Annotated in this window: 51 protein-coding genes, 2 tRNA genes, 3 pseudogenes and 1 riboswitch (1 of these 57 only partly in view); of the genes and pseudogenes, 25 read left to right on the forward strand and 31 right to left on the reverse strand. The window is 69.6% G+C overall.

Features of this window, described 5'->3' with window-relative positions; genetic code table 11:
• Positions 1 to 140: 140 nt before the first annotated feature.
• A pseudogene (locus tag ACIOJD_RS02630) lies at positions 141 to 727 on the reverse strand (Uma2 family endonuclease).
• 92 nt (positions 728 to 819) lie between these two features.
• Positions 820 to 962: riboswitch (cobalamin riboswitch) on the forward strand.
• Between the two features lie 145 nt (positions 963 to 1107).
• On the opposite strand from ACIOJD_RS02630, the gene ACIOJD_RS02635 reads away from it, so the two are divergent.
• The 3 genes from ACIOJD_RS02635 to ACIOJD_RS02645 all read left to right on the forward strand — a co-directional run bounded on the left by ACIOJD_RS02635 (position 1108) and on the right by ACIOJD_RS02645 (position 4865).
• Entirely contained in the window at positions 1108 to 3579 is a 2472-nt protein-coding gene (locus tag ACIOJD_RS02635; RefSeq protein ID WP_401907841.1) for a ribonucleoside-diphosphate reductase subunit alpha, read from the forward strand.
• A complete protein-coding gene (locus tag ACIOJD_RS02640; RefSeq protein ID WP_401907842.1) occupies positions 3579 to 4616 on the forward strand; it encodes a ribonucleotide-diphosphate reductase subunit beta in 1038 nt (345 codons plus the stop codon). Before ACIOJD_RS02635 ends, ACIOJD_RS02640 begins: the two co-directional genes overlap by 1 nt.
• A 126-nt stretch (positions 4617 to 4742) precedes the next feature.
• Positions 4743 to 4865, forward strand: coding sequence for a hypothetical protein (locus ACIOJD_RS02645; protein WP_401907843.1), 123 nt, complete (start codon positions 4743 to 4745; stop codon positions 4863 to 4865).
• 32 nt (positions 4866 to 4897) lie between these two features.
• Here ACIOJD_RS02645 and ACIOJD_RS02650 read toward each other — a convergent pair whose 3' ends face one another.
• Complete coding sequence (locus tag ACIOJD_RS02650) at positions 4898 to 5458, reverse strand: ATP-binding protein (protein ID WP_401907844.1); 561 nt, start codon at positions 5456 to 5458, stop codon at positions 4898 to 4900.
• Between the two features lie 177 nt (positions 5459 to 5635).
• On the opposite strand from ACIOJD_RS02650, the gene ACIOJD_RS02655 reads away from it, so the two are divergent.
• The 4 genes and pseudogenes from ACIOJD_RS02655 to ACIOJD_RS02670 form a co-directional block, all read left to right on the forward strand.
• Positions 5636 to 6475: a Scr1 family TA system antitoxin-like transcriptional regulator gene (locus tag ACIOJD_RS02655; RefSeq protein ID WP_401907845.1), complete on the forward strand. Its 840-nt coding sequence runs from the start codon at positions 5636 to 5638 to the stop codon at positions 6473 to 6475.
• A complete protein-coding gene (locus ACIOJD_RS02660) occupies positions 6472 to 6747 on the forward strand; it encodes a DUF397 domain-containing protein (RefSeq protein WP_401907846.1) in 276 nt (91 codons plus the stop codon). Before ACIOJD_RS02655 ends, ACIOJD_RS02660 begins: the two co-directional genes overlap by 4 nt.
• Before the next feature lie 54 nt (positions 6748 to 6801).
• Positions 6802 to 7182, forward strand: a pseudogene (locus ACIOJD_RS02665) (DUF2809 domain-containing protein); the annotation flags it as partial.
• Between the two features lie 225 nt (positions 7183 to 7407).
• Positions 7408 to 7662 (forward strand): annotated as a pseudogene (locus tag ACIOJD_RS02670) (DJ-1/PfpI family protein); the annotation flags it as partial.
• An 18-nt stretch (positions 7663 to 7680) separates the two neighbouring features.
• Here the strand turns inward: ACIOJD_RS02670 and ACIOJD_RS02675 are convergent.
• Positions 7681 to 8541: an MBL fold metallo-hydrolase gene (locus ACIOJD_RS02675; protein ID WP_401908907.1), complete on the reverse strand. Its 861-nt coding sequence runs from the start codon at positions 8539 to 8541 to the stop codon at positions 7681 to 7683.
• Between the two features lie 405 nt (positions 8542 to 8946).
• On the opposite strand from ACIOJD_RS02675, the gene ACIOJD_RS02680 reads away from it, so the two are divergent.
• Genes ACIOJD_RS02680 through ACIOJD_RS02690 form a run of 3 tightly spaced genes read left to right on the forward strand, consistent with a single transcriptional unit; the run spans position 8947 to position 12093 of the window.
• Positions 8947 to 10605 (forward strand): ATP-binding protein, encoded by a 1659-nt coding sequence (locus ACIOJD_RS02680; protein WP_401907847.1) that lies wholly within the window; start codon positions 8947 to 8949, stop codon positions 10603 to 10605.
• Between the two features lie 43 nt (positions 10606 to 10648).
• A complete protein-coding gene (locus ACIOJD_RS02685; RefSeq protein WP_401907848.1) occupies positions 10649 to 11773 on the forward strand; it encodes a tyrosine-type recombinase/integrase in 1125 nt (374 codons plus the stop codon).
• On the forward strand, positions 11770 to 12093 hold the full coding sequence (locus ACIOJD_RS02690) for a helix-turn-helix transcriptional regulator (RefSeq protein ID WP_364913056.1): 324 nt from the start codon (positions 11770 to 11772) through the stop codon (positions 12091 to 12093). Before ACIOJD_RS02685 ends, ACIOJD_RS02690 begins: the two co-directional genes overlap by 4 nt.
• Here the strand turns inward: ACIOJD_RS02690 and ACIOJD_RS02695 are convergent.
• Positions 12084 to 12248 (reverse strand): hypothetical protein, encoded by a 165-nt coding sequence (locus ACIOJD_RS02695; RefSeq protein ID WP_401907849.1) that lies wholly within the window; start codon positions 12246 to 12248, stop codon positions 12084 to 12086. The two genes, ACIOJD_RS02690 and ACIOJD_RS02695, sit on opposite strands and share 10 nt — an antisense overlap.
• Before the next feature lie 936 nt (positions 12249 to 13184).
• Between ACIOJD_RS02695 and ACIOJD_RS02700 the strand changes: the two genes are divergently transcribed.
• Positions 13185 to 14348 (forward strand): hypothetical protein, encoded by a 1164-nt coding sequence (locus tag ACIOJD_RS02700; RefSeq protein ID WP_401907850.1) that lies wholly within the window; start codon positions 13185 to 13187, stop codon positions 14346 to 14348.
• Between the two features lie 7 nt (positions 14349 to 14355).
• On the opposite strand, the gene ACIOJD_RS02705 is transcribed toward ACIOJD_RS02700, so the two are convergent.
• Positions 14356 to 15414 carry a protein kinase family protein gene (locus tag ACIOJD_RS02705; protein ID WP_401907851.1) on the reverse strand — a complete coding sequence of 353 codons (1059 nt, stop codon included), beginning with the start codon at positions 15412 to 15414 and terminating at the stop codon, positions 14356 to 14358.
• Positions 15415 to 15657: 243 nt separating this feature from the next.
• Between ACIOJD_RS02705 and ACIOJD_RS02710 the strand changes: the two genes are divergently transcribed.
• Together ACIOJD_RS02710 and ACIOJD_RS02715 are read left to right on the forward strand one after the other, a co-directional pair.
• Positions 15658 to 16920, forward strand: a complete 1263-nt coding sequence (locus tag ACIOJD_RS02710; RefSeq protein WP_401907852.1) for a LuxR C-terminal-related transcriptional regulator — start codon at positions 15658 to 15660, stop codon at positions 16918 to 16920.
• 329 nt (positions 16921 to 17249) lie between these two features.
• Positions 17250 to 19178, forward strand: coding sequence for a transglycosylase domain-containing protein (locus tag ACIOJD_RS02715; RefSeq protein ID WP_401907853.1), 1929 nt, complete (start codon positions 17250 to 17252; stop codon positions 19176 to 19178).
• On the opposite strand, the gene def is transcribed toward ACIOJD_RS02715, so the two are convergent.
• The 8 genes from def to ACIOJD_RS02755 form a co-directional block, all read right to left on the reverse strand.
• Positions 19154 to 19810, reverse strand: a complete 657-nt coding sequence (gene def / locus ACIOJD_RS02720) for a peptide deformylase (protein WP_401907854.1) — start codon at positions 19808 to 19810, stop codon at positions 19154 to 19156. The two genes, ACIOJD_RS02715 and def, sit on opposite strands and share 25 nt — an antisense overlap.
• Positions 19811 to 19935: 125 nt before the next feature.
• Entirely contained in the window at positions 19936 to 20940 is a 1005-nt protein-coding gene (locus ACIOJD_RS02725; protein WP_401907855.1) for a tetratricopeptide repeat protein, read from the reverse strand.
• Positions 20941 to 21036: 96 nt separating this feature from the next.
• Positions 21037 to 22329: an HD-GYP domain-containing protein gene (locus tag ACIOJD_RS02730; protein WP_401907856.1), complete on the reverse strand. Its 1293-nt coding sequence runs from the start codon at positions 22327 to 22329 to the stop codon at positions 21037 to 21039.
• A complete protein-coding gene (locus ACIOJD_RS02735; RefSeq protein WP_401907857.1) occupies positions 22329 to 23819 on the reverse strand; it encodes an HD-GYP domain-containing protein in 1491 nt (496 codons plus the stop codon). Before ACIOJD_RS02735 ends, ACIOJD_RS02730 begins: the two co-directional genes overlap by 1 nt.
• A 288-nt stretch (positions 23820 to 24107) precedes the next feature.
• Positions 24108 to 24431, reverse strand: coding sequence for a mycothiol system anti-sigma-R factor (rsrA, locus tag ACIOJD_RS02740; RefSeq protein WP_401907858.1), 324 nt, complete (start codon positions 24429 to 24431; stop codon positions 24108 to 24110).
• Complete coding sequence (locus ACIOJD_RS02745) at positions 24428 to 25087, reverse strand: sigma-70 family RNA polymerase sigma factor (protein ID WP_401877513.1); 660 nt, start codon at positions 25085 to 25087, stop codon at positions 24428 to 24430. Before ACIOJD_RS02745 ends, rsrA begins: the two co-directional genes overlap by 4 nt.
• 267 nt (positions 25088 to 25354) lie before the next feature.
• Complete coding sequence (locus tag ACIOJD_RS02750; protein WP_401908909.1) at positions 25355 to 26002, reverse strand: alpha/beta family hydrolase; 648 nt, start codon at positions 26000 to 26002, stop codon at positions 25355 to 25357.
• A gap of 119 nt (positions 26003 to 26121) precedes the next feature.
• On the reverse strand, positions 26122 to 26937 hold the full coding sequence (locus tag ACIOJD_RS02755) for an SOS response-associated peptidase (RefSeq protein WP_401907859.1): 816 nt from the start codon (positions 26935 to 26937) through the stop codon (positions 26122 to 26124).
• Positions 26938 to 27203: 266 nt separating this feature from the next.
• Here ACIOJD_RS02755 and ACIOJD_RS02760 point away from each other — a divergent pair, with 266 nt between their 5' ends.
• The 4 genes from ACIOJD_RS02760 to ACIOJD_RS02775 all read left to right on the forward strand — a co-directional run bounded on the left by ACIOJD_RS02760 (position 27204) and on the right by ACIOJD_RS02775 (position 30909).
• Entirely contained in the window at positions 27204 to 27926 is a 723-nt protein-coding gene (locus ACIOJD_RS02760; RefSeq protein ID WP_401907860.1) for a M50 family metallopeptidase, read from the forward strand.
• Between the two features lie 139 nt (positions 27927 to 28065).
• A complete protein-coding gene (gene aroA / locus ACIOJD_RS02765) occupies positions 28066 to 29430 on the forward strand; it encodes a 3-phosphoshikimate 1-carboxyvinyltransferase (protein ID WP_401907861.1) in 1365 nt (454 codons plus the stop codon).
• A gap of 4 nt (positions 29431 to 29434) precedes the next feature.
• Complete coding sequence (rsgA, locus tag ACIOJD_RS02770) at positions 29435 to 30445, forward strand: ribosome small subunit-dependent GTPase A (protein ID WP_401907862.1); 1011 nt, start codon at positions 29435 to 29437, stop codon at positions 30443 to 30445.
• Between the two features lie 140 nt (positions 30446 to 30585).
• On the forward strand, positions 30586 to 30909 hold the full coding sequence (locus tag ACIOJD_RS02775; protein ID WP_401907863.1) for a DMT family transporter: 324 nt from the start codon (positions 30586 to 30588) through the stop codon (positions 30907 to 30909).
• On the opposite strand, the gene ACIOJD_RS02780 is transcribed toward ACIOJD_RS02775, so the two are convergent.
• Positions 30875 to 31705, reverse strand: a complete 831-nt coding sequence (locus ACIOJD_RS02780) for a TetR/AcrR family transcriptional regulator (RefSeq protein ID WP_401907864.1) — start codon at positions 31703 to 31705, stop codon at positions 30875 to 30877. The genes ACIOJD_RS02775 and ACIOJD_RS02780 overlap by 35 nt on opposite strands.
• A 133-nt stretch (positions 31706 to 31838) precedes the next feature.
• Between ACIOJD_RS02780 and hisN the strand changes: the two genes are divergently transcribed.
• Entirely contained in the window at positions 31839 to 32639 is an 801-nt protein-coding gene (gene hisN / locus ACIOJD_RS02785) for a histidinol-phosphatase (RefSeq protein WP_401907865.1), read from the forward strand.
• A 265-nt stretch (positions 32640 to 32904) separates the two neighbouring features.
• Entirely contained in the window at positions 32905 to 33306 is a 402-nt protein-coding gene (locus ACIOJD_RS02790; protein WP_401907866.1) for a cyclic nucleotide-binding/CBS domain-containing protein, read from the forward strand.
• A gap of 132 nt (positions 33307 to 33438) precedes the next feature.
• Here ACIOJD_RS02790 and ACIOJD_RS02795 read toward each other — a convergent pair whose 3' ends face one another.
• Positions 33439 to 34890, reverse strand: a complete 1452-nt coding sequence (locus ACIOJD_RS02795; protein WP_401907867.1) for a catalase — start codon at positions 34888 to 34890, stop codon at positions 33439 to 33441.
• A gap of 145 nt (positions 34891 to 35035) precedes the next feature.
• Between ACIOJD_RS02795 and ACIOJD_RS02800 the strand changes: the two genes are divergently transcribed.
• Positions 35036 to 35452: a Fur family transcriptional regulator gene (locus tag ACIOJD_RS02800; protein WP_401907868.1), complete on the forward strand. Its 417-nt coding sequence runs from the start codon at positions 35036 to 35038 to the stop codon at positions 35450 to 35452.
• Positions 35453 to 35588: 136 nt separating this feature from the next.
• On the opposite strand, the gene ACIOJD_RS02805 is transcribed toward ACIOJD_RS02800, so the two are convergent.
• The 4 genes from ACIOJD_RS02805 to ACIOJD_RS02820 form a co-directional block, all read right to left on the reverse strand.
• A tRNA-Met gene (locus ACIOJD_RS02805) sits at positions 35589 to 35662 on the reverse strand.
• Between the two features lie 149 nt (positions 35663 to 35811).
• Complete coding sequence (locus ACIOJD_RS02810; RefSeq protein ID WP_401907869.1) at positions 35812 to 37827, reverse strand: tetratricopeptide repeat protein; 2016 nt, start codon at positions 37825 to 37827, stop codon at positions 35812 to 35814.
• Positions 37828 to 38029: 202 nt separating this feature from the next.
• Positions 38030 to 38103, reverse strand: a tRNA-Met gene (locus tag ACIOJD_RS02815).
• A gap of 42 nt (positions 38104 to 38145) precedes the next feature.
• Entirely contained in the window at positions 38146 to 41079 is a 2934-nt protein-coding gene (locus ACIOJD_RS02820) for a UPF0182 family protein (protein WP_401908912.1), read from the reverse strand.
• 150 nt (positions 41080 to 41229) lie between these two features.
• Between ACIOJD_RS02820 and ACIOJD_RS02825 the strand changes: the two genes are divergently transcribed.
• Positions 41230 to 41787 carry a PPA1309 family protein gene (locus ACIOJD_RS02825; RefSeq protein ID WP_401907870.1) on the forward strand — a complete coding sequence of 186 codons (558 nt, stop codon included), beginning with the start codon at positions 41230 to 41232 and terminating at the stop codon, positions 41785 to 41787.
• A 56-nt stretch (positions 41788 to 41843) separates the two neighbouring features.
• Here the strand turns inward: ACIOJD_RS02825 and ACIOJD_RS02830 are convergent, their stop codons facing one another.
• The 4 genes from ACIOJD_RS02830 to ACIOJD_RS02845 form a co-directional block, all read right to left on the reverse strand.
• Positions 41844 to 42932 (reverse strand): PDZ domain-containing protein, encoded by a 1089-nt coding sequence (locus ACIOJD_RS02830; protein ID WP_401907871.1) that lies wholly within the window; start codon positions 42930 to 42932, stop codon positions 41844 to 41846.
• 200 nt (positions 42933 to 43132) lie between these two features.
• Positions 43133 to 43303, reverse strand: coding sequence for a hypothetical protein (locus ACIOJD_RS02835; protein WP_401907872.1), 171 nt, complete (start codon positions 43301 to 43303; stop codon positions 43133 to 43135).
• 178 nt (positions 43304 to 43481) lie between these two features.
• A complete protein-coding gene (locus tag ACIOJD_RS02840) occupies positions 43482 to 43940 on the reverse strand; it encodes a molybdenum cofactor biosynthesis protein MoaE (protein ID WP_401907873.1) in 459 nt (152 codons plus the stop codon).
• Positions 43941 to 44024: 84 nt separating this feature from the next.
• Positions 44025 to 45137: an SDR family oxidoreductase gene (locus tag ACIOJD_RS02845; RefSeq protein ID WP_401907874.1), complete on the reverse strand. Its 1113-nt coding sequence runs from the start codon at positions 45135 to 45137 to the stop codon at positions 44025 to 44027.
• 311 nt (positions 45138 to 45448) lie between these two features.
• Between ACIOJD_RS02845 and ACIOJD_RS02850 the strand changes: the two genes are divergently transcribed.
• Entirely contained in the window at positions 45449 to 46951 is a 1503-nt protein-coding gene (locus ACIOJD_RS02850; RefSeq protein ID WP_401907875.1) for a zinc-dependent metalloprotease, read from the forward strand.
• Entirely contained in the window at positions 46948 to 47475 is a 528-nt protein-coding gene (locus ACIOJD_RS02855; RefSeq protein ID WP_401907876.1) for an NUDIX hydrolase, read from the forward strand. Before ACIOJD_RS02850 ends, ACIOJD_RS02855 begins: the two co-directional genes overlap by 4 nt.
• Before the next feature lie 64 nt (positions 47476 to 47539).
• Here the strand turns inward: ACIOJD_RS02855 and ACIOJD_RS02860 are convergent, their stop codons facing one another.
• From ACIOJD_RS02860 to ACIOJD_RS02875, 4 genes are all read right to left on the reverse strand, one after another.
• Complete coding sequence (locus ACIOJD_RS02860) at positions 47540 to 48298, reverse strand: AIM24 family protein (RefSeq protein WP_401907877.1); 759 nt, start codon at positions 48296 to 48298, stop codon at positions 47540 to 47542.
• Between the two features lie 19 nt (positions 48299 to 48317).
• Positions 48318 to 48998, reverse strand: coding sequence for an AIM24 family protein (locus ACIOJD_RS02865; RefSeq protein ID WP_401907878.1), 681 nt, complete (start codon positions 48996 to 48998; stop codon positions 48318 to 48320).
• Between the two features lie 13 nt (positions 48999 to 49011).
• Positions 49012 to 50655, reverse strand: a complete 1644-nt coding sequence (locus ACIOJD_RS02870; RefSeq protein ID WP_401907879.1) for a TerD family protein — start codon at positions 50653 to 50655, stop codon at positions 49012 to 49014.
• A 108-nt stretch (positions 50656 to 50763) separates the two neighbouring features.
• Positions 50764 to 51387 (reverse strand): M48 family metallopeptidase, encoded by a 624-nt coding sequence (locus tag ACIOJD_RS02875; RefSeq protein ID WP_401907880.1) that lies wholly within the window; start codon positions 51385 to 51387, stop codon positions 50764 to 50766.
• A 214-nt stretch (positions 51388 to 51601) separates the two neighbouring features.
• Between ACIOJD_RS02875 and ACIOJD_RS02880 the strand changes: the two genes are divergently transcribed.
• Together ACIOJD_RS02880 and ACIOJD_RS02885 are read left to right on the forward strand one after the other, a co-directional pair.
• A complete protein-coding gene (locus ACIOJD_RS02880) occupies positions 51602 to 52747 on the forward strand; it encodes a ThiF family adenylyltransferase (protein ID WP_401907881.1) in 1146 nt (381 codons plus the stop codon).
• Positions 52748 to 52858: 111 nt separating this feature from the next.
• Entirely contained in the window at positions 52859 to 54250 is a 1392-nt protein-coding gene (locus ACIOJD_RS02885; RefSeq protein WP_401907882.1) for an ABC1 kinase family protein, read from the forward strand.
• 118 nt (positions 54251 to 54368) lie between these two features.
• Here ACIOJD_RS02885 and ACIOJD_RS02890 read toward each other — a convergent pair whose 3' ends face one another.
• The 4 genes from ACIOJD_RS02890 to ACIOJD_RS02905 all read right to left on the reverse strand — a co-directional run.
• Entirely contained in the window at positions 54369 to 54692 is a 324-nt protein-coding gene (locus ACIOJD_RS02890) for a hypothetical protein (RefSeq protein WP_401907883.1), read from the reverse strand.
• The gene (locus ACIOJD_RS02895; RefSeq protein ID WP_401907884.1) at positions 54689 to 55057 is read right to left on the reverse strand and encodes a WhiB family transcriptional regulator; all 369 of its coding nucleotides are present in this window, start codon (positions 55055 to 55057) and stop codon (positions 54689 to 54691) included. Before ACIOJD_RS02895 ends, ACIOJD_RS02890 begins: the two co-directional genes overlap by 4 nt.
• A 173-nt stretch (positions 55058 to 55230) precedes the next feature.
• Positions 55231 to 55584 carry a hypothetical protein gene (locus tag ACIOJD_RS02900; RefSeq protein WP_401907885.1) on the reverse strand — a complete coding sequence of 118 codons (354 nt, stop codon included), beginning with the start codon at positions 55582 to 55584 and terminating at the stop codon, positions 55231 to 55233.
• A gap of 183 nt (positions 55585 to 55767) precedes the next feature.
• Positions 55768 to 55981: the 3' portion of an ATP-dependent DNA helicase UvrD2 gene (locus ACIOJD_RS02905; RefSeq protein WP_401907886.1), read on the reverse strand. The gene runs 2054 nt beyond the window's last position; only the last 214 of its 2268 coding nucleotides appear in the window; its start codon lies beyond the right edge, outside the window; its stop codon occupies positions 55768 to 55770.

Consider the following 55981-nt stretch of genomic DNA (forward strand, 5'->3'; position numbering starts at 1 on the left):
CGGGGGGGGGGGGGGGGTCCGGGGGGGGGGGGGGCCCGGGGGGGGGGCCCCCCCCCCCCGCCCCCCCCCCCCCGGCGGGCCGGGGGGGGGGGGCGGGGGGCCCCCCCGGGGCGGGGCCCCCCCGGGCGCCCCGTCCGTTGTCAGCGCACCCAGTTCTTGAGCTGCTCGGTCTCCAGCGTGATGCCGACGGGATCGGGGGAGGGTGATCTCCTTGCCGAACGGCACCGTGTGGGCATTCTCGTAGCGCCCCCGTCCGGCTCGCTGTAGACGGTGACCTCGCAGCTGTCCCGGTCGATCAGCAGATGGACCGGGATATCGGTCTGGGCGCGTACGCGCGCGGCTTCTCCACCCGGTGCCCGTGGTCGGTGTCGGAGTCGTACGTCGTCACCTCGACGGCCATCAGGACCGGCGCGGGGTCCGCCCATTCGCCCTGGCCGACGAAGGCTTCACTCGGCGCGAGCGAGCCGTCCGGACGGGCGCGGCCCTTCAGGCGCGCCTGCACCTGAAGCCCACGGACCGGACAGAGCCACAGCTCGGGCCGGGACCGCAGACAACTACGCGTCAGCCACTCCATGATGCGTCCGTGGTCCCCGTCCGGCATCACGCTGCTCCGGACCTTCCCGTCGATGAGTTCCAGCCGGATGCTCTCTGTCGAGCGGGCCAGTATCCGGGTGGCCTCTTCGAACTCCTCGGTGAGGACCTGGCTCTCGTAATCGGTGGCCGTCATGGGGAAACCTCCTTGTCCCGAAGACGATAGCGGGGCGGTATGACAGTCAGTGACCACAAGCTCACGACACAACATCTGGGGGGTGACACAGCGCCCAGCCCCCAGATGTATGCTCGACCTCGCTGTCGCCGCAGGGGAATCCGGTGCGAATCCGGAACTGTCCCGCAACGGTGTGCTGTGGTGTGCTTTGTCATACCCGCGAGTCCGAACACCTGCTGACGGCGCATCCGGTTCGACCGATCCGGATGCCCAGACGTCCGGGCCTCGCGGTTGGGCCGGTGGACGCCGCGCGCCGCGCTGCCCGTTTCCGGGCCGTACGGTCGTGCCGCGATCCCCGTTTCCCTCCCGACGGCCCAGAGCCGAGCGAGGGAGAGCACCACGTGACCATCGCGCCAGCCGATCCGGCTTCAGGCATTTCCGATATCTCCGAGGTCGCCGCGCAGGTGACCGACGGCCCCGGGACCGCGTTGCTGCGGACCCTGACGGACCTGACCGCCGATCTGCCGGACACCGACCCGGGCAGGGTCGCGGCCGCCGCGCTGCGGGGCCGTAACGCCCGGTCGGACGAGGCCGAGTTGCGGGGGCTCGCCACCGAGGCGGCCGCGGGGCTGATCTCCGAGGACCCGGCCTACTCCCGGCTCGCCGCCCGGCTGCTGACCCGCACCATCGCGGAGGAGGCGGCGGGGCAGGGCGTGGTGTCGTTCTCCGGGTCCGTCGCGACGGGCCACCGCGAGGGCCTGATCGCGGACCGTACGGCCGCGTTCGTCACGCGCCACGCGGACCGGCTGGACCGGCTGATCGACCCGGCCGGGGACGACCGCTTCGGCTACTTCGGGCTGCGGACGCTCTACAGCCGCTATCTGCTCCGCCACCCGATCACCCGCCAGGTGATCGAGACCCCGCAGCACTTCATGCTGCGCGTCGCCGCCGGGCTGGCCGAGGAGCCGACGGACTCCGGCCCGGCCGAGGCGGCGGACAGCGCGAGCATCCGCGCGCTGGACGAAGTCGCCGCGCTGTACCGGCTGATGAGCCGCCTGGACTACCTGCCGTCCTCGCCGACGCTCTTCAACTCCGGTACGCGCCACCCGCAGATGTCGTCCTGCTACCTGCTGGACTCCCCGCTGGACGAGCTGGACTCCATCTACGACCGCTACCACCAGGTGGCGCGGCTCTCGAAGCACGCGGGCGGCATCGGCCTCCCCTACTCCCGTATCCGCTCGCGCGGTTCACTGATCCGGGGCACGAACGGCCACTCCAACGGCATCGTGCCGTTCCTGCGCACCCTCGACTCCTCGGTCGCGGCCGTCAACCAGGGCGGCCGGCGCAAGGGCGCGGCCTGTGTCTACCTGGAGACGTGGCACGCGGACCTGGAGGAGTTCCTGGAGCTGCGGGACAACACCGGTGAGGACGCCCGCCGTACGCACAATCTGAACCTCGCGCACTGGATCCCCGACGAGTTCATGCGCCGGGTCGAGGCGGACGGCGTCTGGTCGCTGTTCTCGCCCGCCGATGTGCCGGAGCTGGTCGACCTGTGGGGCGGCGAGTTCGACGCGAGGTACCGCGAGGCGGAGGCGGCCGGTCTGGCCCGGAAGACCATCCCCGCCCGGGAGTTGTACGGCCGGATGATGCGTACGCTCGCCCAGACCGGCAACGGCTGGATGACCTTCAAGGACGCCTCGAACCGTACGGCCAACCAGACCGCCGAGCCCGGCCACACCGTCCACTCATCCAATCTCTGCACGGAGATCCTGGAGGTCACGGACGACGGCGAGACGGCCGTCTGCAACCTCGGGTCCATCAACCTCGGCGCGTTCGTGGACGCGGCCACCGGCGAGATCGGCTGGGAGCGGCTGGACGAGACCGTCGTCACCGCCGTGACCTTCCTCGACCGGGTCGTCGACATCAACTTCTACCCGACCGAGCAGGCCGGGAACTCCAACGCGAAATGGCGTCCGGTGGGCCTGGGCGCGATGGGCCTCCAGGATGTCTTCTTCAAGAAGCGGCTGGCGTTCGACTCCCCCGAGGCCGCCGCGCTCTCCACCCGGATCGCCGAGCGGATCATGCTCGCCGCGTACGAGGCGTCCTGCGGCCTCGCCGAACGGTCGGGACCGCTGCCCGCCTGGTCGAAGACGCGCGCCGCGCGCGGGGTGCTGCACCCCGACCACTACGACGTGGAGCTGAACTGGCCGGAGCGCTGGGCCGCGCTGCGCGCCCGGATCGCGAGGACGGGCATGCGCAACTCGCTGCTCCTGGCGATCGCCCCGACGGCGACCATCGCCTCGATCGCGGGCGTGTACGAGTGCATCGAGCCGCAGGTCTCCAACCTCTTCAAGCGCGAGACGCTCTCCGGGGAGTTCCTCCAGGTCAACTCGTATCTGGTGCAGGACCTGAAGAGGCTCGGCATCTGGGACGGGCCGACGCGTGAGGCGCTGCGCGAGTCCAACGGCTCGGTGGCGGACCTGCCCCGGGTCCCGGCGGAGATCCGGGACCTGTACCGCACGGCGTGGGAGATCCCGCAGCGCGCCCTGATCGACATGGCGGCGGCCCGTACGCCGTTCCTCGACCAGAGCCAGTCGCTGAACCTGTTCCTGGAGACGCCGACCATCGGGAAGCTCAGCTCGATGTACGCGTACGCCTGGAAGAAGGGGCTGAAGACGACGTACTACCTGCGCTCGCGCCCGGCGACGCGGATCGCGAGGGCGGCCGGGTCGCAGGCGGCTGGGTCGAAGGCGTCGAAGGCGGCACCCTCACCCGCTTCCGCCCCTGTGCCCGTACCCGCGCAGGTGACGCCCGACGACGAGGCGATCGCCTGCTCCCTGGAAAACCCCGAGTCCTGCGAGGCCTGCCAGTAATGACCACCGACCCGACAGACGCGACCGTGACAACCGAGAAGAACCTGCTCGACCCGGGCTTCGAACTGACCCTGCGCCCCATGCGCTACCCGGACTTCTACGAGCGCTACCGCGACGCGATCAAGAACACCTGGACGGTGGAGGAGGTCGACCTGCACTCCGACGTCTCCGACCTCGCCAAGCTCTCCCCCGGTGAGCAGCACATGATCGGCCGGCTGGTCGCGTTCTTCGCGACGGGCGACTCGATCGTGTCGAACAACCTGGTGCTGACGCTCTACAAGCACATCAACTCCCCCGAGGCGCGGCTGTATCTCTCCCGCCAGCTCTTCGAGGAAGCGGTGCACGTCCAGTTCTATCTGACGCTGCTGGACACGTATCTGCCCGATCCCGAGGACCGCGCGGCGGCCTTCGACGCGGTGGAGGAGATCCCGTCGATCCGCGAGAAGGCGCAGTTCTGCTTCCGGTGGATGGACTCGGTCGAGACGATCGACCGGCTGGAGTCGAAGGCGGACCGGCGGCGTTTCCTGCTGAACCTGATCTGCTTCGCGGCCTGCATCGAGGGCCTGTTCTTCTACGGCGCCTTCGCGTACGTCTACTGGTTCCGCTCGCGCGGGCTGCTGCACGGTCTGGCCACCGGTACGAACTGGGTCTTCCGCGACGAGACCATGCACATGAACTTCGCCTTCGAGGTCGTGGACACGGTCCGCAAGGAGGAGCCGGAGCTGTTCGACGACGCCCTCCAGCAGCAGGTCACGGACATGCTGAAGGAGGCGGTGGAGGCGGAGCTCCAGTTCGGCCGCGACCTGTGCGGCGAGGGCCTGCCGGGTATGAACACGGAGTCGATGCGCCAGTACCTGGAGTGCGTCGCCGACCAGCGCCTCGATCGGCTGGGCTTCCCCACGGTGTACGGCTCGGAGAACCCGTTCTCCTTCATGGAGCTCCAGGGCGTCCAGGAGCTGACGAACTTCTTCGAGCGCCGCCCGTCGGCGTACCAGGTCGCGGTGGAGGGCACGGTCGGCTTCGACGACGAGTTCTGAGTCGCGCCGGATCCCGCCGGATCCCGCCACCCGGACTCGCCGGAATAGCAGGCAACCTCCTTGCCACACCAGGCTGTTCAAGTCCACGAGATCCACTCGGTCTTGTGAACTCGGGCAACTCGATCCATGGGAGCAAGCACGCGAGGATTCGGAACCACGCTGGCGGTGCTCGTGCTGCCGTTCCGGGTGACGCAGTCGGGCGGCCGGCTGACCGTCGATGTCGCGCACTCCTGGAACGCGACTTCCTGAACACGCAGGTCTCCTGTACTGGAATTCCCACGTCACGGGAATTCCGGTACGGGAGGCGGGGATCGCCCCTCGGCCTCGGCCTCAGCTCTCATGCGGGCCTGTTTCCGCGTCCACTTCGGCCCAGACGGTCTTGGTCCGCGCGTCACGAAGGGCCCAGCCCCAGCGGTCCGCGTAGGCGGCGACAAGAAACAGACGCGCCCGTGGGTCGAGTCCGGCGGAGGCGGCGCCGACACACCGGGTGCGCGCGGAAAGCGGTCGGGCCGGGTGTCGATGACCTCCACCCGTACGGCGGCGCAGGTGAGAGTCAGACGCAGCTCGAAGTCCCGCCCAGGGGTACGGCCATGAGTCACGGCGTTCGCGGCCAGCTCCGCGACGATGGCGACGACCACGGCGGAAACTGAGCCGGTACGCGGAATCCCCCACTCTTCGAGCTGCTGCCCGGCGAGCAACCGAGCCAGGCGGGCGCCCCGGTGGCTGGAGCTGAGCTTGACCCGGGAGGGCGGATACAGCGGCGAACGCGGCGGCGGGGCGACAAGTCCGGCGGGGGCAGCCGGGCCGGTGGAGACGGCGACGGGGGGAATTTCCGACTTCATACGGTTACGGTCCCGTTGCGCCTATAGCGTGACCAGGGCGAACGACCGTACCGGCAGCCCGTGTACGGGCCGGGTCCCTGTTTGTACGGGTCACGTCCCGTGACGGCGCCGAAGCGTCGGGCGTTGCCCTGAGAAGAGCATTTCGCGCATCGGCACACACGTTGAGGTGTGAGGCGTATGGGAACCAGCCGTCAGAAGAAGCAGCGGCCCAAGGACGACGACCGACCTGGCATCTGGGTCGGCTACGGCAAACTGGTCAAGCTCCACCGCGAGCGGGCCGGACTGACGCAACAGCAACTGGCCGAGGCCGTGGGCTACTCGTACGAGCAGGTCGCCTCGATCGAGCAGGGGCGGAGACCGGCGAAGTCCGCGTTCACGGACTCGGCGGACACCACGTTGAACGCGGGCGGGACGCTGGCGGTGTTGCAGGACGACGTGGACCTGGCCAAACTCCCCGCGTTCTTCCAGGACTTCGCGTTGATCGAGACGGAGGCGGTGAGCAGATACGACTTCGACCCCCTACTCATCCCCGGGCTGCTCCAGACAGAGGAGTACGCACGGGCACTGTTCTCGGCGCACTGCCCGCCCCTCAGCGAGGAGATCATTGAGCAGCATCTCGAAGCGAGGCTCAGTCGGCAGAAGTTGCTGACGCGCACACCCATGGTGGAGACATGCTTCATCATCGGCGAATCGGCCCTGACCAGCATGGTGGGCAGCGACGAAGTGATGAGGGGGCAGCGTCAACACCTTCTGACGCAGGGGGCGAAGCGCAACGTCGAGATCCAGGTCATGCCTTCGGATCGTGGCTTCCACCCCGGTCTCAACGGACCTATGGTGATTCTGGAGACCCTGGAGCATCGCCGGGTGGGCTGTATCGAGTCCCAGGACGTGGGATTGGTGATCACCGACGCCGCGAATGTCAGTGCCTTCGGGCTGCGCTATGGCAAGCTGCGGACACAGGCCCTGAACGCGGAGGAGTCCGCGCGTCTGATCGAGCGGGTGGCAGGAGAAGCATGAGCACTGAGCAGGTTGCAGCCGGGCCCGCCCAACTGCGCTGGTTCAAGAGCAGCTACAGCGGTTCAGGCGGCGGTAACTGCGTAGAGGTGGCCTGGTTCAAGAGCAGCTACAGCGGTTCGGGCGGCGGAGACTGCGTAGAAGTCGCAGTCTCCCCCAGCACAGTCCACCTCCGCGACTCGAAGAACGTACAAGGACCCGTACTCCAGGTCCCGGCCGACGGCTGGCGCGCATTCGTCTCGTACGCGAGCGGCTACGCAGACGTACCGGCCTGATACCCGACGGGCCGTAGGCCCGCAAGGCGCGTACCCCGCATAGAGTTCACCCCCATGGGGACTCTCACGCGTACGCGCCTGGTGGCGTGTGGTGCTGCCGCGCTGACCGTCGCCGCAGGTCTGGGAATCAGAGCGGTCGGGGTCGGCGACGTCGCCAAGTACGGCGGCGACGCGCTCTACACCGTGCTGGTCCATACGCTGATCGTGCTGGCCGCTCCGCGGGTACGGCCCTTGACGGCCGCGGCGGGCGCACTGGCGTTCAGCTGCGCCGTCGAGCTGCTCCAGCTGACCGCCGTCCCGGCCGAGCTGGCCGCGCGAAGCATGCTCGCGCGGCTGGTGCTCGGCTCGACCTTCAACGCGCCTGACCTGCTGTGGTACGCGGTCGGTGCGGCATGCGCGGGGCTCGCGCACGCGGCGATGGCGCGGCGGCGGGCCGGTGGAGGTCCCCGACGGCCGGCCGGGGACCTTCCGGTGGATCCGGGCGCTCGGCGCGGCGCAGTTGGCGGTCGATCGCCCGGTCCTCGAGGTGCCAGATCAGCGGCGGCAGACCCAGCAGGACGAACAGGGCGATAAGGGCGAGAACTGTTAGGAAGGTGCCCATGGCTCCACTGTCGCTGTTCCCCTCGACGGAAAGCAGTGGCAGGACTGTCACCAACCATCGGCGTGTGCTCCGGGGTCTTCGTGCTGGGCGCCGCCGGTCTGCTGGACGGGCGCCGGTGCGCCGGTCACTGGCCGCACGCGGCGGAGCTGGCCCGCGCCTTTCCGCGGACCGTCGTCGAGCCGGATGTGCTGTACGTGGACGAGGGCGCCGTCGTCACCTCGGCGGGCACCTCCGCCGGGATCGACGCCTGTCTGCACATCGTGCGCAAGGAACACGGTCCCGAGGTCGCCAACGCGATCGCCCGCCGCAGCGTCGCGTGGCAGGCGCCCGAATCAAGTCCGGGAGAAGGGCGCCCAGTTGGAGAGTTCGAAGCCGGAACCGCGCCGGCGCAGTTCGAAGGCGCCGTGGCCGGGCAGGTGGGCCGGCAGCATGAGGGCGTTGTTGTCGGCCGCGTGGGCGAATATCCGCGCTCGGCTGGCGCGGGCACCGCCCTCGTCCTCCTCGAAGCAGCTGTTGATGTGTGGCTCGTGGACCTGGATCGCGCCGTGCAGCAGGTCACCGGCGAAGACGGCGCGGTCGCCCGCGGACTCCAGGTGGATGATCGACGCGCCGGGTGTGTGCCCGGGGGTCAGCTCCAGGCGGAGGTGGGAATCGATGGTGTACGACTCGTCCCAGACCTCCACCAGGCCGGCCTCGACGACCGGGGTGACGCTGTCCTCGTAGACGTTCTGGTTGCCCCGCCCGAACACCGTGTTGTGGAGGTTCTCGGGCTTCCAGTACTCGAAGTCGCGCTGCGGCATGAGGTACGTGGCGTTGGGGAAGGTCGGCACCCAGTCCCTGCCCTCCAGCCGGGTGTTCCAGCCGACGTGGTCGTCGTGCAGATGGGTGTTGATGACCAGGTCGACATCCTCGGGCCGCACGCCGACGGCGGCGAGGTTCGCCAGGTAGTCGGTGTTCAGGTAGGACCAGATCGGCTGGAACGGGCGGTACTTGCCATTGCCCGCGCCCGTGTCGACAAGAATGATCCTGCCCTCGCTGCGCAGTACCCAGGACTGGGTGGCGGCGCGGGTGAGGTCGGTCTCCGGCTCCCAGTGGTGGGGCGCCAGCAGTTCGGTGTGGCGCTGCCACTCCTCGGGCCTGCTGTTGGGGAAGAAGACGTCCGTCGTCATCGGCGTCGTGTCGGAGAACTCCATGACGCGGTGGATCCGCACATCACCGAGCTCGATGGTGCTGACCGTCGGCCTCCCGGCGCTGTCGGGCCGCGCGCTCTGCCGGTTCACGGATTCATGGGAGGAAAGGGCGGACATGGTTCTCCTTCGAAGGTGTCGGACGAAGATGTCGGACGAAGATGTCGGACGCTTCCCAGCTTGGGATCGAGCACGGTCCCGGCGGTATCGGTCACCTGACTGCACTTGCCTGCGGGGGGGCCGTGAGACGGGGGCAACTCCGGCCGGCAGCGGCGGTCTGCCGGGAACCCCCTGGTAGCGTCGATGTGCGGGATGTGGGCACCCAAGTCACCGGATTCGCCCGAGTCACCGGAGTCACCGGAGTCCGTGAATTTCCGGGTTCAGGACGATCCCGCGACGTCTGGAGATCTGGTGGACGAGCACGCGGCGGGAGCCGTCGCCGAGTACGACCTCCGCGCGGTCAGGCGAGCGGAACTGGACGAGCTCCTCGGAGCCGTCGACCCGGCGCGGCCCACGGGCGGACTGCTGACGGTGACGGGTGCTCCCGGAGCGGGCAAGACCACGCTGGTGGGACGGGCCGCGTTCCACTTCGGCGCGTCGGGCGGCAGGGTCCTGAGAGCCGACAGCAGCCGGTCCGAGACCGACCTCGCGTTCTCGGGCCTGCACCAGCTTCTGCGGCCGGTCCGCCGGGACATCGACACACTGCCGCCCAGGCAGCGGAGGGCGCTGCACACCGCGTTCGGACTGGCCGAGCAGAGCGAAGCACCCGATCCGATGCTCATCGGGACAGGCGTCCTCACGCTGCTGTCGGACCTCGCCGTCGACCGGCCTCTCCTGCTGGTCGTCGACGACGCCCAGTGGACCGACCGCGCCTCGCTGGACGTGCTCTCCTTCGCGGCCCGCCGACTGGCCGACGAGCCGGTGACGATGCTGTTGGCCGCCCGCGACGGTGTACTATCGGATCTCGCGGCGCGGCAGCGGACCCTGGACCTGGGCCCACTCCGCCGGGACGCGGCGAACCGGCTGCTCGACCAGCAGCCGCGGGTGCCCGACGGGCTCACCCGCGAGCGGATCCTCGACCAGGCGGAGGGCAACCCCTTGGCCCTGGTGGAACTGGCGAGGGCCGCCGTGGAACACGCGCACACGATCCGCGGCACCGTCGGCCCGCTCCCGGTCACGGACCGGCTGGAGCGGGTCTACGCGGACCGTCTGACAGCGCTGCCGGCCGGGACCCGGCGCGCGGTGGTACGCCTGGCCACGGCGGACACCGAGGATCCCCCGCACGTGGTGCTGTCCTGGCTCCCGGACATCGGCGATCCCGTGTGGGCACCCGCCGAGGAAGCCGGGCTCGTCCGCCGGACCGGGGGACGGCTGCGCAGCAGCCACGCCTTGTCACGCATCGCGATCTACCAGGCGGCCCCGGCCGAAGAACGCCAGGCGGCGCACCTGGAGCTGGCCGAGCTGTTCCGCGGGCAGGATCCCGACCGGTACGCCTGGCACCTCGCCGCCGCCACGTCCGGCCTGAGCGCGCGCGTGTCCGCCGAGTTGGAGAGCAGCGCGGACCGGGCGCGACACCGCAGCGGGTACGCGGCCGCCGCGCACCTGCTGGAACGTGCCGCCGATCTGCACCCCGACCGAGGCGAGAGCACCCGGCTGCTCGCCGCCGCCGCCGGCACGGCGGTCCTGACCGGCCGGCTCCGCTCCGTCGAGCGACTGGCCGCCCGTACCCGCGCCGGCACGGACGACCCCACGGCCGCGGCGCTGGCGGCCCTCCAGGTGGGACGGCTCATGACGCTGACCACCTCGCACAGCGCCGCCTTCGGACAGCTGACGCGTGCGGCCCTGGCTCTGGCGGACACCGCCCCCACGGCCGCCGTGGAGGCCCTGGCCGCGGCCGCCGTGGTCCGCTTCTACTCGGGCGACCCGTCCCAACTGCGGGAGATCGAACGTCTTCTGCCCGAAACGGGCCATATTGCATCCGATGCAACATACGACATCGGCGATGAAGTGCCTGCTGCCAGCTCGAACTGCACTCTACGTGGCGGCCCTTGGGTAGAAGAGCGGACTTGACCAGGCTGGCAATCAGACACAACGATGTTGCATTATAAGCAACATGAGTGATGCGACGGAGCTACCGGGTAGTGCCCGCCTGGTTCTGGCTCAGGGGGTTGTCCACCTCGATCCCGAGCCCGCCGTGTTCGACGCGATGCTGGAAGGCTGGGCAAGGCAACAACGCTCGCGGTTCCTCAACTTCGACGCGACGATCAAGCCTCGCCTTTCGCTGCTGAAGCGATTCGCGGAGTTCTCTAATCAGTACCCCTGGCAATGGCAGTCGGTCGAGGTCGAGGCGTTTCTGGACCACCTTCGGGCCCGACGGCCGACGTTCGCGGTGTCGACGGCGCGCAACTACCAGAACGCCCTGCGGATGTTCTGCGAGTACGTCACCGACGAGCGCTATGACTGGCCGAAGGTCTGCTACGACCGCTTCGGTCAACGGCCTATTCAGATCCTGCACGAGTGGAACACGATCACTCACACCAGCGAGTACGAGGGAGGCCCGGGGCGACGGCCGTTGACGTACGACGAAGTGCAGCAACTCTTCGATGCTGCCGACGACAGGATCGACAAGATCCGTAAGCGCGGCCGCAAGGGTTCCCTCGCAGCCCTTCGCGACGCGATGGTTCTGAAGACCGTCTACGCGTACGGGCTGCGCCGGCAGGAGACCTGCGGCCTCGACCTTGCCGACATGCGCCGGAACGCCAAGGTGCCGTCCTACGGCCGTTTCGGCGGAGTGTTCGTGCGCTACGGCAAGGCGTCGAAGGGAGGCCCGCCCAAGCGGCGCTTGGTGCTGACCGTGCCCGAGATGGACTGGTGTGTCGATGTACTCGAGCAGTACTGGCAGGAGGTGAGGCCAGCGTTCTCACCGGGCCGCCACCCCGCCCTGTGGGTCACCGAACGGCGGGGACGCATGTCCCTCAGACGTCTCAACGACGCCTTCAACAGCGCCCGACAGGATGCCGACCTCCCAGAGGAACTCGACCTTCACTCCTTGCGGCACAGCTACGTGACCCACCTGATCGAGTTCGGCTATCCCGAGCGATTCGTTCAAGATCAGGTAGGTCACGCCTACGCCAGCACCACGGCCATCTACACCGGGGTGTCGGACGACTACCGCAACCGGATCCTGGAGCGCTCGCTCAAGGAACGCCACAGCGACCTGTGGGAGGAACCCGCATGATCCGCAAGATGGGCATCGCTTGGCACTTGCGTCTGCGCATGGCCGAGAAGGGCATGTTCCAGACCACCGCCCTGCAACCCCTGCTCGCCGAGCGAGGTATCGATTTGTCCCGTGAGCAGGTCTTCCGCCTGGTCACCCAGATCCCTCAGCGGCTGTCCACCGACACTCTTGCTGCTCTGTGCGACATCCTGGACTGCCAGCCCAACGACCTGATCGAGGTCAAGGTCGTCAACACGGAGGTCCGCAAAGCAGCAGGCGAGACCAGCCCGTCCCAGCCTCGTCCGCGCAGGACCACCATCCGACGCCCCGATCACACGTGAACAAGCCGACCAAAACGGCCGCAGCCCTCAGCCGTATCCGCCAGCACCTCCTTACACAGTTCCCGCAGCTGTCCGACGACGTGCTCCAGCAGATACTCGACGACGCAGTCGTACGCGGCAGCGCCGCGCTCGCCCTCGACGAGCACCTCCAGCAACACCCTGATGCTCTTGCGGCGCCCGCGGGCCGGGTGCCTTTCAGCCTCGTGAGGCTGGCCGACACACTGATCGGCCGCGGTATCCGGGGAGTCGAGGCGCCCAAGTGCAGCCGTTGCGGACGTGCCTCCCGCACCCTTGACCACAGGATCGAAGAACGCATCGTCTGCAGCAGTTGCTACGCCCGTGCGAAGACGCCTCGCGCGGAGTGCACCGCATGCGGCCGGCTGATGCGGATCACTCTCCGACGCGCGGGCGCCGAACTGTGCGGCACTTGCTACGGCAAGACGCAGCACACGGAGTGCGGCCGGTGTGGACGACGCAGACGGCCAGCCGTCCGGCTCGCCGACAGGACGGTCCTATGCAACGGGTGTGCGCCCCGGCCACTGCACCGGTGTCATTCGTGCGGCGAAGACCGGCCCGCCCAGGCACTCACACCCGACGGGCCGGTCTGCCGGCGCTGCTACCGGCCGCCCACCCGGATCTGCGGCGTCTGCGGCCAGCAGCGGAAGATCATCAGGAGGGGTAGGGGAAACACACCTGACCTCTGCGTTGGCTGCTACCGGCTTCCGACCGCCACCTGCTCGCAGTGCGGCCGCACACGGCCATGTCTGCGGGCTTCGACGGACGCTCCGATCTGCGGACCATGCCTGCCGCGTCCACCGCAGCCCTGCGCCTGGTGTCATCGAGTCCGTCCGGTCCAGGCCCAGTGGCCGCTTGGCCCCGTCTGCAGCACCTGCTACACCAGGGTCCGCCGAACGCCGAGCGCCTGTCCCGACTGCGGACAGATACGGCCGCTCATCGGGCAGCGCCCCGACGGGGCGATGATCTGCGGACCATGCGCCGGCTGCGAGCGCTCCTATACCTGCCGCGGCTGCGGCACCAGCGGCCTGTTCTCCCAGCGGGGTTACTGCACCCGCTGCGTACTGGACCAGCGCTTGAGCAAGCTCCTCGGCACGACCCAGAACACGATCGCCCCGACGACCCAAAACGTTCACACGGCACTCCGCGGTGCCGACCGCCCCATCAGAATCTTGCACTGGCTCAACCACGAGGGCGTCCCCGAACTCCTGACCCGGCTCGCGCAAACCGGAGCCACACTCCGGCATCACGACCTCGACGAGCTGCCCGACACTTCGACCACCTCCTACGCCAGGGATCTGCTGTCCACAGCGGGGGTGCTGCCGCAAAGGAACGAAACGCTCGAGCGTCTGCCCCGCTGGGCAGACATCGTCCTCAAGGAAGCACCCGCACACCACCGCCAGATAGTGAGCCCTTTCGCTCACTGGCACCTCATCCACCGCCACCGACGCCTGGCCCGCCGACGCGCCGGCCAGGCCCTCAGAGACGCTCACCGGCGCTCGCAGATCAGACGCGCGCTGGAATTGCTGACCTGGCTCGACGAGCAAGGCATCGAGCTGCCGCACCTCAGTCAGGGACACCTCGAGCGCTGGCTGGACAGCGGGCCGCCCAATCGAAGGGACGTCAGGGCCTTCGTCCTCTGGACCCATCAACGAGGTCTCACCTCGAGCCTCACCGTCCCAGTCAGGCTCCCTGAAGACCCGACCACCTTCCTTGAGGACGACGACCGCGTTCAGCAGCTCCGGCGCTGCATCAACGACACCACGCTCCCCCTGGACGTCCGCGTCATCGGCAGCCTCGTCCTTCTCATGGGGTTGCAGATCACGCGCATCCTCGAATTGACCACCAACGACATCGTCGTTCAAGAAGCAACGGTCCGGCTGAAGCTCGATGGAACCCTTCTGCAACTGCCTCCGCGGCTGGCTCAACTGGTCCTGGAGTACCTTCAGCACGCCGAGGCCGCCTGGGAGTCCAACCGTGCTGCCAGCACTACCCCATGGCTGTTCGCCGGTCTGAACCCGGCCCGCCCAATTCAGTCCCAGTACATCTACCTGAAGCTCAGGCGCCTTGGACTGGGTGGCCTTGCAGGCCGCAACACCGCCCGTCTCGCGCTGGCAGCCGACGTTCCTGCCTCAATCCTCGCCGCCCTTACCGGGACCAGCATCGACAACGCGACGGACTGGGCGAACTTCGTCAAGCGCAACTGGACCGACTACATCGCCAGCCGCAAAGGCTCCTGATGCGTGCTCAGCTACGACGTGACCTGTCCGCTTCGAGGACCCGGTGAAGCGCCTCCAAGGGGTACGGGCTCTCCCTGCTCTCCTCCTGAATCTTGAGGTAGAAGTCCGTCAGCACTGCGGCGAGCGGTGCATGGCGGGAGAGGATCGCCCTGGCCTCTGGCGATCCGCCCGGCGACTTCTTCCCATCGGCACATGCGTGAATGAGCGCCACGCGTGCGTTCCGCTCATATCCGTATAGAGCAGTGATCAGCCAGTTCACCAGCCAGCTGACCGTGTAGCAGCGATCGTAGGTCCGGTGCAGTTCGAAGAACTGTGTCTCGGACGGTGACAGATCGAATCGGGAGGAGAGGGCGAGGCCGTAGTCCGTGAAGTAGAGGCGACGGCCGTCGGTGAGGATGTTCTGAAAATGGGCGTCGAAGTGCAGGAGCCCGCGAGCGTTCATGAAGGACGTGCCGGCCTCCAGTTCGCGCTCCACCAGGGAGAGAGCCCGGTCGGCAGATTCTTCACCAGCCTGCACCTGCTCGGTGAGCCACTCGTGGAGCGTCTGAGGGATGTACTCCAGGAACAGCACGAGGCTCGCAGAGGACTGCTGAAGGGCCTCGATACGACGGCGTACCTCGGGTCGGCCTCCCCAAAAGGCCACGGCCCGCTCCACGTCCGCGAGTTCTTCCGGAAGAGCGGTCGTGTCCGGCAGCACGCGCCAGTGGTACATCACCGGAAACCCTTGGTACTGCCTTCCGAGCACCCAGTTCGTCGTCATGGTGTGAACAGCTAGCTCCCGCCACGCACCGAAACTAGGCCCACCGACGCCGTACTGGCAGTAGCTGGGCAGCCCGAACAAGTTGGCCGTGGACCGTACGTGCTCCGGCAACCGCTCCATGTCCGTGAGCGGCACCCGCTTCACAAAGACCGGCCGTTCGTCGACCTCCAGCAGCGCGGACTTCCCGCCGATACCGGAGCCGAGCGGCACGGCCGCGTCCACAAGCTCGGCCAGCCGGTGATCACTTCGCAGGGCGAGTGAGGTCGAAACAGCGCTGTAGGCAGCCAAGCGCGCGTCTTCCGACATATCGAGATGCTCGACTGCTACCTGCATTGAAACGCCGACCTCGTTTCCGCCATGTCCGCGAGTGTTTCACCAGCTGCTGCCTCTGCACTGTAGGTGCAGGTCGACGTGTAGATCAGCGGAATCGACGGACGGCGCTGGTTGCCACGATTCAGCGCCCGCACCCGCGTGCCACCTCCCTGACAGGGCGACAGCCTCGAACGCGCTAGCAAGGCGGTCGCTAGGAATACGGCAGCCGCAGAACAAGTGCTCTGCGCCAGTATCCCGGCCACGTCCGATTCCACGGCCCGACGGATCGGTGACGGGGAGGCTCTCCTGGGCGAGTGGGCCGGAGTCGTCGCGCGTCCCGAGGCGGCCGGCCCGGATCTGCCCCTGCGGCTGCCCGCTCTGGTCGCGGCGTCGCGGGACCGGCCGGAGACCCTGACGCTGCTCGCCGTCGCCGCCTGGCTGCTCGACGAGACCGATCTGGCCGTACGCGCCTTCGACACGGCCTTCACCTCGTGGACGTCCCGGGGGCCGCTTCCCGGCGGGCTGGGCGGTGTCGCGGCCTGGGCCTATCTGGACCACGGCAGGTGGGACCGCGCCCAGACGGCGTGCGCCGAACTCTCGGCCGTCGCGATGTCCGCCGGTCTCGACCACGCCGCCGCCTGCGCCGCGGCCACCGACGCTCTGCTGCGCGCCCTGCGGGGAGACACGGCCGGAGCGCGTGCGCAGGCCCGACACGCTCTGTCGCTCGTCGACCCCCTGGAGAGCCGTTCGGTCCTGGTCACCGCCCACCGGGCGCTGGGCACCGCCGCCGCCGTGGAAGGCGATCCCGAAACGGCGTACCTCCACTACGGCGCGCTCTTCGACGGCCGGGGAAATCCCGTGCACTATCACCTCTCCCACCCGGCGCTGCCGGACCTCGCGTCGGCCGCGGCACGCTGCGGCCGGCACGAAGTGGCGGCGCGGGCCGTGGACGCGGCCGGGCGCTCCCTCACGGACGCGGGCCACCTCGGACCCCGCAGGGCGGCCCTGGTCCACCTGAGCCGGGCGATACTCGCCCCTCCCGACGAGGCCGAGCGCCACTTCACCCCGGCACTGGCGACTCCGGCACTCGCCCGGAGGCCTCTGGAGCGGGCCCAGGCTCTTCTGACGTACGGGGAGTGGCTGCGCCGCCGACGACGCATCGCCGAGGCGCGTCCTCCGCTGGCCGAGGCCGAGGCCGCCTTCCGGCAGCTGGGGGCTCAGCCCTGGGTGGTGCGAGCCCAGGCCGAACTCCGGGCCACCGGCGCCCACAGCGGCCCGGCGGAACCGGACGCGTTCGCCGTCCTCACGCCCCAACAGCAGCAGATCGTACGGCTCGCGGCTCTGGGCCTGACCAACCGTGAGGTGGCGGAGAAGCTGTATCTGTCTCCCCGCACCGTCGCGTCGCACCTGTACCGGGCGTTCCCCAAGCTGGACATCACCGTGCGCTCCCAGCTGAGGGATGTGGTCGAGGCCGTCAACGCCGACACCGCTTCCGGCTGATCCGCGCGAGGCCGAACCCAACGGCTCCGACCGGACGTTGCCCGCCTGCCCCTCCCTCCACGCCGGTGAAACACATTGCCCTACGGGGATCTCGCGGAGAACGACAACCTCATCCGCCCGCCAGGACGTCTGGTGTGTGTCCGCACCGCGGTTCGCGGTGGTTCATGCCCCCCCCCACAGGAGAGGTCCAGGTCCGCACCATGAGGCTGCCCCCCGCACCCCGGCTTCGTCGCGTCGGCTCCCGCAGGAAAGGCCAGGAGGGTCAGGGAGGCCAGGGAGGCCAGGGAGGCCAGGAGGGCCGGAAAGGCCGGACGGGCCGGCGGCGCTGGGTGCCGTCCTGGAAGCTGGTCTCCGGTCTCGCCCTCCTGGCCGCCGGCTCCGTCACGGGGCTGTTCGCCGTCGTCTATCAGATGGTCGACATACCGGACGAGAACCTCGACGCCCGTCGCCAGGCCAGCGTCTACTACTGGGCCGACGGCAGCCGCATGGTGAGCGTGGGCGATGTGAACAGGCAGGACGTCGCGCTCGACCAGGTGCCCGACGCCGTGGAACGCGCCGCCGTGGCGGCCGAGAACGCCGACTTCTACAGCGACTCGGGCGTCTCGGTGACGGGCATCGCCCGCGCCTTCGTCGCCATGTTCAAGGGCGGGGAAACCCAGGGTGGTTCGACCATCACCCAGCAGTACGTGAAGAACACCTACCTGAGCCAGGACCAGACGGTCACCCGTAAGGGCAAGGAATTCGTCCTCGCGCTCAAGGTCAACAGCCGTATGAGCAAGGAGGACATCCTTCAGGGATACCTCAACACCTCCTGGTTCGGCCGCGATTCGTACGGCATCCAGGCCGCTTCGTACGCGTACTACGGAATCCCCGCCGATGACCTGAACCCCAGCCAGGGCGCGTTCCTCGCCACGCTCCTCAAGGGCGCGGACAGCTTCGATCCGGCGCTCGGCCCCGCCAACCGCGAACGGGCCGTGGACCGCTGGGAGTGGGTGCTGGACCGTCAGGTCGAGACAGGCGTCATGAGCGCCGAGGAACGCGCCACGTACAAGGACTTCCCCGAGCCGAAGAAGCCCGCCAAGCCGACCAGCCAGGCCGGGCAGATCGGCTATCTGATGGACATCACCAACAAGTACCTGAAGAGCCGCATCGGGCTCACCGGGAAGGAACTGGCCCTGGGCGGCTACCGCATCCACACGACCTTCGAGAAGGACAAGGTGAACGCCCTGGCCAAGGCGGTGGAGAAGGTACGCGCGGAGAAACTCGACCCGGCGAAGCGCGCGACCGACCGGCATGTGGAGGTGGGCGCGGCCTCGGTACGGCCCGAGGACGGCGCGATCGTCGCGGTCTACGGCGGCTCCGACGCCATCAAGCACTTCAGCAACAACGCGGACACCGCGGGCGTACCGGTGGGCTCGGCGTTCAAGCCGTTCGTGTACGCCGCCGCCCTGAAGCGCCAGGGGGTGTTCCCCGCCGAAGGCACCAAGCAGCGTGCGCGGGCGGGTACGAGCCTGGCCGTGTCCCTGCTGAAGTCCGAGAACGCGCTGTACGTCCAGACGGGCAAGAAGCTCGGACTGGAGAAGGTCAGGGACACGGCGCTCGCGCTCGGGCTGCGGAAGGAGAGCATGGCGAAGCTGGAGCCGACCTTCTCCATCGGTACCTCGACACCCAGCGCGGTCCGTATGGCCGGTGCCTATACGGCCTTCGTCAACGACGGCGAACGGCGCGACCCGTATTCGGTGACCAAGGTGGAGCGCGCCGGCGTGGCGCTCGACGGCCTCGACCGGCCCGGGGCCGTACGGGCATTGGATCCGGAAGTGGCCCAGGTCGTGTCCGAGGCGCTTCTCGGCGTGGGCCGGGACAGCATCGCCCGGCAGAGCAAATCGTGGCCCGACGCCTTCGTCCGGGCGGCGAAGACAGGTGTCAACGACCGGATGAAATCGGCCTGGTTCATCGGCACCACACCCGAACTGAGCACCGCCGTCACGATGTTCCGCACCAAGCCCGACACCCCGCAGCTGCTGGGCATGCAAGGTGTGGGCGGCGGCGACTCCGAACGGGGCAGTGTCTTCCCGCCCCTGATGTGGACCTACTACCAACTCGCCGTGGCACCCGACTCGTTGAAGGCGGCGGAACCCGCCCCCGTACAGCCGGGCACGGCGCCTCCCGGACCGGTCCGGGAGGCGGTGCGGCAGGTCCCCGAGGGCGGAAGCGACCTCGCGGCGCGGGTACCTCAGCCGTTGGACACGACCTCGTAGCGAGGGGTGTTCTCCTCCATCTGCCGGAGCGCGTCCTTGCGGTCGCGCTTCGACAGACGGTCGATGTACAGGTATCCGTACAGGTGGTCGGTCTCGTGCTGGAGGCAGCGCGCGAAGTAGCCGTTGCCCCGCACCTTGATCGGGTTGCCCTGGGCGTCCTGGCCCCGGACCACCGCGTAGTCGGGGCGCGGCAGCGAGACGTACGCGGTCGGTACGGACAGGCAGCCCTCGTTGGAGTCGTCCAACCGGCGCTCCTGCGGGGGCAGTTCCTCCAGCACCGGGTTGCAGACGGCGCCGACGTGCCGTACGCCGTCGTCGTCCGGGCAGTCGTAGACGAAGACCTTCAGGTCCACGCCGATCTGGTTGGCGGCGAGACCGACGCCCTCGGCCGTGCGCTGACTGGCGAACATGTCGTCGATCAGCGCGGCGAGCTTGTCGTCGAACTCCGTGACGTCCTGGCACTCCTTGTGGAGCACCGGATTCCCGACCACGGTGATCGGGCGGGACGTGCCGCGCTCGCGGTGTGCCAGCTCGCGCGCCTCGGCGTCCTCCGTGTCCACGACGAACCCGTCCCCGGGCTCGGCCACAGCGGCCTCATTGTTCATCCGCTGGTCCGTCTCCTGCTGCGCCATGTCCGCAGTACGCCTTCCTCGGTACCCGATACTGCCCGCACGATCGGTGCGATGTGCCCATACAGCCTACGGGCAGCCTTACCGCTCTCATTAGACCTCTTCCGAGACAGACCTCTTCCGAGCGCTCAGCAGACCTCTTCGAGATCGCGCCACTCTCGGGTGTCCGGGCTGTCCGCGACCCAGCCGTCGAGCAGTCCGCGCACCAGCCCCGGCGGCGCCGCGATCCCGCACTCGCGCTCCGGCGCCCACAGCTCTCCGGCCGTGCGGTGCCCCAGCGGTCCCGGGTGGCCCGGCTCGCTGTGGTCGTGCGGGTCGAGGTGCTCGCCGTCGCCCTCCGCGCTCGGCATCCGGCTCTCGGAACAGGAACGGCAGAGCAGCCGTACGGAGGACGACCAGTCCTCGGCGGCGAATCCGGCGTCGGCGGCCAGCTGCTCCAGGGCGTCCCTGTCCTCCTCGGTGGCCGCCTCCAGCAGCACCACCCAGGTGGGCACGGGCGAGGGCGCCCACAGCTCGATCTCGTCGAAGACGGGGTAGGCGCGGGTGGCGCCGTCCGGGCTCGCGGCCGTCGTGCGCTCACCGTTCGGTACGCCGTCGTGCAGGACGACCTCGCCCCAGCGCCGTCCGGAGGACGGCAGCGGGATCGACTGGATCTCGATCCTGGCCGGATCGAGCCTGCGGCCCCAGACGACCTCGGCCTCGCCCTCGGGCGAGAGGCGCACGGCGGCGCTGCCCAGTCCCATACCGTCCGGCTCGGCGTTGGCCTGGACGCTGTGCTGGTTGCCCGGCACCTTCAGCCCGTACGCCTGCCAGGCACGGCGGGCCAGTGGCCAGTCCTGGAGCGCGGTGGCGGCGATCCCGACGTTCCACCAGTCGGGCGCGCCGGTCTCCTTGTCCAGCAGGGCGACGGCGCGCAGGCCCGCGGCGCGCGCCTGTTCCCAGTCGTGCCGGAATTTGTGCAGCAGCGCCAGGTTGAACCAGGACTCCGAGAGCCAGGGCTCCAGGTCCGCCGCGCGCGTCAGCAGCGCCCCCGCGTCCTCGTACCGGCCGTCACCGATCAGCGTGAACGCGCGGTCGGTGGCCTGCCGCCACGAGGCGGAGGGCCGATGCCGTACCTTCCCGAAGATCCTCACGATTCCCGCCTGCCGGTCGCTCGGGTCAGTGCCCCCGGGCACCCTCTTCTTGGCATCCAACCATGCCCGGTGCGACGCCCGCTCATTACTCATGGGTTACCCCGCCCGACCTGGGGTCGGACCACCCCGGGACAGGACACGCGCCAAGGATTCCACCACCTCCGGCTGGTAGTCGTACGCCGTACCGAGCCGCAGCCGCTCCAGCGCGCTGAGCGGGCCGCTCGCTGTGGCACATTCCCCGGCCAGGTCGTCGTACGCATTGACGGCGCGGACGATCCGTGCGGACAGCGGCTGTTCCCGGTACGGATCCGCCTGCCGCTCCACCACCAGCGCGACGGCCGAGGGGACTCCCGTCTGCCGGACCACCGCGCCGCCGAGCAGTGCGATCCGCCGCTGTTCCATGACCGGCAGCCGGGCGGTGGCACCGGCGGGCACCGGGTCGACGAGGGACAGCTGTCCGATGTCGTGCATCAGGGCGGCGTACTCCAGAACGGTCAGTTCGCGGCCCGAGAGGCCCAGCTCGCGGCCGACGGCGCAGCTGAGCTCAGCGACTCTGCGGGCATGCCCGTGGGGGGTGTATCCGGCGATCTCGGTGGCCCGCGCGAGGGAGGCGATGGTCTGCGTGTAGGTCGTGCGTACGGCGGCGTACCGCCGGAAGGACAGCTGCGCCAGCAGCAGCGGCACACAGAACACCGGGAGCGCCCACAGCCCCGCGACGGCGACCCCGAGCGCGATCACCGCGCCGGTGGCGCACACGGCGGAGCCGATGTGCAGCATGGCGCGCAACTCGTCGCGGAGCAGCGGGCCGAAGGGATGGCGGGTACGGGCGCGCAGCAGCAGCGCGGCCAGTACGGCGTCGCAGAGCGCGGTGAGGACCAGCAGGAGGAGGAGCAGGGCCGCGTAGCCGGGGCCCTCCCCGAACCGTTCCCGCAGGTGGATCACGCCGTAGAGCGGCTGGAAGCAGGCGGCGGCGAAGCCGACGGCGAGGATCCGCCGGACGATGTGGTCGAGTCCGGGCCCGCGTCCCCGGGCGACGTGCGGTACGGCTCCGGCGAGCCCGGCCGCGAGGACGACGGCGACGGTCTGGAGCACGCCGTGGCCGGTCGGCTGCCCGGCGTTCTCGCCGAGCAGGGCGTACGCCAGCGCTCCGGCGGCCCCGAGCGGCGCGGGCTCCCGCTCACCGGGCAGCGCGCCCCAGCGGGCCAGTTCACCGACGGCGATGAGCACGCCGAAGGCCAGGGCGGTACGGGGTTCGGCGAGCCCGTACCAGAGCGTCCGGCAGAGCCCGGCGGCGGTCAGCAGTCCGGCGGCGCCGTACACGGCGACAACGGTGTGGGAGACCGTACGGCGTCTCCTGGCGGATACGGCCCCGAGGGCGGTGGCCGCCATCACCGCGAACCGCCGTGGCGGGCGGCGGACTTGATGTCGGCAGGGCGGTCCGTGGTGGGCGTCCGGCCCGCACCGGGAGCCTGCGGACCGGTCGGCCCGCGCGTTGGCGGGACGTTTCCGCACGGGCCGGGCGCGGGGGCCGGCGGCGCCAGGCCCTGTCCGGGGTGCGGCGGCAGGGCATCGTCCTCGTCCGCCGTGACCGCCGTCTGCCAGCCGTGCCGGTCCAGGGCCCGGACCAGGGCGCGGACCATCTCCGGGTCGAACTGCGTCCCGGCGCACCGCTCCAGCTCCGCCACGGCGGTGGGCACCGGGCGCCCCCGACGGTACGAACGGGTCGAGGTCATCGCGTCGAAGGCGTCGGCCACGGCCACCACCCGGGCGAACTCGGGAATCCGGCTCCCGGCGAGACCGTACGGATAGCCGGTGCCGTCCAGCCGCTCGTGGTGGTGCAGGATCGCGGCCCGCGCCTCCCCCAGGAAGCCGATGCCGCGCACCATCTCGTGCCCGTACTCGGGATGCAGCTCGATCACCCGCCGCTCCTCGGGCGTCAGCGGCCCGTCCTTGCGCAACACCCGGGTGGGGACACCGAGTTTGCCGACGTCGTGCAGGATCCCGGCGAAGCGGAGCACCTCGATCCGGTCCTGTTCCATGCCCAGCTCGCGGGCGATCAGCACGGAGGCGTGCCCGACCCGCTCGCTGTGGCCGCGGGTGTACGTGTCCTTGATGTCGACCGCCTGCACGAGCGCCCTGATGGTGGCCTGGTGGGCGGCGCGCTCGCGGTGGTACTGGGCGAAGACCCAGCACGAGATGTACATGGGCAGCAGCACGAAGAGCGCGGACAGCGGCCCGTACGGACTGCGCCAGAGCACCGCCATCATCAGCCCGGCCAGCCCGTGCGCACCGGCCGGGGCGAGCGAGCGCGGCAGCAGCCCACGCCAGGCGGTGCGGGGCGGCAGCCGCTCGGCGGTGTGGAGGATGCCGCCGTCCAGCACGGTCAGCACCAGGCAGAAGACGAGGGCGGCGGCGCCCGCCGGCAGCAGGACGTACGGGAAGTCGGGCGCCTTCAGGCCGTACCGGCCACCGCCGAGCGCGACGGGCCCGCCGAAGAACTCCTGCGCCCGCGCCGCCGCCCAGGTGGCGACGGTGAGCTGGGCGGCGCGCCAGATCCGCCGGGTGCTCCTCGGCCGCTGCTCGACCCTCCCGATCAGCGCGCCCGGCACCGCGACCAGCGCGGCGGCGGCGGGCGGCAGCAGCAGGGCTGCGGCGAGCAGGACGGGAAGGAACGATCCGGCTGCGACCGGTACGGCGCCGCTCACCGAGCGGGCCGGGAAGCGGCAGTGGGCGGGCATCTCGCAGCACGCGTACACCACCGTGAGCAGCGCGACCAACCGCCAGGGGGTGCCGGGGCGCAGCGCGGGCTGGACACAGACGGCGGCACACAGCGAGGTGCCCAGGACATACGCGCGCGCCGCACCCGGAATGGCTCTCACGCGTCCTCGCCCTTCCTCGCCCGGCCCAAACAGACGGTCAGGCTAGCGAGTTGAGCGGCCAGGAACGGGCGGATACCCCTGATTAGCACCTTCGGGTGACATGCAGTGCTATAAGCGGAGCGCGACTGACAAGGGCGCGAACTTACGCGCGGGCGGGACCGGGGCAGGCGCGTTCAGCGCGGGCGGGACCGAGGGAGGCGCGTTCAGCGCGGGCGCGCCCGCACCCCGCACATACCTGAGGGCGTGCCGCGCCGTGCGCGGGACGCCCTCGTCACATCTCTGCTTACGTCACTCCTTGGCGGCACCCGGCAGATCCGCACCCGCCGCCGTCGACACATCGTGATCGGGGACGGCCTGTCCCGACCTGATCAGGTCGATCCGCCCCATCACCTTCGACCGCAGGTCGGCCGGTACGTCGTCGTGCCCGCAGCAGCGTTTGACCAGCTTCTTCACGGCCTGCTCAAGACCGTACTTCTCCAGGCACGGTGAGCACTCCTCGAAGTGCACCTCGAACTTGGTGCAGTCACTGTCAGGCATCTCGCGGTCGAGGAACTCGTAGAGATGATCGAGAACCTCGGCGCAATCCATCTCATGCGGCTCTCCGCAGCTCATGAGCCCGAGCCTTTCCGATCGTTCGACGACTCTCCCGCACCCGCGGGGGCCAGCCCGCGGTCACGGGCGTAGTCCTCCAGCATGCCGCGCAACTGACGGCGGCCCCGGTGCAGTCGCGACATCACCGTACCGATGGGGGTTCCCATGATGTCCGCGATCTCCTTGTACGCAAACCCCTCAACATCCGCCAGATACACGGCGATACGGAATTCCTCAGGAATCGCCTGGAGCGCTTCCTTCACATCCGAGTCGGGGAGGTGGTCGAGCGCCTGCGACTCCGCGGACCGCAGCCCGGTCGACATGTGCGACTCGGCCCGCGCCAGCTGCCAGTCCTCGATCTCCTCGGCGGCACTGCGCTGCGGTTCGCGCTGCTTCTTGCGGTAGGAGTTGATGAAGGTGTTGGTGAGGATGCGGTACATCCACGCCTTGAGGTTGGTACCTTCGCGGAACTGGTGGAAGGAGGCGTACGCCTTGGCATAGGTCTCCTGCACGAGGTCCTCGGCGTCGGCCGGATTGCGCGTCATGCGCAGCGCGGCCGAGTACATCTGGTCGAGATAGCCCAGAGCGTCCCGCTCGAAACGGGCGTTGCGCTCGGCGGTCGTCTCTTCGATGTGGCCGTCGTCGGTCGCTCCGTCGGTCCCTGTGACCGGACCCACCTCCTCCAACGCTGTGGTGGGGCCGAAACCGGACCCACGTGAGTCGGAGAATAGTCGACCTTGCGCCGACGCGGCCTGTCGGTCCGTACCGCCGGCCGCCCGAGCGGAAGTGGTCTTACCCGCGGAAAGCACCGTCCACTCCAGGTCAGTACCCTCTGAGCGGCGCGGGCAGATGGTCGAACCCATACGACGGACTCCCTCTCGTGCGCTGTCTACCGATGCCCCTCACAACAGCGATCCGGCCGTCGGCATTCCCGCCGGGCAGGCCTAAACACGCCCCGCCGCGTCGAGCCAGGCCGCCACGCCTCCGGTGATGATTTCCAGGGCCTCGTCCTGTGTGAGGGGCGCCCTCTTCGGTACGGCGAAACTGTGATCGCCGTACGGCACCTCAAGGAGTTCGTACGCGCCCCCGGGATACTCGGCCGGTTTGCCGAACGGGTCGTTCCCGCCCTGGACGACCAGGGTCGGGACCCCGGATTCCAGCAGCTCGGCGGCCCGGGACTTCTCCGGCCTGCCCGGCGGGTGCAGCGGGAAACTCAGGGCGAGTACGGCGTGTGCGCCCAGCTCGCGCGCCGTGCGGCAGGCCACGCGCGCCCCGGCGCTGCGCCCGCCCGCGACGACCGGCGGCCCCGGCCTCTCCAGCTCGGGCCACAGCGCCCGCCAGCCGGTGTCGAGCGTCTTGGGCGCGGGCGCCATCTTCTTGCCGGCCACCCGCCAGGGCTGCTCGACCAGGGCCACGGTCACCCCGAGCGGAGGCAGCGCCACGGCGAGTGCCCGAAGGTCACGCGCCTCGATCCCGCCGCCGGCGCCATGGCCGAGAGCGAGGACGAACCGGGGCCGCCGCGCGGAGTGCCAGGTGATCCGGGCATCTCCGGCGGGTGTCCCGACGGTCTGCTGCCTGGGCTTGTCGGCCACCTTGCCCGCCCCGTTCCTGCCTGTCCCGCTGCTCGTGTTACCGGTCACACCGCCATCCTGCCGTGCGACCGGCGGGGCCGTCGCCGCGGACCGCCGTCGGCAAAGTGCGCTCCATCCGTTCAGAAGAGCGTGCTCTCCTCCGGCGCCGCCAGCTCCTCCAGCAGTTCGGGCCCGTTGTTACGGACATTGCTGACGGCGGTCGTCACCGGATACGCCCGCATCAGCCCGCCCGGTGGCGGGGCGAGCAGTTCCAGCAGCTCGTCGGGGTCCGTACGGGCCGGGTCCAGCCAGGCGTCCCAGCGGTCCGGAGTGAGCATCAGCGGCATCCGGGGGTGGATGTCGGCCAGCGACGCGGGGCCCTGGGCCGGGGCCACGCCCAGCGGTGTCGCCTCCGCCTCGGTGGTGATCACCGAGCAGGTCACCCACCAGGCCCGCGGGTGCTGGTCCGGCAGGGTCCGGTCGCGCCAGAACTCGTACAGCCCGGCCATCGCCATCACCGAGCCGTCGGCCGGAGTGACGAAGTAGGGCTGCTTGCGCGACCGCTTCTTCTTGCCCTGCTCCTCCAACTGCCGTTCGTCGGACCCCGTGACCCACTCGTAGTAGCCGTCGGCGGGCAGGATGCAGCGCCGTGAGAGGAAGGGCCGCCGGAACGACGGCTTCTCGTGCACGGTCTCGGCCCGCGCGTTGATCATCCGCGCCCCGCCCTCGGGCGTTTTCGACCAGGACGGTACGAGGCCCCAGGTGAGTTTGCGCAGCTGACGGACCGGGCGGGGGCTCGGCGCGTCCTTCACGGGACGGTCCAGAACCGCGTAGACCTCTTTGGTCGGGGCCACGTTCCAGTCGGGGGCGAGGGTCTCTTCGGGTTCCCACTTCTCTATCCCGAAGACCCCCTGGAGGTCTTCGGGCCGCCGACTCGCCGCGTACCTGCCGCACATCCTCAACCACTCCTATGGCCCGGCGGCCACTCCTCATGGCCCGGCAACCGTCTTCCGGCCCGGCGATCACTCCCCCGGTCCGGGGAGAGCCGGTCCGAGGAGAGAGTGACAAGCGCCGCTGACGGTTGACGCGCGGAACCGATGACGGTGCGCCGACGTTTTCCTACGTACCGCACCAAGGTTCCTACGTACCGCACCAGCACACCACACTCGGGTGCGACACTGCACTGCCCCGACGCACACCCAGTTCAGGAGACGCCCGAGCCATGGCCAGCTTCGACCCCGCCTCGATCGGCGATCTCCGGGATCGCGTCTTCGGCACCCAGCCCGCCCCCGACGACTGGCTCGTGGTCGTGACCGCCGTCGTCGCGCTCATAGCCGTCGTACCGCACCCGCTCTGGCGGCTCTCCCGCAATACGATCACCATCGCGCACGAGGGCGGCCACGGCCTCATAGCCCTGGTCACCGGGCGCCGCCTCGACGGCATCCGGCTGCACTCGGACACCTCGGGACTGACCGTCAGCAGGGGCAAGCCGACCGGGCTCGGCATGATCCTCACCGCGGCCGCCGGGTACACCGCCCCGCCGCTGCTCGGCCTCGGCGGCGCCTGGCTGCTCGCCGCGCACCACATCACCCTGCTGCTCTGGCTGGCGACGGTCCTGCTGATCGCGATGCTGGTGATGATCCGCAACGCGTACGGCGCGCTCACCGTGATCCTCACCGGCGCGGCCTTCCTCCTCATCTCCTGGCTGACCGGCCCCGATGTCCAGGCGGCGTTCGCGTACACCGCGGTCTGGTTCCTGCTGCTCGGCGGCGTACGCCCGGCGTTCGAGCTCCAGTCCAAGCGCCGTCACGGCGGCGCGGGCGACTCGGACGCGGACCAGCTGGGCCGGCTGACGCATGTGCCGCCGATGATCTGGCTGTTCCTCTTCCACGCCGTCTCGGTCTGCTCACTGATAGGCGGCGGGCGCTGGCTGCTGGGTCTGTGACGACGCCGCGCCGTCGGCGTGCCGGTACGTCCTGGTACCCCGACACCCCGACGCCCGCTCTACCACCCCCTCGTTACGCCCTGGTTTCCGCGTATTTGATCGGAATCAGGGCCCGTCAAGAACCACTAAAGTGATGGCCATGACCGAAAGCTCCGTGCAGTCCGCCCTCTGGCCCGCCCCCTACGCGAGCGGGGCCGTCGAAGCGACGGTCACCGTGCCCGGATCCAAATCGGTCACCAACCGCGGTCTCGTCCTCGCCGCGCTGGCCGCCGAGCCCGGCTGGCTGCGCCGCCCCCTGCGCTCCCGTGACACCCTGCTGATGGCCGAGGCGCTGCGCGCCATGGGCGTCGGCATCGAGGAGACGGTGTCCTCCAGTTCCGCCGCCGCCGGAATTCCCGCCACCACCACCGGCGAGGCCTGGCGGGTGATCCCCTCGGGTCTGCACGGTCCCGCGACCGTCGACGTCGGCAACGCCGGCACGGTGATGCGCTTCCTGCCGCCCGTCGCGACGCTCGCCGACGGCCCCATCCGCTTCGACGGCGATCCCCGTTCCTACGAGCGCCCGCTGCACAGCGTCATCCACGCCCTGCGCGCCCTCGGCGCCCGTATCGACGACGACAACCGCGGCGCGCTCCCGCTGACCGTGCACGGCAGTGGGGCTCTGGAGGGCGGCCCGGTGAAGATCGACGCCTCCGCCTCCTCCCAGTTCGTCTCCGCGCTCCTGCTCTCGGGCCCCCGCTTCAACCAGGGGGTGGAGGTACGGCACGTGGGCTCCGTCCTCCCCTCCATGCCGCACATCCGGATGACCGTCGACATGCTGCGCGGCGTCGGTGCCCAGGTGGACGAGCCGGAGACCGGCGGCGAGCCGAACGTCTGGCGGGTCTCCCCCAGCGCGCTGCTCGGCCGCGATCTGACCGTGGAGCCGGATCTCTCCAACGCCCAGCCGTTCCTCGCCGCCGCGCTGGTGACCGGCGGCCGGGTCACCGTCCCCGACTGGCCCGAGCGGACCACCCAGCCGGGTGACGCGCTGCGCGAGATCTTCACCGAGATGGGCGGTTCCTGCGAGTTCAGCGTGACGGCAGACGGCAGCAGCCTCACCTTCACGGGCACGGGCCGGATCCATGGCATCGACGTCGATCTGAGCGAGGTCGGCGAGCTGACACCCGGTATCGCGGCGGTCGCCGCGCTCGCCGACTCTCCGTCCACCCTGCGCGGCGTCGCCCACCTGCGGCTCCACGAGACGGACCGGCTGGCCGCGCTCACCAAGGAGATCAACGAACTGGGCGGCGACGTCACGGAGACCGCGGACGGTCTGCACATCCGCCCGCGCCCGCTGCACGGCGGTGTGTTCCACACGTACGACGACCACCGCATGGCCACGGCCGGCTCGATCATCGGCCTCGTCGTGGACGGCGTGGAGATCGAGAACGTCGGTACGACCGCCAAGACCCTGCCCGACTTCCCCCGGATGTGGACCGACATGCTCGCGGGAGCGGGAGCCTGACGGAATGCGGCGCTACGGCAAGAACCCCGACGAGGACGACATCCGCTTCCGCCCCAATCCCAAGGGGAACAGGCCGCGTACGCATATCCGGCCCAAGCACGAGGACGCCTCGGAGGGCATGGTCCTGACCGTCGACCGCGGCCGGATCACCTGCCTCGTCGAGGACCGTGTCGTCCTGGCGATGAAGGCCCGCGAGCTGGGCCGCAAGGCGGCCGTGGTGGGCGACCAGGTCTTCCTGGTCGGCGATCTGTCCGGCAAGAAGGACACGCTGGCGCGCATCGTCCGGATCGAGAAGCGCCGTTCCGTCCTGCGGCGCACGGCCGACGACGACGACCCGTACGAGCGTGTGGTCGTCGCCAACGCCGATCAGCTGGCCGTGGTCACCGCGCTCGCCGATCCGGAGCCCCGGCCCCGGCTGATCGACCGCTGTCTGGTCGCCGCGTTCGACGGGGGACTCGAACCGCTGCTGGTGCTGACGAAGTCGGACCTGGCCCCGCCGGACGAACTGCTGGAGACCTACCGGACCCTCGGCATCCGCTATGTCGTCACCCGGCGCGACGAGTTGGAGAGCGGGTACGCGGCGGACCTCGTACGCGAGTACCTCGACGGCCGGGTCACCGCCTTCGTCGGTCACTCGGGCGTCGGCAAGACGACGCTGGTCAACGCCCTGGTGCCGGAGGACCGCCAACGGATCACCGGCCTGGTCAACGCGGTCACGGGCCGCGGCCGGCACACCACCACCTCGGCGCTCGCGCTGCCGCTGGCGAAGGCGGAGGGCTGGGTGATCGACACCCCCGGCATCCGCTCCTTCGGGCTGCACCACGTCGATCCGTCGCGGGTCATCCTGGCCTTCCCGGACCTGGTGCCCGGCACGGAAGGCTGCCCGCGGGCGTGCAGCCATGACGAACCGGACTGCGCGCTCGACGCCTGGGTGGCCGAGGGCCACGCCGACCCGGCCCGCCTCTACTCGCTCCGTCGCCTTCTCGCCACCCGGGAGCGACGCGAGGGTGACTGAGACCGACCGGCAATTGGGGGGCGGTCCGACCCTCACGCGTTTGCGCTCCGTCCGCACCGGCAAGGGCATAATCACACCAGGATCAGACCGGGCGTGACACGGCAGTCGCGGCAAGTCACTGATGCGGGGAGGCTCTTGAAATGGCGTGGCTGCTGGTGGTGGTCGCCGGGATCCTGGAGACGGGCTTCGCCGTCTGTCTGAAGCTCTCCCACGGATTCACCCGGCTGTGGCCCACGATCGCCTTCGCGGCCTTCGCGCTCGGCAGCTTCGGCCTCCTCACCCTCTCGCTGAAGAAGCTCGATGTCGGTCCCGCGTATGCGGTGTGGACGGGCATCGGCGCGGCGGGCACCGCGATCTACGGGATGGTCTTCCTGGACGACGTGGTGTCCGTACTCAAGCTCGTCTCCATCTCCCTGGTGATCATCGGGGTCATCGGGCTCCAGCTCTCGGGCTCGGCGCACTGAGGTTCGCGGCGGGCGGCGGGACGGTGAGGGGCGCGGTGACGGCCGTACGGACCAGCCGCCCCACGGACTCGCCGCCGGGCGCGATCAGATGGGCGAGCGCGAGCCGTATGGCCAGCTCGCAGCGGTGGAGCAGCTCGGCGTTGCCGTGAGCGGGCCGCGCGGGGTCGGGACGTCCCGGGTCGGCGCGGCCCGATGCGTCGAGCCCCACGCCCGTACGGTCCGGGTCCACGCGCGAGACCTCCGTACGGCCCGCTTCCGTACGGCCGGCCCCCTTGGGTTCCGTACGGCCTGTCTCCTTACGGTCTGCCTCTTCGCGGTCCGCTTCCGTACGGCTCCGGTACAGCGCCGCGGCCGATCTGTCCCGTACGAGCGCGACCAGCTCGGCGCTCTCGGGCGGCCCGGCATCGGCCCGGCGCTGGGCCGGGCTGCCGGCCGGGGCGGCGGTGGCCCGTACCGGCTGCGGCGTCGGAAGCCACTCCCCCCAGCAGCCGGTGAGCAGCGCCCGCAGCAGCGGCCTCGCCGCCGCCCGGCCGACGGTCCACTCGGCGACGGCCACCAGCCGGTCAACAGGATCCGCCCGTTCACCCAACAGCCGTTCCACACCGTGCAGATAGAGATCGGCCTCGCGGCGCGCGAGCGCGCGGGCGAGACCGTCCTTGCTGCCGAACTCGTTGTAGAGGGTCTGCCGGGACACTCCGGCGGCCGACGCCACATCGACCATCCTGACCGTGGACCAGGGCAGATCGGTGAGCGCCGAGAGTGCGGCATTGAGTAAAGCTTCACGCGCTGTAGGCATCGTCGCCTCCGGGGCCGTTCGGCTCTGCGCTCAGAGTTGACGCGCTGTCGCGCACTGTCAAGGCCACCGGCGGCTTCGCGCCGGGGGCGGACCGCGTGGCCCCGGCGTCGTGACGATCGATACTGTGACGACCATGCCCGACTACCACGATGATCTGCGTCTTGCCCATGTCCTCGCGGATGCCGCCGACGCCGCGACGATGGACCGGTTCAAGGCCCTGGACCTCAAGGTCGAGACCAAACCGGACATGACCCCGGTGAGCGAGGCCGACAAGGCGGCCGAGGAACTGATCCGTGGCAATCTCCAACGGGCGCGACCACGTGACGCGATCCTGGGCGAGGAGTACGGCGTCGAGGGCACCGGACCGCGCCGCTGGGTCATCGACCCCATCGACGGCACCAAGAACTACGTCCGCGGTGTGCCGGTCTGGGCGACACTGATCTCGCTGATGGTGGCCGGCGAAGGCGGCTACGAGCCGGTCGTCGGGGTGGTCTCCGCGCCCGCGCTGTCCCGGCGCTGGTGGGCCGCGAAGGGCGGTGGCGCCTACACGGGCCGCAGCCTGTCCTCCGCGACCCGGCTGAACGTCTCGAAGGTCGCACACATCAAGGACGCGTCGTTCGCGTACTCCTCACTGAGCGGCTGGGAGGAGCAGGGCCGGCTGGACGGCTTCCTCGACCTGAGCCGGGCCTGCTGGCGCACGCGCGGCTACGGCGACTTCTGGCCGTACATGATGGTCGCCGAGGGTTCGGTGGACATCTGCGCGGAGCCCGAGCTGTCACTGTGGGACATGGCGGCGACCGCGATCGTCGTACAGGAGGCGGGCGGCAGCTTCACCGGCCTCGACGGACGCCCGGGACCGCACAGCGGCAACGCGGCCGCCTCGAACGGGGTGCTCCACGAAGAGCTGCTCGGCTACCTGAACCAGCGCTACTAGGCCGTATCGCGCGAGCCCGCGCCCGCCTCACGGAAAGACCTGCGCCCACCTCCCTGAAAGAGGTGGGACAGGCGTGGGGCGTTTGTCGTTTTTTTGCACGCCCCACGCTCAGCGCCTACCGCCCCCTTGTTGACTCCGCGCAACGGTGTCACTCTGAGAGTCCCCCCACTTGTGAATTTGTGAATCGTTTCTCCAGGGGCTTCCCTCATCCCCCCGGGGTGCTCCCAGGGAGACAGACGGTTCACCGAGGAGGTGGCTCGACCCCATGCTTGTCCGTGACGCCATGAGCTCGGTGGTGCTGACCATCGGACCCACGCATACGCTTCGCCAGGCCGCCCGGCTGATGTCGGCCCGCCGTATCGGCGCGGCCGTCGTCCTCGACACCGACCACTGCGGCATCGGCATACTGACCGAGCGCGACATCCTGAACTCGCTCGGTGCGGGGCAGAACCCCGACGCCGAGACCGCCGACACCCACACCACGACCGATGTCGTCTTCGCCGCACCGTCATGGACGCTGGAGGAGGCCGCCGCGGCCATGTCGCACGGCGGATTCCGTCACCTGATCGTGCTCAACGAACGCGAACCGGTCGGCATCGTCTCCGTACGCGACATCATCCGCTGCTGGGCCCCGGCCCGGCGCGAGGCCGCGGTCCTGACCGGCTGAGCCTCGCCCGGCTTTCCCGCACCGGCCGCCCCCACACCCACGCACCCTCGCGTGCCGAACCCCCATGCGGCACGAACGGCGAATGGGGCCGGATCCCGAAGGACCCGGCCCCATTCGTCTCGGCGAGGGCTGTCAGCCACGAAGGGCCTGGACCGCGGCCTCCAGTCGCTTGCCGAAGTCACCGTCCGCCTGGCGGAAGTTGTTCACCGCGCGCTCGGCGATGTCATCGCGCGAGACCTGGGAGATGAACCCGGCGAGGTTTCCGACCAGCCGCTCCTTCTCGTCCTCGGACATCTGGCGGTACAGGTTGCCCGCCTGCACGAAGTCGTTGTCCTCGGAGTGGCTCGGGGCCTCGTGGTTACCGGTGGCACCGGCGACCGGGGCCGACTGCCACAGCGGCTTGTCCGTCTGGAACGGGCCGCCGAAGCTGTTCGGCTCGTAGTTCTTGGCGCCCTTGTGACGGCCGTCGTACAGGAAGCCGTCACGGCTGTTGGTGCGCGCCTCCGTGGCGTGCGGACGGTTCACCGGCAGGTGGTCGGCGTTGATGCCGACGCGGTAGCGGTGGGCGTCGCCGTACGCGAAGAGACGGCCCTGGAGCATCTTGTCCGGGGACGGACCGATGCCCGGCACAAAGTGCGCCGGCGAGAAGATGGACTGCTCGACCTCGGCGAAGATGTTCTCCGGGTTGCGGTTGAGCTCCAGCTTGCCGATCTCGATCGGCGGGTAGTCCTCGTGCGGCCAGACCTTGGTCAGGTCGAACGGGTTGAAGCGGTACTCGGCCGCCTCGGCCGCCGGCATGATCTGCACCTGCACGGTCCAGGACGGGAATTCGCCCCGCTCGATGGCCTCACGCAGGTCACGCTGGTGGGAGTCCGGGTCCTCGCCCGCGAGCACCGCGGCCTCTTCCGAGGTCAGGTTCTTGATGCCCTGGTCGGTCTTGAAGTGGTACTTGACCCAGAAGACCTCGCCGGCCTCGTTGTTCCACTGGAACGTGTGCGAGCCGTACCCGTTCATGTGGCGCAGCGTCGCCGGGATACCGCGGTCACCGAACAGCCAGGTCACCTGGTGGGTGGACTCGGGCGACAGACCCCAGAAGTCCCAGACGTTGTCCGCCTCCTGCGAGCCGGTGTACGGGTCGCGCTTCTGGGTGTGGATGAAGTCGGGGAACTTGATGGCGTCCTTGATGAAGAACACCGGGGTGTTGTTGCCGACGAGGTCGTAGTTGCCCTCTTCGGTGTAGAACTTCAGCGCGAAGCCGCGCGGGTCGCGCACCGCGTCGGCCGAGCCGAGGTTGCCGGCGACGGTGGAGAACCGCAGGAACGTCTCGGTCTGCTTGCCGACCTCGGAGAGGAACTTCGCACGCGTCCACTGCGAGACGTCGCGGGTCAGCGTGAAGGTGCCGTAGGCACCGGCGCCACGGGCGTGCACGATGCGCTCCGGGATGCGCTCACGGTTGAAGTGCGCGAGCTTCTCCAGCAGAGCCTGGCCCTGGACCAGAACGGGACCACCGACGCCCGCCGTCTCGCTGTTCTGATTGTCGGCGACCGGAGCTCCGGCCTCCGTGGTGAGCGGTCCCTGCGTCACGTGCGCCTCCTGCGTCATGTACTGCGAGTCCTGTCTCTTGGCGTATGCCGGTTCCGATCCTACGATGGACTTTGTCTAAGTCAAGTGAACATCCAAAGTCACACTCATTCGGGACAAGGGTCCCCTCACTGCTAGGCTGGTTCGTATGAGTGACCTATTGGAACGACTACGCGGACGCGGCTGGCGCGTGACTGCCCAGCGGCGCGTCGTGGCCGAGGTCCTCGACGGGGACCACGTACATCTGACCGCCGACGAGGTGCACGCGCGCGCCGTCGCCAGACTTCCGGAGATTTCCCGCGCGACCGTCTATAACACCTTGGGCGAGATGGTCACGCTGGGTGAGGTGATCGAAGTCTCCACGGACCGCCGGGCGAAACGTTACGACCCGAACGCGCACCGCCCGCACCACCACCTGGTGTGCGCACAGTGCGGCGCCATCCGCGACGTCCACCCCACCGGGGACCCGCTGTCGGACCTGCCCGCCGGGGAGCGCTTCGGCTTCACGATCTCCAGCGTGGAAGTGACCTACCGCGGCACCTGCCCGACCTGCGGATCCGCGTGAACGCGACGCACAGACGGACGAAGAAGGGCCCCGGTGCACAGCACCGGGGCCCTTCTTCATGCCTGATCTTCGTACCGAACGGAACGAAAACACCGGAGGCCCGGATCTCTTTCGAGATCCGGGCCTCCGACTTCAGTAGCGGGGACAGGATTTGAACCTGCGACCTCTGGGTTATGAGCCCAGCGAGCTACCGAGCTGCTCCACCCCGCGCCGTTGAATGGAACACTACGGGACGGTGTCGACCAGCGCAAATCCCTATCCGCGGCCCCGCGAGGCCGCATGCCGGCCCACCGAGGCCGCATGCGAAGCCCACCACCGCGGGCCCCGGCGCCGGCCTCACCGCGAGCCCCCTCATCGGGTCACGCGGTGAGTTCCTGGTGGAGCGCCTCACGCAGTCGCGCCGCGCGCTCGGCCACCTCGGCCGGCCCCAGCTCCACCGCGCGCGCACACCAGCGCTGCCCCTCGGTCAGCTCGCCCCTACGAGCCGCGAGCAGCGCCAGCCGCAGCGCGGCCCTGCCGTGCCCGGCCTGCGCGGCCCGGGTCCACCACAGGGCGGCCTCCCGCTCGCCGCCCTCACGCGCGAGCAGCAGTCCGAGGTTGAAGGCGCCGTTGCGGCTGCCCGCCTCGGCGGCCTCCCGGTACCAGCGCCCGGCCTCGGCGATGTCCCCGCGCCCTGCGGCGAGCATGCCGACCCGCACCTGGGCACGGCGGTGCCCCTGCTCGGCGGCGCGCTCGTACCACTGCTCGCACTCGCTCTTCACCCCGTGCGGCTCCCCGAGCGCCGTCGGACCGGGCGGCGGCTGGCGCGAGTCCAGCACGGTGGCCAGCCGGAAGGCCGCCTCGGCGCTGCCACCGCCGGCGGCACAGCGCAGATGACGCTCGGCGGACCGCTCGTCGCCGTCCCGCAGGCAGGCGATACCGACCTGGAGGGCCGCCTCCGTGTGGCCTGCCGCCGCCGCGCGCTCGTACCAGCGCAGCGCCGAACGGTCGTCGTCGCGACCCGCGTAGAGGATGCCGAGATTGAACGCGGCGTCCACGCTGCCCGCCTCGGCGGCCTTGGAGAACCAGGGCTCGGCCCCGGTCGGGTCGTCGGCCTGGAGCAGCAGGACGGCGAGCGCGTTGGCGGCCTCGCGGTGACCGGCGTAGGCGGCGCGGCGGTACCACTGCTCGGCCTGGGCCGTACGGTCCTGGGCCGCGCAGAGCAGCCCCAGGTTGTACGCGCCATTGACGTCGCCCGCGTCCATCGCGGCGCGGTACCAGCGTTCGGCGGTCTGCTGCTCACCCCGGGCGGCGTGGAGCGCGCCGAGCGCGTTGGCCGCGTTACCGTCGCCGTCCTGCGCTGCGCGCAGCCACCAGACAGCGGCGCTCTCCTCGTCACCGGCGTCACGCAGCAGAAAGCCGAGGGCACAGGCGGCCCGCGACTCGCCCTCCTTGGCGGAGGTCAGATACCAGCGGCCGGCCTCCTTGAGCTCGCCGCGCTTCTCCAGGATCGCCCCGAGGTGCAGGGCGGCCCGGCGGTGGCCACGGGCTGCGGCCTGCCGGTACCACTGCGCCGCCTCACTGAGGATCGAGGAAGCGGCGGTGCCGGTGACACCGGCGGCGGCCCTGTCACCGTCCGCAGCCCTGCCCGTGTCGGTCGCCCAGCCGGTGCCGCTGGCCCAGCCGGTGCCGGTGTCCGGGTCCGCGACCCGACGGCTGCCCGTACGGCTGCCGCCCGAGGTGGCCGGACCCGTACCGCCGACGCTCTTGGGAGCGCCGCTGTAGACCGCGTCGGCGCCCATACGGGCACTCTCGCGGGCCCGGCGCTCCAGCGTCCGGGCAAGCCGGTACGCCGCCTCACGGTGCCCCTGCTCGGCCGCGGCTCGCAGCCAGCGCTCCGCCCCGACATCGCTACGGTGCTCCAGCAGATCGGCGAGGGCGTAGGCGCCGAGGGCGTGCCCCTGCTCGGCGGACTGGCGCAGCCAGTACTCGGCGGCCGGTTCGTCGCCCAGCTCGCGGTAGTGGCGCCCCAGCGCGTGGGCGGCGGCCGCGGACCCGGCGACGGCGGCGATACGCCACCAGCCCGCCGCCTCGTCCACATAGCCGCGCTGATGGAGGAGGACACCCAGATTGTTGGCGGCGGCGCGCTCGCCCTCGGCGGTCGCGGCACGCAGATACGGCTCGGCGGCGTCGAGATCGCCACGGCGCAGCAGCAGGGCGCCGAGCACGCTCATCGACGCGGTGTCACCGGCATCGGCGGCGCGTCGATGACGCGCCTCGTCCTCGGCGTCCGCGGAGTCATTGGCGGTGTCGGCGGCGTCGGCAGCATCGACGGTGTCGTCTGCGTACTGCCGCACATACCGCCCTGTCTCCAACAGAGTTGCCCTATCCCCCATATTTTCCATCGTCGCACCACCTGCTACCCACGTACAGCTGGTATACCGCGCCCCCGCGACATCACTTCAGCGTTTTGTCGACATGCCCACAGAGAGACAAGTCAAACACGCTCAGGGGCAACTCTCGCGACCTGAAACGCACTTGGCACCGACACACGCCAAAGGCCCGGATCTCTTTCGAGATCCGGGCCTCCGACTTCAGTAGCGGGGACAGGATTTGAACCTGCGACCTCTGGGTTATGAGCCCAGCGAGCTACCGAGCTGCTCCACCCCGCGCCGTTGTGTTTCAACCGTACCACGGCGCGGAGTGATGCCTGCTCAGCCGCTGTTGTCGCCGGCCTTGTCCCCGGTCTTGTCGTCGGCCTTGTCCCCGGATTTGTCCCCGCTGGAGGACGCGGAGTCGGCCGCGGCGGCCCGTTCCAGAGCGTCCTGGAGGTCCTTCTGGGCCTTGCCGTACGCGGTCCAGTCCTGCTTCCCCAGCGCCGTCTCCCCGGCCTCGTACGCCTTCTGGGCGTCCGAGATGGCCCGTTGGAGCGCCTGGGCACTGTCGCCGGTGGCGGGTGGCTTCGTGGTGTCACCCGGCGGTGTCGTCGAGTCGGAACCCTCCGCCCCGAACACCGCGTTCAACGCCTCGGGCAGGCTGTCCTTGAAGACGGGCTTGCCTCCGTAGGAGACGGCCACCTTCTTCAGCAGCGGGTAGTTGGCGCTGCCACCGCGCGCGTACACCGGCTCGATGTACAGGAAGCCCTGGTCGAGCGGCACCGTCAGCAGGTTGCCGTACTCGATGTCCGAGTCGGTGCCTCTCAGGTTCCTGACGAACTCGGCGACTTCGGGCACACCGTTCAGCTCACTCTGTACCTGCTGGGGCCCCTGCACGGTCGACGTGACTCTCAGGACTCTGATCTTGCCGTAGTCCTTGCTGGTGGCGTCGGCGTCCACGGCCATGAACGCGCCCAGGTTGGGGCGCCCGTTGGGTGTGAAGGTCGTCGTCAGCGAGAACTTCTGACTGTCCTGGCCCGGCATCTTGAGGCTCAGGTAGTACGGCGGGACCGAGTTGCTGTCCTTGTTGGTCGGGTCGTCCGGCACCTGCCACGCGTCACTGCCGCTGTAGAACTGCGCGGGGTTCGTGACGTGGTAGCGGGTGAGAAGCTCGCGCTGCACCTTGAACATGTCCTGCGGGTAGCGCAGGTGGTCCATCAGCTCGGACTTGATGTCGCTCTTCGGCTTCACCGTGCCGGGGAAGGCCTTCATCCAGGTCTTGAGGACCGGATCCTTCTCGTCCCACTGGTACAGGCTGACCGAGCCGTCGTAGGCGTCGACGGTGGCCTTCACCGAATTCCGGATGTAGTTGACCTGGTTCTGCTGCGCCACGACCGCGCGCTGGTTGTCGGTCAGCGAGTCGGCCGTGGTGTCACCGAGCGTCGTACGGGACGCGTACGGATAGCCGTTCGTCGTCGTGTACGCGTCGACGATCCACTTGATACGGCCGTCGACCACGGCGGGGTAGGCGTCGCCGTCGATGGTCAGCCAGGGCGCGACCGCCTCGACGCGCTCCTTGGGCGTGCGGTTGTAGAGAATCCGCGAACCGTCGCCGATGGCGCCGGAGTAGAGCATCTGGGGCTCGCTGAAGGCCACGGCGTACGCCGCGCGGTTCAGCGGGTTCGAGAGGTCGACGCCGCTCTTGCCCTGATAGCTCGTCGTCCGCTCGCCGTTCTTCTCGTAGTCGAGCTCCTTCTGGGGGCCGCCCACGATCGAGTACTGCTCGGTCTTCTCGCCGTAGTAGATCCGCTGCTGGTACGTGGGCAGCTGCCCGGTCGTCGGCAGACCGGACTCGGTGAAATCGGGGGCGCCGATGGTGCCCTCGTTCTCGTCCGTCACCGTGTTCGAGCCCTTGGCTGCGATCATTCCGTAGCCGTGGGTGTACGTGAAGTGATCGTTGATCCAGTTGCGCTTCGGGATACCCGTGATGTTCAGCTCGCGCAGACCGACGACCGTGTCCTGCGGCTTGCCGTCGGGACCCTTGTACCGGTCGACGTCCAGCGTGGAGGGGAACTGGTAGTACTTCCGCTCCTGCTGGAGCTGCTGGAACGCGGGCGAGACCACATTCGGGTCGACCAGGCGGTAACTGGCCGCGGAATCGGCCGCCTTGCGCTGATCGGGCTTGCGGTCCGGGTCACCCTTGCCGCCGTAGTCCTGCACACTGGCGCCGTCGATGCCGTACGAGGCGCGCGTGGCGTCGATGTTCTTCTTGATGTACGGCGATTCCTTGGCCTGCTCGTTCGGCTGGACCTGGAACTTCTGCACGATCGCCGGGTAGAGCCCGCCGATCAGGATCGCCGAGAGCACCATCAGGCCGAAGCCGATCACGGGCAGCTGCCAGGTGCGGCGCCAGAGCGTCGCGAAGAACAGCAGGGCGCAGATGACGGCGATGCAGAACAGGATCGTCTTGGCCGGGAGATAGGCGTTGGCGTCGACGTACCGCAGTCCGGTCCAGTTGCCCGCCGCCTTGAAGTCGCTGGACTTCACAGCCAGTCCGTACCGGTCGAGCCAGTACGCCACGGCCTTCAGCGACACGAAGACGCCGAACAGCACCGAGAGATGGCCGGTGGCCGCGCCCGTCGCACGCGCGCCCGGACTCGTGACGCGCAGCCCTCCGTACAGATAGTGGGTCAGCGCGGTGGCGATCAGCGACAGCACGACCGTCGCGAAACCGAATGCCAGCAGGAATCGGTACCAGGGCAGATCGAACGCGTAGAACGCCACGTCCATCTTGAACTGGGGGTCCTTCTGGCCGAAGGGCACCCCGTTCACCCACATCAGCCAGGTGCGCCACTGGCCGGCGGCCGACGCGCCGGCGATCAGCCCGACCAGCGCGGTGATCGCCAGGAGCACCCATTTCTTGAACGGGGCGATCCCCATCCGGTACCGGTCGAGGTTCTGCTGCTCCATCGACATCGCGCTCAGCGGCGGCCGGAGCCGGTGCGCCAGCCAGATGTTCAGACCGACGGCGAGCGACATCAGCAGTCCGAAGACCGCGAACAGCCCGACCTTGGTCCAGAGCGTGGTGGTGAAGACCGATGAGTATCTCACCGAGCGGTACCAGAGCCAGTCGGTCCAGAACCCGGCGAACATGACGAACAGCATGGCCAGTACGGCCAGCACACCCAACGTCATGAGCAGGGTCCGGACCCGGCGGGACGGCCGGCCCACTCTGATCCGTGGCCCGGTCGGGCCTCCGCCGCGGTCCGGCATCTGGAAAGCCAACGTGCGCACCTCGAAGTTCGCGGTCGTGTGATTCAGCCTGTAAAAAGCGGGCCCCGCGATCGTAGGGCCCACTGATGCAACTTACTGAGGCTTTACCTAGTTCCCGCACCGGGGTCCGAAGGAGGCAGGATATTGACCATGTCCAATGTTTCTCCCTCAGGCACACCCATGGCCGCGAGCCCGCTGACCCGCGCGGTGCTCGAAATCGACGAGTACGCGTCGGGGCTCGGCTGGGACCAGCCGGCCCGGCTCTTCGCGCTCGTCGACACCACGCGGCTGCGTTCCGACGAGCCGGAGCTGGCGGCCCAGCTGGGTCTCGACGACGGCGAGTCCGTCGCTCCGCTCACCCCTGTCGAACAGGACGAGATCCCGTCCGGCACCCCGCTGGACGAGTTCCTCGGCACCATCGCGTGGCCCGGGGCGGTGGCGGGCTGCGCGATGACGGTGGAGCGTCTGATGCTGCCGCCGTCCGCGGAGGCATCCGTACCGGACGGTCTCGACGAGTCCGGGCTGGCCGAGTGGGTCGCGGCGCACCCGGAACGTCAGGAGGTACGGATGACGGTGGCCGTGCTGCGTGACGGCGCCCGGGAGTCGGCGCTGCGGCTGCGCGAGAAGGACTCGCCCAACGAGGTCCTCACGGGCTCCGGTCTGGTCCCCGGGCTCGCCGAGGCCCTCGCGGCGACCTTCGAGGCGTAACGGGTCGTGAAGGCATAGCGACCGGCCCTCCGCCGGAGGGTCCGGTCCACGGCCGGTCAGCTTGCCGAACAGCTCGGCAGGCCGGTCGTCTTCCCTGCCCGGATCCTGTCCAGCGACTTCTTGGCGTCGTCGATGGTCTTCACCCTGATCAGGGTGAGGCCGTCGGGGACGTCCGAGGCCGCCGTGGCGCAGTTGTCGTCCGGCGTGAGGAAGTACCTGGCGCCCGCCTGGCGCGCGCCGACCAGCTTCATCTGGATGCCACCGATCGGGCCGACCTTGCCCGCGTCGTCGATGGTGCCCGTACCGGCGACGAACTTGCCGCCCGTCAGCGAACCGGGTGTCAGCTTGTCGACAATGCCGAGAGAGAACATCAGCCCGGCGCTCGGACCGCCCACGTCGGCCAGCTTGATGTCCACGGAGAACGGGAAGGTGTGGTCGGTCCCTGCCTGGATGCCGACGATCGCCCGGTCGCCCTTGTCGGACTTCCCCGTGGTGATCGTGGTCTTCTCGGTGCCCTCGGGCTTCCGGCCCGCCTTCTCCGCCGCCTTCGCCTCCTTGGCGGGGATGATGGTGAACACGACGTCCTGGCCGGGCTTGTGCTTGGTGACGAGCTTCGCGACGTCCTCCGGCGCCTTGACCGGCGATCCGTCCACGGCCTTGATCACGTCTCCGGCGTGCAGCGTGCCCTCGGCGGGGCTGTCCTTGAGCACGGAGGAAACAATGGTCCGCGAGGACACCGGAATGCCGAGCTCCTTCAGGGCGGCGACCTTGGCGCTCTCCTGGGACTGGCTGAACTCCTCGGCGTTCTCCTGTGTGGACTGTTCTTCCGTCTTGCCGTCCGGATACAACGTGTCGTGCGGCACCACGATGTTGTCGTGAGCGAGCCAGCCGTAGACCGCTTCCACGATATTCATGTTGTAGTCCGCGCCGGTGACCCTGACCGTGGTCATATTGAGGTTGCCGGACGTCGCATAGGTCTTGTGACCGGAGATCCGCAGCACCGGCTCGCCACCGGCGTCACCGAGTGTGTTCACCGTCGGACCGGGGCTCATCTCGGAATACGGCACTTTGATGAGCACGCCCGCGCAGAGCAGCGCGATGAGGACGAGGGTGGAAGCGAGCATCGTCGCGGTGCGGCGTGGCATGGAACGACAGTACGGGAAGGGTCTGTCAGTCCACCCCTGGGGCCGGTCCGTCCGAGGCCCACAGGTCCTGTCCGGTCGATCTTCGTCGATCGGCCCGCCGATCTTCGTCGATCAGCCACTGATTCTTCGTGGATCAGCCCGCGAAGACCGGACAGGACCTGTGCGATCAACCGCGCGACTGCGAACGGTCCGCGGCCGCGTCAGGCGACGTCCGAACCGGAATGTTCCTTCTCCATCGCGTCACGGAACCGGGCATAGCCGTTGAGTTCGGCTATGTCACCGGTCGTGCGGTCTCTCGCGGCCCAACTTCCCCATATCGCCGCGCCAACGGCGGCGAAAAGCGGAATCAGCAGCCAAGCAAGTGCGGCCATACCGACCTCCGGACCTCAATGAGCGTCTGCGAACTGACCGATCAGCAGATTAACCATCTGCTGAACCAACGCTGCTGGCAGGGGTGCGGTTACGCAAATCGGGCCGTATGGGTACTGACCGGGTTTCAGTCAAACCTTGGGAAAGGAACCACGACCGCACCCACGCCTTCGGGAGGCTTTACGCCCCCACCCACTCTTCTGTCCCGTCGGAGAACTTCTGATGTTTCCAGATCGGGACCTCGTGCTTGAGGTCGTCGATCAGCTTCCGGCAGGCCTCGAACGCCTCCGCCCTGTGCGGGCAGGAGACCGCGACGACGACCGCCAGATCACCGACCGCCAGATCACCCACACGGTGGACGGCGGCCAGCGCCCGCACCGGATGTCCGGCGACCACCTTCTCGGCCACGCGCCGCAGCTCGGCCTCCGCGGACGGATGGCACGAGTAGCCGAGGGCGTCGACGTCCGCGCCCCCGTCGTGGTTGCGCACCGTCCCGACGAAGAGAGCCGTGCCGCCCGCCGCGTCGTCCCCGACCGCGCGGAAGACCTCATCGACGGTGATCGGGGTGTCGCGGATCGCCAGCAGCCGGATCGGGTCCTGCGCCGGCTGCTCGCCCGGATGGGAATGCGTGCTCGCCATAGGGCCCATCGTGCCGTACGGCGCCGACCTCACCGAACGGCGCCCGCTTCCCGGGGGCCCACCGGCACAGGGCCCCGGCGCCCCCTACAGACGGCGCCGCGCCTTACGGGCCCGCCGCACCAGAGCGGCCGTACCGAGCAGTGCCACGGTCGCGCCCGCCGCGCCCGCGGCGGTGGCGTCCTTACGGCCGAGGCGGCGGCCCGCGACCGTGTGGCGGCCCTCCACCTCCTCCAGCAGCGCCGCGAGAACCTCCTCGTTCGTCCACCGCGGCCGCCACCCGGCGTCGTGCAGCCTGCTGACGCTGACCACCCAGGGATGCATCGTGTACGCGAGGTCCCCGGCCGGCGAGGGAGTCAGACCGATCCGGTGCAGCCGGGCCGCGGCCCCCAGAGCGACCGCGGACGGCAGTTCCATCCGGCGGATACCGCTCAGCTCCTCGACCTCCTCCTGCTCCAGCCAGCCGTCGCAGCCGACCGCGAACTCTCCGTCCGCCTTTTCGAGCGCGGCGTACTCCAGCGCGCTGACCAGGTCCTCGACATGGCAGAACTGCCAGGTGGGACGGGATCCCGCGACGACGAGCAGCCGGGGCGACTCGAAGTAGCGGGTGAGGGCCGTGTCCGTACCGCCGACCAGGACGGCGGGCCGTACGACCGTCACATTGAGGCCGGGGTGGGCGCGCGGCGCCCGGCGGCCCAGGCGCTCGATCTCCAGCAGATCACCGACACCCGTGGCCTCGGCGGTCGCCCGCAGCTCGGCGTCCTCGGAAAGGGGGATGTCGTTGTCGGGCAACGCGCCGTAGACCATGGCCGACGTGCACAGCACGACCCGGTGGACCCCCGCGGCGGCCGCCGCCGTGAGCACGGTCTGGGTGCCGCGCACGTTGTAGGCGGTACGGGCGGCGGCGTCGGTCTCCAGGTCGAGATCGAGCGCGAGATGGACCACGACATCGGCGCCACGCAGCTTCTCGGCGATGGCCGGGTCACGGACGTCGAGGATGTGCCACCGCGCCTCGGAGACCTCCCCCCGGCGCTCGTCGATGGCGATGACCTGCTTGATCTCCTCGGACGCCGCCAGGCGCCGGGTGAGCAGGTCACCGACGCCGGAGGCGGCGCCGGTGACCGCGACGACGGGGCCGCGGGAGGGGGTCGTGGTTGAGCGGTTTCGCGCTGCGCGAACCTTCGGATCTCGGGAACTCACCGGGCGTCTCCAGCGGTTGTCTTCAATACGTACGTGAATGACGCGTACGTACCAGGTGACGTCCATCCTGCCGCAGGCCATCGGCCGACGGAGCACCGAGCCCGGAAGCCGCCCGGGTGTCGGAGCCGCACCGGCCGGCGGAGGCGGGAGACGGCGCGGACCGGAGGCAGCGCGGAGTCCGGCCGGACGGGCTCGCCGGACCGGCGGCCCGCGACGCCACCCCGCCTGCCCGCCCGCCGCTTAGGCTGGGTGGTGTAGTCGGGCAGCCGCCGCCGGCAGGAAGCCGGCGGCCCTACGAGCCGAGGAACCCCGTGAGTGACACCCCATTCGGATTCGGCCTTCCGCCGGAGGAGCCGGAGGACGGCGACGGCAAGAAGAAGGACCCTGCCGGAGGTGGTCAGGGTGCCGGTGGTCAAGGCGGTCCCGGCAATCCCTTCGCAGGATTCGGGCTGCCGGGCGGCGCGGGCGGTGCGGACAATCCGTTCGCCGCGATGTTCGGCTCGCTGAACCCCAACGACCTGGGCGCCGCCTTCCGGCAGCTCGGGCAGATGCTCAGCTACGAGGGCGGTCCCGTGAACTGGGACATGGCCAAGCAGATCGCCCGGCAGACGGTCTCGCAGGGCACGCCGGACGGTACGAAGGACGCGAGCGTCGGGCCCGCCGAGCGTGCCTCGGTCGACGAGGCGATCCGGCTGGCCGACCTCTGGCTGGACGGCGTCACCTCACTGCCTTCCGGCGCGAACACGGCGGTGGCGTGGAGCCGCGCCGAGTGGGTCGAGGCAACACTGCCCGCGTGGCAGCAGCTCGTCGATCCGGTCGCGGAGCGGGTGGGCACGGCCATGAGCGAAGTGCTGCCCGAAGAGATGCAGTCCGTGGCGGGCCCGCTGATCGGCATGATGCGCTCCATGGGCGGCGCCATGTTCGGCCAGCAGATCGGGCAGGCCGTGGGGGTGCTGGCGGGCGAGGTGGTCGGCTCGACGGACATCGGGCTGCCGCTGGGCCCGGCCGGCAAGGCCGCGCTGCTGCCGCTGAACGTCGAGGCGTTCAGCAAGGACCTCGGGGTGCCCAAGGACGAGATCCGGCTCTATCTGGCCCTGCGCGAGGCCGCTCATCAGCGGCTCTTCGCCCATGTGCCGTGGCTTCGGTCGCACATGTTCGGGGCGGTCGAGGGCTATGCCCGCGGCATCAAGGTCGACACCAGCAAGCTGGAGGACGTGGTCGGTCAGTTCGACCCCACACACCCCGAGGAGCTTCAGGACGCGCTCCAGCAGGGCATGTTCCAGCCGGAGGACACCCCCGAGCAGAAGACCGCGCTGGCCCGTCTCGAAACGGCACTCGCGCTGGTCGAGGGCTGGGTGGACGCGGTGGTGCACGAAGCAGCCAAGAGCAGGCTCACGGCGGCGGACGCGTTGCGCGAGACCCTGCGCAGGCGCCGGGCGTCCGGCGGCCCCGCCGAGCAGACCTTCGCCACGCTCATCGGGCTCCAGCTGCGGCCACGCCGGCTGCGGGACGCCTCGCGGCTGTGGGCCTCGCTCACGGACGCGCGGGGTGTCGACGGGCGCGACGGGCTGTGGGAGCACCCGGACATGCTGCCGACGGCTTCCGACCTCGATGACCCGGACGGCTTCGTCCACCACGAGCAGCCGGACTTCTCCGAGCTGGACAAGATGCTCGGCGAGGCGGCGGACGGCGGCAGGCCGAATCTCCGGAAGGACGACACCGACGGCCAGGACTCCGGCAGCCAGGGGTCCGGCAGCCAGGGGTCCGGCAGCCAGGACTCCGGCAAGGACGACAAGGACGACACCGACAAGTGAGCCTGTACGACGACGCCGTCCTCGTACTGAAGAAGTACGAGGACCAGCCGGAGCTGCGCGGGCTCTACCTGGACCATCTGGCGGCCCACCCGGACGGAATGTGGAAAGCGTGCGAGGCCGGGCATCTGACGGCGAGCGCGCTGGTGATCGACCCGGAGCGGGGCCGCGTCCTGCTGACCCTCCACAAGAAGCTCGGCATGTGGCTCCAGATGGGCGGCCACTGCGAGCCCGGCGACGCCTCACTGGAGCGCGCCGCTCTGCGGGAGGCGACGGAGGAGTCCGGCATCCCGGGGCTGACGCTGCTGCCCGTCGGTCCGGTCCAGCTGGACCGTCACGCCATTCCGGCGCCCTGCCACTGGCATCTCGATGTCCAGTACGCGGCGCTGGCGCCGGCGGGAGCGGTCGAGGCGATCAGCGAGGAGTCGCTGGACCTGCGCTGGTTCTCCTACGACGAGGCCGTGGGGATGGCCGACGCCTCGGTCGCGCGGCTGGTGGAGCGTACACGCGCCGCGCTGCGCGGGTAGGGGAGCTTTTCGGTACGGACCGGTTGAGCAGGGGCGCCCTCCACTAAGGGCGCCCCTTTCGGTCTCACCTGCTCCAGGCGTTGCCCTGGTTCTGGCCGTGGGCTCCGTGCTGACCGGCGCCGAACTGTGCGGCCAGTCCTTGCCCGATGTCCGCGTTCTGCGGCGGCATGACCTCACTGGGCTGTACGAGCGCGAAACCCTGCCCGAGGAAGCTCAGTTCCCAGCCCTCGCCGGTGTTGCCGCGCCGGCGCCGTACCCCCGAGGAATGTGTCTGTGCCTGCATCTGCACCCGCAGCGCGGAGGACCACGCGACGACCGCGTCGGAGTCGGCGTTGACGTACTTGTCCGGCGTGACCTGCATCATCAACGGCCGGCCCGAGGTCATCAGCGCGACCTTGCCCCGGCCGGAGATGTTCAGCTGGTACTTGCCGGAGCCGGAGATGCCGTACTGGCTGTCGACCGCGATGACATCGGTATGCAGCGTGGAGTCGAGCGCGAGGACATAGGCGCTGTCCACCGTCATGCCGTCGTGGTCGACCTCGACGACATGGATGTACTGGGCGAGGTTGGCGAGGTAGACCGTGCCCTGCCCGTGGCAGCGCATCAGGTCCAGCCCTTCACCTGTGTTCGCGCGGGCCCGCCGCTGGTTGTTCGACTGGTACTCACCGTCGAAGTCGATCAGCCCCTGGTAGGCGACCATCGCGCCCTTGCGGGCGAGGAGATCGTCGTGGCCGGTGAGCGAGACCCGCAGCAGCTGCGGGTTCTGCACGACGTACCGGTCCTGGGACTGCTGTTCCGTGTAGGCGAAAAGTGGACTCTGCATGATGTGTTCCCGCTCCCCCTCAGCCCCGGACCCGCAGGCGGTCGGTGCTGTCCTCGCTGGGCTGTACGACGACGATGCCCTGGCCCGAGAAGGCCATCTGATACGCCTCACCGCTGCCCCGCCCGATCAGAGCGGAGGCCTTGAAGCTGCGCTTGCCCTTCACCTTGAGCGACGGTGACCAGGCGACGAGCGCGTCCGGGTCGACATAGGTCTCGTCCTCGCCACGGCCGCAGTCGACCACGATCGGTGTACCGCGCGAGGTCAGGGCGACCCAGCCGGTCCCGGCGATCTGCACGTTCCACAGGCCCTGACCGGTGAACTTGGCCAGGCCCTTCACCCGCTCGACGCCCATCTGGAGGTGCGCGTCGAAGGCCAGCAGATTGGTGCCGTTGACGGAGATCGCGTCACCGTCGAGGTTGATGACGACCACATCCGCGCCGTAGTCGGCGAGATAGAGCAGTCCGTCACCGGCGCACTTCATCAGAGGCATGCCCTCACCGGTCGCCCATTGGGAGGCGACCTGGCGCAGGGCGGGCGGGTTCGGCTCGTACTGGATGAAGCCCTCGTAGGAGACCATCGAGCCGGTGCGTGCGAACAGGTCCTGGCCGGAGGCCATGGCGACCTTGAGCATCGAGCGGCCGTGGTTCTCCATCCGGGCCGTGACGGGGGTGGGGGCGAAGCCCGCCAGCTGCTGGTTCATTGTCCGGGCTCCCTCAGACCTCGTACGGCTGGACGACGATGAAGTTCCCGGGGGCTCCCCGGAACTGGAGGTTCACGGTCTCTCCGCTGTGGCCGGGATACGCGTTACGGCGCAGGCTGACCTGGCTGGAGATGATCACCTGGGACGCGGACGACCAGGCGACGACGGCATTGCAGTCGGCGAAGGTCGTGGGCGTGACGGGCAGGACCACCGGAGTGCCGTGGGTCTTGACGACGACGGTTCCCGTGCCCTGGAACTGCATGGTGAACAGGGCGCCGCCGGGGATGCCATGGCCCTCGATACGACGGACCTCGTACTGGAGGGTCTCGTCGAAGGCCAGCACGTTCTCGGCGGAGACGCAGATGCCGTCACCCTGAAGTTCGACCGGATGCAGATGTGCGCCTTCCTCGGCGAGGAACACCTGGCCACGGCCGGTGCAGCGCATCAGCTGCATCTCCTGGCCGGTGGCGTTACCGACGATACGTCCGGCGAAACCGGCTCCCTTGTAGCCGAAGTCGACCTTGCCCTGGTACATCACCATGCTGCCCTGGCGGGCGAGGACGGGGGTGCCGTCCGCACCGAGGTCCACGCGCACCAGCTGGCCGTTCTGCGCGGTCCAGCGCTGGCCCGTGGGCAGTTCCTTGTACGGCTGAAGGGCCGCCTGGAGACCGCCGCCGCCCTGCGGGACACCTTGCGGCACGCCGTGCGGGGTGCCCTGGGGCGGACCGGGCGGCTGCCGGCCGTACGGAGCGGGGGCCGGCTGACCGTACGGGGACGGAGCTGCGGGCGGGGCGGTCTGTCCGGGAAGCTGGCCCGGGAGCTGGCCGGGAGCCTGGCCGAACTGGGGCGGTTGGGGCGGCTGTCCGTACGGTGACGGCGCGGGCGGCGGAGCGGCACCGCCCGGCGGGACCATGGGCGCCTCGATGGTCGGTGCGGCATGCACCGACTGCGGAGCTTGCGGTGCTTGTGGCGCCTGCGGAGCGTGCGGCACCTGCGATGTCTGCGGGACGTGAGGTGTCTGTGGGGGCGCCGGTGCACCGAAGGACGGTGCGGGGGCGGCGGTCTGCGTGGGCGGGGCGAAGGCCGGGATCTGGCCTCCGGACGGCGGCTGCTGGGGCGCGGGCTCCTCCTCGGCGACCTCGCCGCCGAAATTCCTGAGCAGCGCGTCGAGTCCACCATCGAAGCCCTGGCCGACAGCGGCGAACCGCCAGACGTCCTTCAAATAGAAGTCGCCGAGCATCACGGCACGCTCGGTGGTGAACTCCGAGCCGGTGAAGGCGTATCGGACGACTTCCTCGCCGCCCGCGACGATACGGATGTATCCGGGGCCGACCTGGGACATCTGGCCGGCACCATCGATGGTGGCGGTGAACGAGAGTTTGTGGATATTCGCCGGTATACGCTCCAGGGTCACCCTGAAGGACTCGGTGTCCCCCGCCTGGGATCCCAGCAACTGGACGGATTCCTCTGGCGACTTCGGCTGATTGAAGAAGATGAAATAACGGTCGTCCGAGAGCTGCTCATCGGCGTCGAGGCCGAAACAGCTGATGTCGAAGGTCAGCCCGGGAGCCGCGATCTGCACGCCTACGTACAGATCCGTCCCTGGCGTGAGATCACTGATCTTGGCCTTGTGGCCGCGCTGGAATTCCCTGGCCATGCGTAACGACCGTCCCCCATCCCGAAGGTGAATACGTCGCGCAAGGCTAACGGCTGGGTCGGACATCGGACCAAGCCGGTACACACTCGGTACAGGATCATCGAATCGTCACTCTTCGCCCACGACCGGCGGTTGCGGCAACCGGTCGGCGGCGACCACGCCTTCGAGATAACCACGGGCCCGCTCGGTACGGGGATACGCCTCCAGCAGCCGCCAGAACCGCGGACCGTGGCCCGGCACCAGCAGATGGGCCAGTTCGTGGACGAGTACATAGTCGACGACGTACTCCGGCATGCCCTGGAGCCGGTGCGAGAGCCTGATGCTGCCCTCCGCCGGGGTGCAGGAACCCCAGCGGGTGTTCTGGTTGGTCACCCACCGGACGGAGGCGGGCCGGGGCCTGCCGCCGAAGTACTGGGCGGAGAGGCGCTCGGCCCGCTCGATCAGCTCGCTGTCGCCGAGGAGACGCTTGGACTCCTGCGCGGCGAGTTTGTCGAGCATCACCGACACCCAGCGCTGTTCCTCCGCCTCCGACATCCGGGCGGGGATGAGCACGATGGTCCGGTCGCCCTCGCGGTAGGCCGAGACCGTTCTGCTGCGGCGGGCGCTCCGGCGGACCTCGACAGCGCTCGTCGCCGAGGCGCGGGGCGGACGGTCTGTCACGCCACTCGTTTCACCTTCGGCGCTGTGCGATGAGGTCTCCTCTGCCAGGCGAGGAGAAGGATCGGCGGACACGCCCCGACGTTACCCGCTGTGCGTGGGGGAAGTCCCGCCTCCGGGATGGTTCGATCTTGATCCACTCTCCGTCATGCACCATTTGAACGACTAACACCCGCAGCTGTGGATAACTTTCCACACCATCTGCCACTTCCCTGCATTCTGAGAACTCGGGATCGCGGAGACCGAGGAGATCTCGGGGATCGGCGAGCGAGAAAACGGGGAGGGCGATATGCGTCCGATGATGAAGCCCGCGCTGCGGCGTGCGTGGCGGGAGCGTCAGACGGTGCAATTCGGGGTGACGCCCGCGCACGCGGTTCGGGTCGGCCCGGTCGATACGGCCACGGGCAGTTTTATGGAGCTGCTCGACGGGACGCGGGGGCTGCCTCTGCTGCGGGAGGAGGCCCGCTCGATGGGGCTGCCGGACGGCCTGGCCGACTCACTGGTGGCGCGGCTGGCAGCGGCGGGGCTCATCGATTCACCGGGGGCGGGCGGCCGGGCGGCCGAGGCGTTCAGGAAACGGGCGAAGGACATCGACCGGTTGCGGCCCGACCTCGCGTCGCTCTCCGTCATTCACCGGGAGCCGGGGGCGGGGATGAGGCGGCTGGCGGCACGACGGGAGATGCGGGTCCAGGTCCGGGGCGCCGGCCGGGTCGGATCGGCCGTAGCCGCGGTGCTCTCGGCGTCCGGGGTGGGACAGGTCGATGTGCTGGACGGCGGGTGCGCGCAGGCCTGGGACGTGACACCCGCCGGGCTGCCCGCGGATTCCGTCGGCGAGCGGCGGGACGCGGCGGCCCGGCAGCTGGTCCGGCGGTCGGCCCCGGGGCGTGGGCCGAGGGCGCAGGACACCGAGTCGCGCGGAGACGGTGAGCCGGGCCTCTCCCTGGTGATCCTCGCTCCCCGCGACGGACTCGCCGCCTATGTCCCCGATCCGGGCGCGGCCCAGCCCTGGCTCGTCACGGGTACTCCTCATCTCTATACGGGGGTGATCGAGGCCACGGGTCTGGTCGGGCCTCTGGTGCTGCCCGGTGGCACGGCCTGTGCGGGCTGTATCGCGCGAGCGCGGGCGGACCGTGATCCGACCTGGCCGCGCATGCTGGCGCAGTGGCTCTCCGGGCGCGGGACATCGTCGGTACCGGCGTGCGATCTGGGGCTGGCCACCACGGTGGCGGGACTCGCGGCGGCCCATGCTCTGTCGTTCCTGGACGGGGAGCTGCCCGCCAGTACGGGTGCACGATGGGAGGCGTCTCTCCCGTTGCTGGACTGGCGCTCGGAGCAGATGGAACCCCATCCGGGCTGCCCGTGCGGGGCGGCCGGGAGCAGAGAGGGGGAGCGCATCACGGAAGCAGGGGCGCCGCACGACACAATGGCCGGGTAACCGCCGTACGCGGCATGGCTGTCTGGGATGAAGAGCTCCTCGAGGAAGAGGCGGACGATCGGCTCAAGGCGTCTGGTGCCGTCAGCGAGGATCCCTACAAGGAGGGGCACAATGTCTGATCTTCCCCGGAAGGCGGTCACCCGCACCGCGAAGCTGGCGACGTTGCCACTGGGCTTCGCCGGCCGGGCCACCTGGGGCCTTGGCAAACGGATCGGCGGGAAATCCGCGGAGATCGTCTCCCGGGAACTGCAACAACGCACGGCCGACCAGCTCTTCAAGGTGCTCGGTGAGCTCAAGGGCGGCGCCATGAAGTTCGGGCAGGCGCTGTCCGTCTTCGAATCCGCGTTGCCGGAGGAGATCGCCGGGCCCTACCGGGCGGCGCTCACCAAGCTCCAGGAAGCGGCGCCGCCGATGCCGACCCGTACGGTTCACGCGGTGATGGCGGAGCGGCTGGGTGAGGAGTGGCGCGAGCTGTTCTCGGAGTTCGAGGACAAGCCGTCGGCCGCCGCGTCGATCGGCCAGGTGCACCGGGGGGTGTGGCACGACGGCCGCGAGGTCGCGGTCAAGGTGCAGTATCCGGGAGCCGGGGAGGCGCTGCTGTCCGATCTGACCCAGCTGAGCCGGTTCGCCAGGCTGTTGGGGCCGCTGATCCCGGGGATGGACATCAAGCCGCTGATCACCGAGCTGCGCGACCGGGTGTCCGAGGAGCTGGACTACGGCCTGGAGGCCGAGGCACAGCGGGCACACGCGGTGGAGTTCGCGGACGATCCGGATGTGGTGGTGCCGGACGTCGTTCATCAGGGCGAGCAGGTGCTGGTGACCGAGTGGATGGACGGCATACCGCTGGCGGAGGTGATCTCCGACGGGACGCCCGAGCAGCGGAACCGGGCGGGGCAGTTGCTGGCCCGGTTCCTGTTCTCGGGTCCGGCGCGCACCGGTCTGCTGCACGCGGATCCGCATCCGGGGAACTTCCGGCTGCTGCCGCCCCTGGACGGAGGGGAAGACGCCCCGGAGGGGGAATTCCGGCTGGGTGTACTGGACTTCGGCACGGTGGACCGGCTGCCGGGCGGACTGCCCGGCACCATCGGTGAGGCCCTGCGGATGACGCTGGAGGGCGACGCCCAGGCGGTGTACGACCGGCTGCGGGGTGAGGGATTCATCAAGGATTCCATCGATCTCGACCCGGACGCGGTGCAGGACTATCTGCTGCCGATCATCGAGCCGGCGGCGGTCGAGGAGTTCACCTTCACCCGGAGCTGGATGCGCGACCAGGCGGGCCGGATCGCCGATCCGCGCTCCCCCGCGCACCAGTTGGGCAGGCAGCTGAATCTGCCACCGTCGTATCTGCTGATACACCGCGTCACACTGAGCACCATCGGTGTGCTCTGCCAACTGGGTGCGACGGTGCGGCTCCGGGACGAGTTGGAGGCCTGGCTGTCCGGGTTTCTGGAGGAGTCGGCGGATGAGGCCGACGCCGACACGGCAGCCGAGCCGGACGCCTGAGGGGCGCGGACGCAGCCTCAGGATGCGCCCGAGGGGGCCGGTCCTTCCGGACCGGCCCCCTCGCAGTGAGAGCGGAGTGACACTCGCCGACCGTTCGGCCGGCTTGCTCGCTCACTTGTTACTGCATGACCGCCATGGCCAGCGCGCGGCGGGCGCGCAGCGACACACGCTCGGCACGGCGCTGGATCCGCCGGGCGGCGACCAGGCGCGAGGCCCGGCGTTCCGCTTCGACTTGGCGCATACGTTCATCCATATGCGCGCGAGCCAGGGCTTCTGGGATGAGTTGCATCTCGCGGGTCCTGTTCTGACGCGTGTCGTTCGCGCCCGTGGTGGTGACGGCTGGGGTGGCGGAGCCGTACGGCTCGCTCGTGGAAGAGGTCATCGGAGCCTGCTTCTGGGGATCGTGCGTATAGGGACGGTCGATGGTTCCGGACGCGTTCATGCCGCGACCGGGTTCTTGCGCGGACGGCCACGCGGCCGCTTGCGGGCCACGACCACACCCTGGACAAAGAGCTCGCCGCCCCAGACACCCCACGGCTCACGCCGGTCCTTGGCGCCGGCGAGGCAGGCCTCGACCAGCGGGCAGCTACGACAGAGGGACTTCGCGTACTCGACATCGGCCGGGGACTCGGCGAAGAAGACCTCCGGGTCGTAGGCACGGCACGGAACGGGTACGCCGAGGTTCTCGATGGCGTCGTCGAGCGCGGTGAGCGCGGTCAGCGGGGTCAAGGTGGAGTCCTCCGTGGAACTGAGCGGGGCGATCGCTTCGGAAGGCGGTACGGACGGGGCGTGCGCATCGAGTTGCACGGGGTGTCGTTCCTCGTCTGGTCGGTCCGGCCTGTTTGCCGGGTGTCGGCTTGGTACCGGGTGGTTCTTGTCCCGAGGCCCCTTCGCTCCGTCTCTCCCGTTCGGGACAAACAGAAGGGCCGCGGATCCCGGGTGGGGTTCCGCGGCCCTGAAGGCGCCGGCCTGATTCTCGATCAGGCTGGATCGCTCCAGGGTTCGAGCCCACGGAAGGCCCACATCGTGTGATGCTGCGTCTGCGTCTTGGTTTCGGCACCGGTCGCCGCAAAGGCATAGGCCTTGGCCTCTGCCGCCGCTACTCCTGCTTCCAGTGCCTTGGTCGGTCGCTCATCGCACTCCGGGACAGCGCGCTCTCGGACGGGAAGACCCGACAGAGACAGACCCGACAGAACGACGGGGCGCACGGAGAGGGCGGCGGACAGACCACTGGCAATCAGTTCGGAACCGGAGAAGCCGAGCATGCATGCGGAGACGACCGAGCGATCGGTCATTTTGACGGTGCTGACAAGGTTGTTGTTGACGTTGATCACAGGAATCGCCTCCTCTCGGCGTCTCGAGGACCGGCCCGAAGACCAGTCACATGTGTATGGACATGTACTGCTTGTGCTAAGTAGAGCACGGGAACCGGGCTTCGGAGAAGCCGTTGTTTCCGTGGTTAAGAACCTATGGGGATTCCCGGGGCGGGCGCAAACTATTTTTTCGACGAGTTTGCATCAGGTGTCCTCGTCGTCCACCGCAAGCTCCTCACCAGCGCAGATGGCCAGCACATCGGCTCCGAACCGGTCCAGCTTGCGGCGGCCGACTCCGGAGATCCCGGCCAGCTCGCCCGCACTGCCCGGTACGGCCTCCGCGATCGCCATCAGCGTCTTGTCGGTGAACACGCAGTACGCGGGCTGGCTCAGCTGCTGGGCCTGCTCGGCGCGCCAG

Source organism: Streptomyces sp. NPDC088116 (genome assembly GCF_044741745.1).
Taxonomy (GTDB): domain Bacteria; phylum Actinomycetota; class Actinomycetes; order Streptomycetales; family Streptomycetaceae; genus Streptomyces.

Excerpts from the sequence above, each read along its gene's own strand:
- ACIOJD_RS02655 (WP_401907845.1), top strand. The coding sequence starts at position 5,636 with ATGGGAACCAGCCGTCAGAAGAAGCAGCGGCCCAAGGACGACGACCGA.
- ACIOJD_RS02885 (WP_401907882.1), top strand. The coding sequence starts at position 52,859 with ATGTCTGATCTTCCCCGGAAGGCGGTCACCCGCACCGCGAAGCTGGCG.
- ACIOJD_RS02790 (WP_401907866.1), top strand. The coding sequence starts at position 32,905 with ATGCTTGTCCGTGACGCCATGAGCTCGGTGGTGCTGACCATCGGACCC.
- ACIOJD_RS02650 (WP_401907844.1), bottom strand. The coding sequence starts at position 5,458 with ATGAAGTCGGAAATTCCCCCCGTCGCCGTCTCCACCGGCCCGGCTGCC.
- hisN (WP_401907865.1), top strand. The coding sequence starts at position 31,839 with ATGCCCGACTACCACGATGATCTGCGTCTTGCCCATGTCCTCGCGGAT.
- ACIOJD_RS02890 (WP_401907883.1), bottom strand. The coding sequence starts at position 54,692 with ATGAACGCGTCCGGAACCATCGACCGTCCCTATACGCACGATCCCCAG.
- ACIOJD_RS02730 (WP_401907856.1), bottom strand. The coding sequence starts at position 22,329 with ATGGCGGCCACCGCCCTCGGGGCCGTATCCGCCAGGAGACGCCGTACG.
- rsgA (WP_401907862.1), top strand. The coding sequence starts at position 29,435 with ATGCGGCGCTACGGCAAGAACCCCGACGAGGACGACATCCGCTTCCGC.
- def (WP_401907854.1), bottom strand. The coding sequence starts at position 19,810 with ATGGCGCAGCAGGAGACGGACCAGCGGATGAACAATGAGGCCGCTGTG.
- ACIOJD_RS02870 (WP_401907879.1), bottom strand. The coding sequence starts at position 50,655 with ATGGCCAGGGAATTCCAGCGCGGCCACAAGGCCAAGATCAGTGATCTC.
- ACIOJD_RS02645 (WP_401907843.1), top strand. The coding sequence starts at position 4,743 with ATGGGAGCAAGCACGCGAGGATTCGGAACCACGCTGGCGGTGCTCGTG.
- aroA (WP_401907861.1), top strand. The coding sequence starts at position 28,066 with ATGACCGAAAGCTCCGTGCAGTCCGCCCTCTGGCCCGCCCCCTACGCG.
- ACIOJD_RS02705 (WP_401907851.1), bottom strand. The coding sequence starts at position 15,414 with ATGTCGGAAGACGCGCGCTTGGCTGCCTACAGCGCTGTTTCGACCTCA.
- ACIOJD_RS02780 (WP_401907864.1), bottom strand. The coding sequence starts at position 31,705 with ATGCCTACAGCGCGTGAAGCTTTACTCAATGCCGCACTCTCGGCGCTC.
- ACIOJD_RS02690 (WP_364913056.1), top strand. The coding sequence starts at position 11,770 with ATGATCCGCAAGATGGGCATCGCTTGGCACTTGCGTCTGCGCATGGCC.
- ACIOJD_RS02640 (WP_401907842.1), top strand. The coding sequence starts at position 3,579 with ATGACCACCGACCCGACAGACGCGACCGTGACAACCGAGAAGAACCTG.
- ACIOJD_RS02760 (WP_401907860.1), top strand. The coding sequence starts at position 27,204 with ATGGCCAGCTTCGACCCCGCCTCGATCGGCGATCTCCGGGATCGCGTC.
- ACIOJD_RS02800 (WP_401907868.1), top strand. The coding sequence starts at position 35,036 with ATGAGTGACCTATTGGAACGACTACGCGGACGCGGCTGGCGCGTGACT.
- ACIOJD_RS02880 (WP_401907881.1), top strand. The coding sequence starts at position 51,602 with ATGCGTCCGATGATGAAGCCCGCGCTGCGGCGTGCGTGGCGGGAGCGT.
- ACIOJD_RS02660 (WP_401907846.1), top strand. The coding sequence starts at position 6,472 with ATGAGCACTGAGCAGGTTGCAGCCGGGCCCGCCCAACTGCGCTGGTTC.
- ACIOJD_RS02860 (WP_401907877.1), bottom strand. The coding sequence starts at position 48,298 with ATGCAGAGTCCACTTTTCGCCTACACGGAACAGCAGTCCCAGGACCGG.
- ACIOJD_RS02675 (WP_401908907.1), bottom strand. The coding sequence starts at position 8,541 with ATGGAGTTCTCCGACACGACGCCGATGACGACGGACGTCTTCTTCCCC.
- ACIOJD_RS02820 (WP_401908912.1), bottom strand. The coding sequence starts at position 41,079 with ATGCCGGACCGCGGCGGAGGCCCGACCGGGCCACGGATCAGAGTGGGC.
- rsrA (WP_401907858.1), bottom strand. The coding sequence starts at position 24,431 with ATGAGCTGCGGAGAGCCGCATGAGATGGATTGCGCCGAGGTTCTCGAT.
- ACIOJD_RS02825 (WP_401907870.1), top strand. The coding sequence starts at position 41,230 with ATGTCCAATGTTTCTCCCTCAGGCACACCCATGGCCGCGAGCCCGCTG.
- ACIOJD_RS02835 (WP_401907872.1), bottom strand. The coding sequence starts at position 43,303 with ATGGCCGCACTTGCTTGGCTGCTGATTCCGCTTTTCGCCGCCGTTGGC.
- ACIOJD_RS02685 (WP_401907848.1), top strand. The coding sequence starts at position 10,649 with ATGAGTGATGCGACGGAGCTACCGGGTAGTGCCCGCCTGGTTCTGGCT.
- ACIOJD_RS02810 (WP_401907869.1), bottom strand. The coding sequence starts at position 37,827 with ATGGGGGATAGGGCAACTCTGTTGGAGACAGGGCGGTATGTGCGGCAG.
- ACIOJD_RS02775 (WP_401907863.1), top strand. The coding sequence starts at position 30,586 with ATGGCGTGGCTGCTGGTGGTGGTCGCCGGGATCCTGGAGACGGGCTTC.
- ACIOJD_RS02755 (WP_401907859.1), bottom strand. The coding sequence starts at position 26,937 with ATGTGCGGCAGGTACGCGGCGAGTCGGCGGCCCGAAGACCTCCAGGGG.
- ACIOJD_RS02865 (WP_401907878.1), bottom strand. The coding sequence starts at position 48,998 with ATGAACCAGCAGCTGGCGGGCTTCGCCCCCACCCCCGTCACGGCCCGG.
- ACIOJD_RS02830 (WP_401907871.1), bottom strand. The coding sequence starts at position 42,932 with ATGCCACGCCGCACCGCGACGATGCTCGCTTCCACCCTCGTCCTCATC.
- ACIOJD_RS02840 (WP_401907873.1), bottom strand. The coding sequence starts at position 43,940 with ATGGCGAGCACGCATTCCCATCCGGGCGAGCAGCCGGCGCAGGACCCG.